Annotated in this window: 54 protein-coding genes, 2 tRNA genes, 3 riboswitches and 1 other annotated feature; of the genes, 35 read left to right on the plus strand and 21 right to left on the minus strand. The window is 37.1% G+C overall.

Features of this window, described 5'->3' with window-relative positions; all coding sequences use genetic code 11:
• Positions 1 to 50: 50 nt before the first annotated feature.
• Together BFJ97_RS16900 and BFJ97_RS16905 are read left to right on the plus strand one after the other, a co-directional pair.
• A tRNA-Asn gene (locus tag BFJ97_RS16900) sits at positions 51 to 127 on the plus strand.
• Between the two features lies 1 nt (position 128).
• Positions 129 to 200 (plus strand) — tRNA-Glu (locus tag BFJ97_RS16905).
• Positions 201 to 336: 136 nt separating this feature from the next.
• On the opposite strand, the gene BFJ97_RS16910 is transcribed toward BFJ97_RS16905, so the two are convergent.
• The 5 genes from BFJ97_RS16910 to BFJ97_RS24825 form a co-directional block, all read right to left on the minus strand.
• Complete coding sequence (locus BFJ97_RS16910; protein ID WP_068985835.1) at positions 337 to 1470, minus strand: GerAB/ArcD/ProY family transporter; 1134 nt, start codon at positions 1468 to 1470, stop codon at positions 337 to 339.
• 21 nt (positions 1471 to 1491) lie between these two features.
• Entirely contained in the window at positions 1492 to 1728 is a 237-nt protein-coding gene (locus BFJ97_RS16915) for a hypothetical protein (RefSeq protein WP_068985836.1), read from the minus strand.
• Positions 1729 to 1812: 84 nt separating this feature from the next.
• The gene (locus tag BFJ97_RS16920) at positions 1813 to 3381 is read right to left on the minus strand and encodes a spore germination protein (protein WP_083227085.1); all 1569 of its coding nucleotides are present in this window, start codon (positions 3379 to 3381) and stop codon (positions 1813 to 1815) included.
• Positions 3382 to 3794: 413 nt separating this feature from the next.
• Positions 3795 to 3908 (minus strand): YjcZ family sporulation protein, encoded by a 114-nt coding sequence (locus BFJ97_RS16925; protein ID WP_068985838.1) that lies wholly within the window; start codon positions 3906 to 3908, stop codon positions 3795 to 3797.
• 209 nt (positions 3909 to 4117) lie between these two features.
• Entirely contained in the window at positions 4118 to 4270 is a 153-nt protein-coding gene (locus BFJ97_RS24825; protein ID WP_175401789.1) for a hypothetical protein, read from the minus strand.
• Positions 4271 to 4492: 222 nt separating this feature from the next.
• Here BFJ97_RS24825 and BFJ97_RS16930 point away from each other — a divergent pair, with 222 nt between their 5' ends.
• Positions 4493 to 5539, plus strand: coding sequence for a nitric oxide synthase oxygenase (locus tag BFJ97_RS16930; protein WP_068985839.1), 1047 nt, complete (start codon positions 4493 to 4495; stop codon positions 5537 to 5539).
• Between the two features lie 31 nt (positions 5540 to 5570).
• Here the strand turns inward: BFJ97_RS16930 and BFJ97_RS16935 are convergent, their stop codons facing one another.
• Positions 5571 to 6779, minus strand: a complete 1209-nt coding sequence (locus BFJ97_RS16935; RefSeq protein ID WP_068985840.1) for a CynX/NimT family MFS transporter — start codon at positions 6777 to 6779, stop codon at positions 5571 to 5573.
• 175 nt (positions 6780 to 6954) lie between these two features.
• Positions 6955 to 7132, plus strand: a riboswitch (Lysine riboswitch).
• A gap of 86 nt (positions 7133 to 7218) precedes the next feature.
• Here BFJ97_RS16935 and BFJ97_RS16940 point away from each other — a divergent pair.
• The 5 genes from BFJ97_RS16940 to BFJ97_RS16960 all read left to right on the plus strand — a co-directional run bounded on the left by BFJ97_RS16940 (position 7219) and on the right by BFJ97_RS16960 (position 12627).
• Complete coding sequence (locus BFJ97_RS16940; RefSeq protein WP_068985841.1) at positions 7219 to 8682, plus strand: amino acid permease; 1464 nt, start codon at positions 7219 to 7221, stop codon at positions 8680 to 8682.
• Between the two features lie 569 nt (positions 8683 to 9251).
• A complete protein-coding gene (locus BFJ97_RS16945) occupies positions 9252 to 9944 on the plus strand; it encodes a response regulator transcription factor (RefSeq protein WP_068985945.1) in 693 nt (230 codons plus the stop codon).
• Between the two features lie 4 nt (positions 9945 to 9948).
• Complete coding sequence (locus BFJ97_RS16950) at positions 9949 to 10884, plus strand: sensor histidine kinase (protein ID WP_068985946.1); 936 nt, start codon at positions 9949 to 9951, stop codon at positions 10882 to 10884.
• Positions 10885 to 11021: 137 nt separating this feature from the next.
• Complete coding sequence (locus BFJ97_RS16955; RefSeq protein WP_068985842.1) at positions 11022 to 11945, plus strand: ABC transporter ATP-binding protein; 924 nt, start codon at positions 11022 to 11024, stop codon at positions 11943 to 11945.
• A complete protein-coding gene (locus BFJ97_RS16960) occupies positions 11938 to 12627 on the plus strand; it encodes an ABC transporter permease (protein ID WP_068985843.1) in 690 nt (229 codons plus the stop codon). Before BFJ97_RS16955 ends, BFJ97_RS16960 begins: the two co-directional genes overlap by 8 nt.
• Positions 12628 to 12686: 59 nt before the next feature.
• On the opposite strand, the gene BFJ97_RS16965 is transcribed toward BFJ97_RS16960, so the two are convergent.
• Positions 12687 to 13952 (minus strand): Nramp family divalent metal transporter, encoded by a 1266-nt coding sequence (locus BFJ97_RS16965; RefSeq protein WP_068985844.1) that lies wholly within the window; start codon positions 13950 to 13952, stop codon positions 12687 to 12689.
• Between the two features lie 486 nt (positions 13953 to 14438).
• Between BFJ97_RS16965 and BFJ97_RS16970 the strand changes: the two genes are divergently transcribed.
• The 8 genes from BFJ97_RS16970 (at position 14439) to BFJ97_RS17005 (ending at position 23111) form a co-directional block, all read left to right on the plus strand.
• Positions 14439 to 15134 (plus strand): response regulator transcription factor, encoded by a 696-nt coding sequence (locus tag BFJ97_RS16970; protein ID WP_068985845.1) that lies wholly within the window; start codon positions 14439 to 14441, stop codon positions 15132 to 15134.
• Positions 15124 to 16419 (plus strand): HAMP domain-containing sensor histidine kinase, encoded by a 1296-nt coding sequence (locus BFJ97_RS16975; RefSeq protein WP_068985846.1) that lies wholly within the window; start codon positions 15124 to 15126, stop codon positions 16417 to 16419. The genes BFJ97_RS16970 and BFJ97_RS16975 overlap by 11 nt, the downstream gene beginning before the upstream one ends.
• Positions 16416 to 17087 carry a PepSY domain-containing protein gene (locus BFJ97_RS16980; protein ID WP_068985847.1) on the plus strand — a complete coding sequence of 224 codons (672 nt, stop codon included), beginning with the start codon at positions 16416 to 16418 and terminating at the stop codon, positions 17085 to 17087. Before BFJ97_RS16975 ends, BFJ97_RS16980 begins: the two co-directional genes overlap by 4 nt.
• Positions 17088 to 17256: 169 nt before the next feature.
• Positions 17257 to 17784, plus strand: a complete 528-nt coding sequence (locus BFJ97_RS16985) for a PepSY domain-containing protein (RefSeq protein ID WP_175401791.1) — start codon at positions 17257 to 17259, stop codon at positions 17782 to 17784.
• 176 nt (positions 17785 to 17960) lie between these two features.
• Positions 17961 to 18114: riboswitch (cyclic di-AMP (ydaO/yuaA leader) on the plus strand.
• A gap of 183 nt (positions 18115 to 18297) precedes the next feature.
• A complete protein-coding gene (locus BFJ97_RS16990; protein ID WP_068985848.1) occupies positions 18298 to 20121 on the plus strand; it encodes an APC family permease in 1824 nt (607 codons plus the stop codon).
• Between the two features lie 174 nt (positions 20122 to 20295).
• A riboswitch (purine riboswitch) is annotated at positions 20296 to 20397 on the plus strand.
• 133 nt (positions 20398 to 20530) lie between these two features.
• On the plus strand, positions 20531 to 21115 hold the full coding sequence (locus BFJ97_RS16995) for a xanthine phosphoribosyltransferase (RefSeq protein ID WP_068985849.1): 585 nt from the start codon (positions 20531 to 20533) through the stop codon (positions 21113 to 21115).
• Positions 21115 to 22413, plus strand: a complete 1299-nt coding sequence (locus BFJ97_RS17000) for a nucleobase:cation symporter-2 family protein (protein WP_068985850.1) — start codon at positions 21115 to 21117, stop codon at positions 22411 to 22413. The genes BFJ97_RS16995 and BFJ97_RS17000 overlap by 1 nt, the downstream gene beginning before the upstream one ends.
• A 176-nt stretch (positions 22414 to 22589) precedes the next feature.
• Positions 22590 to 23111, plus strand: coding sequence for a DUF2179 domain-containing protein (locus BFJ97_RS17005; protein ID WP_068985851.1), 522 nt, complete (start codon positions 22590 to 22592; stop codon positions 23109 to 23111).
• Positions 23112 to 23157: 46 nt separating this feature from the next.
• Here the strand turns inward: BFJ97_RS17005 and BFJ97_RS17010 are convergent, their stop codons facing one another.
• On the minus strand, positions 23158 to 24447 hold the full coding sequence (locus BFJ97_RS17010) for a DUF2252 domain-containing protein (protein WP_068985852.1): 1290 nt from the start codon (positions 24445 to 24447) through the stop codon (positions 23158 to 23160).
• Positions 24448 to 24665: 218 nt separating this feature from the next.
• Here BFJ97_RS17010 and BFJ97_RS17015 point away from each other — a divergent pair, with 218 nt between their 5' ends.
• Complete coding sequence (locus tag BFJ97_RS17015; protein ID WP_068985853.1) at positions 24666 to 25235, plus strand: YitT family protein; 570 nt, start codon at positions 24666 to 24668, stop codon at positions 25233 to 25235.
• 43 nt (positions 25236 to 25278) lie between these two features.
• Here the strand turns inward: BFJ97_RS17015 and BFJ97_RS17020 are convergent, their stop codons facing one another.
• The 3 genes from BFJ97_RS17020 to BFJ97_RS24295 all read right to left on the minus strand — a co-directional run bounded on the left by BFJ97_RS17020 (position 25279) and on the right by BFJ97_RS24295 (position 27664).
• Positions 25279 to 26160, minus strand: coding sequence for a DMT family transporter (locus tag BFJ97_RS17020; RefSeq protein ID WP_068985854.1), 882 nt, complete (start codon positions 26158 to 26160; stop codon positions 25279 to 25281).
• Between the two features lie 103 nt (positions 26161 to 26263).
• On the minus strand, positions 26264 to 27424 hold the full coding sequence (locus tag BFJ97_RS17025) for a PucR family transcriptional regulator (RefSeq protein WP_068985855.1): 1161 nt from the start codon (positions 27422 to 27424) through the stop codon (positions 26264 to 26266).
• A 21-nt stretch (positions 27425 to 27445) separates the two neighbouring features.
• Complete coding sequence (locus tag BFJ97_RS24295) at positions 27446 to 27664, minus strand: hypothetical protein (RefSeq protein WP_139114468.1); 219 nt, start codon at positions 27662 to 27664, stop codon at positions 27446 to 27448.
• Between the two features lie 163 nt (positions 27665 to 27827).
• Here BFJ97_RS24295 and BFJ97_RS17030 point away from each other — a divergent pair, with 163 nt between their 5' ends.
• From BFJ97_RS17030 to BFJ97_RS17040, 3 genes are all read left to right on the plus strand, one after another.
• On the plus strand, positions 27828 to 28727 hold the full coding sequence (locus BFJ97_RS17030) for an EAL domain-containing protein (protein ID WP_068985856.1): 900 nt from the start codon (positions 27828 to 27830) through the stop codon (positions 28725 to 28727).
• A complete protein-coding gene (locus BFJ97_RS17035) occupies positions 28687 to 29643 on the plus strand; it encodes a GGDEF domain-containing protein (RefSeq protein WP_068985857.1) in 957 nt (318 codons plus the stop codon). Before BFJ97_RS17030 ends, BFJ97_RS17035 begins: the two co-directional genes overlap by 41 nt.
• Positions 29644 to 30141: 498 nt before the next feature.
• On the plus strand, positions 30142 to 31470 hold the full coding sequence (locus BFJ97_RS17040) for an L-cystine transporter (RefSeq protein WP_302621809.1): 1329 nt from the start codon (positions 30142 to 30144) through the stop codon (positions 31468 to 31470).
• Positions 31471 to 31806: 336 nt separating this feature from the next.
• Here BFJ97_RS17040 and BFJ97_RS17045 read toward each other — a convergent pair whose 3' ends face one another.
• From BFJ97_RS17045 to BFJ97_RS17055, 3 genes are all read right to left on the minus strand, one after another.
• Positions 31807 to 32121 (minus strand): hypothetical protein, encoded by a 315-nt coding sequence (locus BFJ97_RS17045; protein ID WP_068985859.1) that lies wholly within the window; start codon positions 32119 to 32121, stop codon positions 31807 to 31809.
• A 135-nt stretch (positions 32122 to 32256) separates the two neighbouring features.
• Positions 32257 to 32811 (minus strand): DUF1273 domain-containing protein, encoded by a 555-nt coding sequence (locus BFJ97_RS17050; RefSeq protein WP_068985860.1) that lies wholly within the window; start codon positions 32809 to 32811, stop codon positions 32257 to 32259.
• Positions 32812 to 33012: 201 nt separating this feature from the next.
• Complete coding sequence (locus tag BFJ97_RS17055; RefSeq protein ID WP_068985861.1) at positions 33013 to 34182, minus strand: DUF418 domain-containing protein; 1170 nt, start codon at positions 34180 to 34182, stop codon at positions 33013 to 33015.
• A 103-nt stretch (positions 34183 to 34285) separates the two neighbouring features.
• Between BFJ97_RS17055 and BFJ97_RS17060 the strand changes: the two genes are divergently transcribed.
• Both BFJ97_RS17060 and BFJ97_RS17065 read left to right on the plus strand, forming a co-directional pair.
• Positions 34286 to 34987: a response regulator transcription factor gene (locus BFJ97_RS17060; protein WP_068985862.1), complete on the plus strand. Its 702-nt coding sequence runs from the start codon at positions 34286 to 34288 to the stop codon at positions 34985 to 34987.
• Positions 34984 to 36627, plus strand: coding sequence for a sensor histidine kinase (locus BFJ97_RS17065; RefSeq protein ID WP_068985863.1), 1644 nt, complete (start codon positions 34984 to 34986; stop codon positions 36625 to 36627). The genes BFJ97_RS17060 and BFJ97_RS17065 overlap by 4 nt, the downstream gene beginning before the upstream one ends.
• 104 nt (positions 36628 to 36731) lie before the next feature.
• Here BFJ97_RS17065 and BFJ97_RS17070 read toward each other — a convergent pair whose 3' ends face one another.
• Positions 36732 to 37634 (minus strand): TetR/AcrR family transcriptional regulator, encoded by a 903-nt coding sequence (locus tag BFJ97_RS17070; RefSeq protein WP_068985864.1) that lies wholly within the window; start codon positions 37632 to 37634, stop codon positions 36732 to 36734.
• 156 nt (positions 37635 to 37790) lie between these two features.
• Between BFJ97_RS17070 and BFJ97_RS17075 the strand changes: the two genes are divergently transcribed.
• The 6 genes from BFJ97_RS17075 (at position 37791) to BFJ97_RS17095 (ending at position 42740) form a co-directional block, all read left to right on the plus strand.
• On the plus strand, positions 37791 to 39308 hold the full coding sequence (locus tag BFJ97_RS17075; protein WP_068985865.1) for a DHA2 family efflux MFS transporter permease subunit: 1518 nt from the start codon (positions 37791 to 37793) through the stop codon (positions 39306 to 39308).
• A gap of 692 nt (positions 39309 to 40000) precedes the next feature.
• Positions 40001 to 40429 (plus strand): DUF1641 domain-containing protein, encoded by a 429-nt coding sequence (locus BFJ97_RS17080; protein ID WP_068985866.1) that lies wholly within the window; start codon positions 40001 to 40003, stop codon positions 40427 to 40429.
• A 50-nt stretch (positions 40430 to 40479) separates the two neighbouring features.
• The gene (locus tag BFJ97_RS17085) at positions 40480 to 41664 is read left to right on the plus strand and encodes an NAD(P)/FAD-dependent oxidoreductase (RefSeq protein WP_068985867.1); all 1185 of its coding nucleotides are present in this window, start codon (positions 40480 to 40482) and stop codon (positions 41662 to 41664) included.
• Between the two features lie 360 nt (positions 41665 to 42024).
• Complete coding sequence (locus tag BFJ97_RS24830) at positions 42025 to 42207, plus strand: hypothetical protein (RefSeq protein WP_068985868.1); 183 nt, start codon at positions 42025 to 42027, stop codon at positions 42205 to 42207.
• 44 nt (positions 42208 to 42251) lie between these two features.
• On the plus strand, positions 42252 to 42392 hold the full coding sequence (locus BFJ97_RS24835) for a hypothetical protein (protein WP_175401792.1): 141 nt from the start codon (positions 42252 to 42254) through the stop codon (positions 42390 to 42392).
• 63 nt (positions 42393 to 42455) lie between these two features.
• The gene (locus BFJ97_RS17095; protein WP_068985869.1) at positions 42456 to 42740 is read left to right on the plus strand and encodes a hypothetical protein; all 285 of its coding nucleotides are present in this window, start codon (positions 42456 to 42458) and stop codon (positions 42738 to 42740) included.
• A gap of 105 nt (positions 42741 to 42845) precedes the next feature.
• On the opposite strand, the gene BFJ97_RS17100 is transcribed toward BFJ97_RS17095, so the two are convergent.
• Together BFJ97_RS17100 and BFJ97_RS17105 are read right to left on the minus strand one after the other, a co-directional pair.
• Positions 42846 to 44093, minus strand: a complete 1248-nt coding sequence (locus tag BFJ97_RS17100) for an MFS transporter (protein ID WP_175401793.1) — start codon at positions 44091 to 44093, stop codon at positions 42846 to 42848.
• A gap of 67 nt (positions 44094 to 44160) precedes the next feature.
• Positions 44161 to 44425: a binding site (T-box leader), on the minus strand.
• A 223-nt stretch (positions 44426 to 44648) separates the two neighbouring features.
• Positions 44649 to 45197: a helix-turn-helix domain-containing protein gene (locus tag BFJ97_RS17105; protein WP_068985870.1), complete on the minus strand. Its 549-nt coding sequence runs from the start codon at positions 45195 to 45197 to the stop codon at positions 44649 to 44651.
• Positions 45198 to 45656: 459 nt separating this feature from the next.
• Between BFJ97_RS17105 and BFJ97_RS17110 the strand changes: the two genes are divergently transcribed.
• From BFJ97_RS17110 to BFJ97_RS17120, 3 genes are all read left to right on the plus strand, one after another.
• Positions 45657 to 46658, plus strand: a complete 1002-nt coding sequence (locus BFJ97_RS17110; RefSeq protein ID WP_068985871.1) for a proline racemase family protein — start codon at positions 45657 to 45659, stop codon at positions 46656 to 46658.
• 94 nt (positions 46659 to 46752) lie between these two features.
• Positions 46753 to 47730: an ornithine cyclodeaminase family protein gene (locus tag BFJ97_RS17115; protein ID WP_068985872.1), complete on the plus strand. Its 978-nt coding sequence runs from the start codon at positions 46753 to 46755 to the stop codon at positions 47728 to 47730.
• 454 nt (positions 47731 to 48184) lie between these two features.
• Complete coding sequence (locus BFJ97_RS17120; RefSeq protein ID WP_068985873.1) at positions 48185 to 49399, plus strand: dicarboxylate/amino acid:cation symporter; 1215 nt, start codon at positions 48185 to 48187, stop codon at positions 49397 to 49399.
• Positions 49400 to 49564: 165 nt separating this feature from the next.
• On the opposite strand, the gene BFJ97_RS17125 is transcribed toward BFJ97_RS17120, so the two are convergent.
• Positions 49565 to 50182, minus strand: coding sequence for a hypothetical protein (locus BFJ97_RS17125; protein WP_068985874.1), 618 nt, complete (start codon positions 50180 to 50182; stop codon positions 49565 to 49567).
• A gap of 240 nt (positions 50183 to 50422) precedes the next feature.
• Between BFJ97_RS17125 and BFJ97_RS17130 the strand changes: the two genes are divergently transcribed.
• From BFJ97_RS17130 to BFJ97_RS17140, 3 genes are all read left to right on the plus strand, one after another.
• Entirely contained in the window at positions 50423 to 51391 is a 969-nt protein-coding gene (locus BFJ97_RS17130) for a quinone oxidoreductase family protein (RefSeq protein ID WP_068985875.1), read from the plus strand.
• A 413-nt stretch (positions 51392 to 51804) separates the two neighbouring features.
• Positions 51805 to 53262, plus strand: coding sequence for an MBOAT family O-acyltransferase (locus tag BFJ97_RS17135; protein WP_068985876.1), 1458 nt, complete (start codon positions 51805 to 51807; stop codon positions 53260 to 53262).
• A gap of 18 nt (positions 53263 to 53280) precedes the next feature.
• On the plus strand, positions 53281 to 54324 hold the full coding sequence (locus BFJ97_RS17140) for a hypothetical protein (RefSeq protein ID WP_068985877.1): 1044 nt from the start codon (positions 53281 to 53283) through the stop codon (positions 54322 to 54324).
• A 67-nt stretch (positions 54325 to 54391) separates the two neighbouring features.
• On the opposite strand, the gene BFJ97_RS17145 is transcribed toward BFJ97_RS17140, so the two are convergent.
• The 3 genes from BFJ97_RS17145 to BFJ97_RS17150 all read right to left on the minus strand — a co-directional run bounded on the left by BFJ97_RS17145 (position 54392) and on the right by BFJ97_RS17150 (position 56946).
• Positions 54392 to 55204 carry an EcsC family protein gene (locus BFJ97_RS17145; RefSeq protein WP_068985878.1) on the minus strand — a complete coding sequence of 271 codons (813 nt, stop codon included), beginning with the start codon at positions 55202 to 55204 and terminating at the stop codon, positions 54392 to 54394.
• Positions 55205 to 55282: 78 nt separating this feature from the next.
• Positions 55283 to 55408: a hypothetical protein gene (locus BFJ97_RS25520; protein ID WP_263297513.1), complete on the minus strand. Its 126-nt coding sequence runs from the start codon at positions 55406 to 55408 to the stop codon at positions 55283 to 55285.
• 176 nt (positions 55409 to 55584) lie between these two features.
• A complete protein-coding gene (locus BFJ97_RS17150; RefSeq protein ID WP_068985879.1) occupies positions 55585 to 56946 on the minus strand; it encodes a PLP-dependent aminotransferase family protein in 1362 nt (453 codons plus the stop codon).
• 95 nt (positions 56947 to 57041) lie between these two features.
• Between BFJ97_RS17150 and BFJ97_RS17155 the strand changes: the two genes are divergently transcribed.
• The gene (locus BFJ97_RS17155; RefSeq protein WP_068985880.1) at positions 57042 to 57638 is read left to right on the plus strand and encodes a GNAT family N-acetyltransferase; all 597 of its coding nucleotides are present in this window, start codon (positions 57042 to 57044) and stop codon (positions 57636 to 57638) included.
• The last annotated feature ends 33 nt before the right edge of the window (positions 57639 to 57671 follow it).

Here is a 57671-nt window from a genome sequence, read left to right on the forward strand (position 1 = left end):
CCTGATAAGCGTGAGGTCGATGGTTCGAGTCCATTTAGGCCCACCATTATTCCGAAGTAGCTCAGTTGGTAGTAGCACCTGACTGTTAATCAGGTTGTCGCAGGTTCGAGTCCTGCCTTCGGAGCCACGGCCCCTTGGTCAAGTGGTTAAGACACCGCCCTTTCACGGCGGTAACACGGGTTCGAATCCCGTAGGGGTCATCAAGCATGTTGCACATTTGTGCAACATGCTTTTTTATGATTGCCATAGTTTTTGTATGTAAAAGAAGCTCAACTGGGATTAAAATGCAAAACTGCACACCCCATGTATTAGTTAGATTAATATTGAGTGTACAGTCTAGGTTGTTCCGGCATCTTTATTTTTTGATTTTTCATTTTCAGGGTTCTTAATGTTTCTCAATTTCGCGACAATAAGTAATAACAAAGGAAGAAAAAGGGCAAATATTCCAATATATAAGGGCCAAGTTTCTTGATTATATTTGCTAGAATGCATGTTATTTGGATGTACTATTTGAGAAAGTGCAACTGTAATCATCCCAAGTGGGAGAATTAATCGTCTGTGATCATTAATTTTAAGTATTTCTCCTAACCCCTTTACCGTTGCGTAAAAATACATGAAGGCTCTGACGAATATTGTGACCATCCAAATAAAAGCCATAATAACTTCAATACGTTGCAGGAAATTACCAATCGAAATTCTTTGCGCTAGCGTGTAACTAGGGAAGGTTCTAAGAGATGTATTTGTTACCCCCAATACTAAAATTGATAATGCTATAACAATTGTTAAAATTAATCCTCCTACTAATGTGCCAATATAAAACCCTTTCTTACCAGATGTATAGTTATTGATAGCTGATGGAAAAACCATTAATATAACGACTAATGGAAAAGAAAATAAACCCATAAAGTGTAAAATGCTATATATAAGAGGTTGTGCTGAAACTTCTAAAATTGGTTGTACATTTTTAATCTCTATTTCAGGGGTTATAAATAAAACAAAAATAATAAATATGAACAGAAAAGCAGGGAATAGTATTTCTAATGTACGCGCAAAAACTTCTATTCCTGAATAAGCTGCAAAAAGTATAATAAGGTTAAATAATATTGAAAATACAACGGGTGGCGTCTCTGGCATTACCTCTGTCTGAAGGAAATTTCCGATAAAATATAGTAGCTCGCCAGATGATAACAACGTTAAAATGACAAATCCAATGGTAACAATCTTCCCTAAAAAACTCCCCAATATTTTTTCTGTAATCTCTACAAAGGATAGAGTGGGCATCTTTTTTACTAAAGCCATAAACAGTGTTAGGATAGGTATACTTAATAAGGTACCTATAATGGCTACAATCCAAGCATCTTGTTTTACTTCAGTTGCGATACTTGCAGGAATAATTAAAATACTTGTCCCTACGGTAAAGAGAATTACAATTATTGTGAATTGACGTGAACTTATCAATTGCTTTTCCATAATATTCCTCCTTTCTTAAGATTATTTTTTTAATAACGTTGTTTTTAAAAAATCACTAACTGGATGGAAAATATACATAATTATATCCAGCGGACTAAATTGGATTGCTTTAAAACTTATAGCAATATTTAAGACTACACCAATCGTTAGCAAAAGGGAAAATGTCCAAACAGTTTTAGTATCTCCTTTTTTTAAACTTGGCAACTCAAAAAAAATAATACAAGCTGTAATAATTAATATTACTAATACCATAGCCATATAGATTACTCCTTTAATTGTGCGTTCTACATAGTCTCTAAACCTTGAGTTTTCACATTGACTTTGACAGTAGTTTTTTAATAGTTAATGAGCAGGTCGTTTCTTATTTTGTAATTGCTTATGTCCTCTAACATTATTAGTTTGGCTAATTAATCGCGGGCGAGTTAACAAAGATCGGCGTGGAAAAACGATTAGTGCATCTTTTTGATCCTTTGGAATTATTGGTGCAAAAGGGCTCATATAAGGTACACCAAAGGAACGTAAACTACATAAATGCATAATAAGAAACATCATTCCTATAAACACTCCAAATAACCCGAACATTGCTGCTAATCCCATTAAAGGAAAGCGTAAAATGCGTATGGAATTAGATAATCCATATGCAGGAAAAAGGAAGCTACATATCGCTGTTAATGCTACAATTATAACCATTGATGCTGAAACGATACCTGCTTGTACAGCAGCTTGTCCAATAATCAATGTTCCTACAATCGATATTGCAGGCCCTATCATTCTTGGCATACGAAGCCCTGCCTCCCTAAGTACTTCAAATGCAATCTCCATAATTAGAGCCTCAACAAACGCAGGAAATGGTACACCTTCTCGCTGTGAATAAATATTGATGAGCAAAGATGTGGGTATCATTTCGTGGTGAAAAGTCGTAAGGGAAATATAGAGAGAAGGAGCAACTAAGGCAAGACTAATCCCTAAAAACCTAATGATACGAATAAATGAGCTGATAAATGAATGTTGATAATAATCCTCTGCAGATTGCATGAAGGATGTAAATAATGCAGGTACAATTAAAACAAAGGGAGTACCATCTACTAAAATAGCAATTTTACCTTCTAATAATTCTCCTGCAATAACATCTGGACGTTCCGAATTATAAACAGTAGGAAATAGCGAGAATTTTGGGTCTTGAATTAGCGCTTCAATATAGCCACTTTCTAAAATGCCATCAATATCAATTCGATCCAATCGTTCAAAAACTTCCTGTACAATTTTTCCGTTTGCAATTCCATTTATATACATAACGGCAACATCTGTTTGAGTAACATCACCAATGACCCTAGATTTTATCCAAAGGTTTGGGCTTTTAATTTTACGCCGAATTAAAGCGGTATTAGTTCTCAAAGTCTCTGTAAATGATTCCCGAGGGCCTCTAATGACAGATTCTGTTGAGGGTTCTGTCACTGCTCTATCCTTCGAACTTTTTGTACTCGTAGCAATCCCTTTTGCCAGACCATCTAGTAAAATAACGGTGTCTCCATTTAAAATGGCACTAAACAATGCAGTAAAATCAACAATATCGTTAACATGTCCCACTGTTAAACAGTAATTCTTTAAATGTTGATTTAATTCATTGATTGTTGTTTCGGAAGTCTCCGTTAAATCAGATAAGAGAGGCTCTACGATAAAGTCTGAAATTACGGTTGTATCAGCTAAACCATCAGTGTGAATAATGGCGATTGATTGTTCCTTTAATTTTCCTATTAATGTTTCCCGTATAATAAGGTCACTACTGTTTCCGAAAGCTTCTTTTATAGTAGTAATATTTTTAGATAGTTTTATGTTTAGTAGTCCTTTTTGAATAAAATCATGGGAGATGTTAGTATTCTCGAAATCATTCACCTCAAATCTCCTCCTCATTAAGTTTTGAAACTATTAAGAGGATGTACAAATTTATATTTAATTAAACATAAAATTTTAGTTATTAAGAAAAAATCTTTTATCATATGTAAAGTTAGATTGAGATACTATATTTGGAGAAATGATTAGTAAATTTGAACAAATTATTTCAAATAATAGGGTAGGTTAGATGAAAACTAAAAGACGTAGAGTGGATTTTTAGGCATTTCATCAGGGGTGCTTTTTATTATGCTCGCAAAGTTAGATGGAAGTGTCAAATATACTTTGTGGGTTTGTAGAGGGATGAATACTTTGAAAGAAGAAAAATTAAAGGGGTCACGCGGAGGTTAGTGACCCTTATTAAATATTTGAAGGTGTAAAGGATAAGTTTGTATTATCCTAATCGTTATGAGCATTAGAGGTGTTACCGGGTATTAATAACATTTTGACATGAAACTAGCTCCAACGATAATCAGAAGAATGAATAGAACAACGATTAGAGCAAATGATGAACCAGACCCAGATCCATTACCATAGTCTTGAGACATAATTATTCCCCTCCTCTCTAAAATCTATAATATGAATATTTGTTAACAGGATTCGCGACATTCATCCACTAAAAAAATTTAACTTCTTTCAGCTGAAGTCTTATAGGTGGTGAGATGAATGCGTTTAAGTCACTTTTCAGCGCGTCCAAACATCCGTTAAAAGAAGTTCGGTGGATGTCACAAAATAGGAAAGGAGTGCTTATGGGATGTTAGCCTAAAACCATCGCATCCATGCGATAACGGCTAACTGACCTGCATCGTGTTGTTGCCGCTGCCGCTTCGCTTTCGCGCAGATAAAACCCTTTTGCTGTCGCTACGTTAGCACTACGCTTTCGCACAAAAACATTTGCAGGCCTAAGCACAAAGCCGATTCCGGACGACGCAATTATGTCGGGGCATAATTGATAATGAAAAAAGCTCACTTGCATAAGCTACACTTTTGGTATCTGATGAAATCACATGATGACCGTCTATAAATTTGAACAAAGTATTTCATATATGAAATATGTATGTTTTCCAACAGATATTTTCGTGGTGATTATAGTCCCATTCCTCTAATATGAGGGTAGATGGAGGAATTCGATATGAATTTACATGAGATACAGCAGTTTTTAGAACTTTATCAAGTAGAACAAAATGAGTCTAAAACATGGCTAGAAAATAAATTACAGCATATTAAAACAACAGGAGAATATATACCGACTACGGAGGAATTAACCTTCGGCGCACGAGTGGCATGGCGTAATAGCAATAAGTGTATTGGACGTTTGTTTTGGCAATCACTACATGTTATAGATGCCCGTGATATTTTAAAAGAAGAGGCTGTGTTCACTGCTTTACTTGAGCATATACAATATGCAACAAATGACGGCAAAATTCGTCCAACAATAACCGTTTTTGCACCAGGGCGAGTGCGTATATGGAATCACCAGCTAATCCGTTATGCGGGCTATGAAACGGAATCTGGAATCATTGGTGATCGACATTCCGTTGAGTTTACAAAAATATGCGAATCACTTGGCTGGCAAGGTGAGAAAACAGCATTTGATGTGCTTCCACTTGTTGTGCAGGTGGATGGAAGAGAGCCGCAAATGTTTACAATCCCTGATGAATATGTACTTGAGGTTCCGATTCGTCATCCTGAAGCTCCTCAAGTTGAAAAGCTAGGATTAAAATGGTATGCGGTGCCAATGATTTCGAGCATGCGCTTCCAAATGGCAGGTATCGATTTTCAGGCGGCTCCATTCAATGGATGGTATATGGGCACTGAAATCGGAGCACGTAATTTAGCTGATCATGAGCGTTATAATATGCTGCCCGCTATAGCAGAAATTTTTAACCTCGATACAACAAAGCAGGCTTCTCTATGGCGTGATCGTGCATTAGTTGAGCTCAATATTGCGGTATTACATTCATTTAAAGAAGATGGTGTGAGCATTGTAGATCATCATACCGCAGCTCAGCAATTTAAATTGTTTGAGGAAGCGGAAGCAGCAACAAATCGTGAAGTTACAGGGAATTGGACATGGTTGATTCCACCTCTTTCACCAGCTACAACGCATATTTTCCATAAGCCATATGTCAATGTTTATAATACACCGAACTATTTTTATCAGAAACCAGCTTATTAATCGGAAAAAGGCAGCACATGAGCTGCCTTTTTTAATTTACATATTCATTTTTAGAAGCCCTAAAAGAACATAAGGAAAGTATCAATACTACGACAACAAAGAGCCAGCCTACGATGTTCCAGCCGCCGAATACATCATGCAAGTATCCGAATAGGATTGGACCGATTGCAGCGAATAAATAACCTAAGGATTGTGCAAAGCCTGATAAATCAGCTGCTTCAAAAGCTGAACGGGTACGTAGTGTAAAGAACATCATCGCTAATGCGAATGAAGCACCCCCTGCTAAGCCGAGTAGCACCATCCACAGTACTGCGAAGTCTGTCCATTCCATCACTACCCCAATAAAGCCAACTATGTAAAATGACGTAAACATGAATACAAGGGGGCGTTGAGACGTCATTTTACTAGCAATAATAGGTACAGCTAAAGCCATCGGGACTTGTGAAAATTGCATGATGGAGAACATCCAGCCGGCACGATCTGCGGCTAAGCCTTGCGCTATGTATATTTCAGGAATCCAGGCAGCAGTTGTATAGAATAATAATGACTGTAACCCCATAGCACCTGTTACAGCCCAAGTAACAGGTGATTTCCATAAAGGTGTACGTTCTTTTGTAATCTTCAAAGTAGGCTCAGGCTTATTAAATTTCAACTGTGGAATCCAAATTAAAATGGTTAATCCCACTAGTACAAGCGAGATGGCCAGTGCACCTTGCCAGCCAAATGATGAATTGGCAATAGGATAGCTAATGCCAGCACCAAGCCCAGCTGTCAAATTCATCGACATTGTGAAAAATGCCATAAGTAAACCTATGTGATAGGGAAACTTCAATTTAAGCAATCCTGGAATAAGTACGTTACCGAATGCAATGGCGATACCAATTAGCACAGTACCAAACACGAGTAAAGTAGTTGTGCCAAGGGAGCGTATTATAATTCCTAATGCTAAAAGAATAGTAGATAAAAATAATGTTAATTCTAGCCCTAATTTACGTGCGACATTAGGGGCAAATGGTGATATGATTGCGAATGCTAGCAATGGGATTGTTGTTAGAAAGCCCGCGAGTACATTGGATATGCTGAGATCTTCACGGATAAAGGAAATAATGGGCCCAACAACTGTTAGTGGCATTCGTAATGTCGAGGCAATACAAATTACGCCGATCACTAGTAATAAGGTTGTTCCTCTCCAGCTGATTTTCCTGCTAAGATAAGTAGTCGAATGTTCATCAGTAGTCAAATAAATCCCTCCTGTTAGAACAATTATAATCGAACTACTATGCCATTGTATTAAATTATTTAAAGTGATGGAAAATTCAAAAAAAACGGAACATTAATCGAGTTATTGAAATGTCAAAGGTCGTATGTTAAACTAATACACATCATAAATTTAATAATTATATGCCTCAAGTTTGTATTGAGGTAGAGGTCGCGGTATTTAAGAGTATACTAATGGAAATGACAAGCATTAGAGATGTTAGTGGAAAGGAAATATCGCCGAAGTGTGAGGGGACTTGAAAACCTCATGCTGGGGCTGTCTCCGAAAGGAACAGAACTGTCACGTTTGGAACAACGTGTTGAGCTATCGTTTTTGAAAGAACTGAGGATTAACTTAGCCATCACTACGTTCATGTGATGGCATTTTTTTTGCCTCTTTAAAGAAGGAAGGAAGCTATATCGTGAGTGAAATAAAAGTGAATCAGCTCGGTAATAAAGCGCCGAAGCTGAAAAAAGAATTAAAAAGCCGTCATATTACTATGATTTCATTAGGCGGTACAATCGGTACAGGGTTGTTTTTAGCTAGTGGTGGTGCCATTGCGCAAGCAGGCCCTGGCGGAGCACTGCTCGCCTATGCATTAATTGGTATTATGGTGTACTTTTTAATGACGAGCTTAGGCGAAATGGCGGCTTATATGCCATCATCGGGCTCATTTAGTACGTATGCTACAAAATTTGTAGATCCGGCTTTAGGTTTTGCCCTTGGTTGGAACTACTGGTACAACTGGGCAATCACCATTGCGGCAGAGATTTCTGCTGTATCATTAATTATGAAATATTGGTTCCCGGATAGCTCATCAGCACTTTGGACTGCTTTATTTATCATTATAGTTTTAACGTTCAATTTACTATCGGTAAAAAGCTATGGTGAAAGTGAATATTGGTTTGCAATGATCAAGGTTGTAACTGTAATCATCTTTATTATCGTCAGTTTCTTAATGATTTTTGGTATTTTAGGTGGACAAGCTCCTGTAGGCTTTACGAATTTCTTTATTAGTGATGGACCATTCCACGGTGGTTTCCTTGCTACATTTGGTATTTTCTTAGCTGCGGGATTCTCTTTCCAAGGGACAGAGCTACTAGGAATAACAGCAGGGGAAACGGATGACCCTGGTAAAAATATTCCGAAAGCTGTTAAGTCTGTTTTCTGGCGAATTCTTTTATTCTATATTTTAGCGATTGCTGCAATTGGGATGCTGATTCCATTTACAGATGAACGTTTGTTGTCTGAGGATATCGCTGTATCACCATTTACACTAGTATTTGACCGTTTAGGAATTGCCTTTGCAGCGTCATTGATGAATGCCGTGATTTTAACGGCTATGCTGTCAGCAGGGAATTCAGGGCTCTATGCATCTTCTCGTATGCTGTGGCAATTAGCAGTAGATGGCCATGCACCAAAAATTTTCACTAAACTAAGCCGTCGAGGTATTCCCATTTATGCATTATTGGCGACATTAGCTGTAGGCTCCCTAGCATTTTTAGCTTCATTTTTTGGTGACGGTGTAGTCTATATGTGGCTTCTAAATGCCTCTGGGATGTCTGGCTTCATTGCCTGGCTAGGAATTGCATATAGCCATTATCGTTTCCGTCGAGCGTTCGAGGCACAAGGCTTGGATCCGAAATTGTTGCCATATAAAGCAAAGCTATTCCCATTCGGTCCGCTATTTGCTTTTACAGTTTGTATGATTGTTGTGATCGGTCAAAATTACACTGCCTTTATGGGTGACAAAATTGATTGGTACGGAGTCTTTGTTTCATATATTGGTATTCCACTGTTCTTACTGTTATGGCTTGGCTATAAAATCAAGCATAAAACAAAAATGCTTCCACTAGAGGAATGTGATTTAAAAGTAGAACAATAAAATTAAAACTGCCCTGTGAGTCATAGAAAATGACTTGCAAGGCAGTTTTTTAAGTTAAATAATAAATTTGTAACCCTAGAGTTCAAAATACTGCGAGGGAACGATTAATCTTTAAGCTCCAAGACCTCGTATCCCCATAATTGCAATCATCGATTCGTAGACTACAAGAATAAGCAAAATGATGAGTAATCCTAGTTAATTAAAAATACCTGTTTGTACTGGAGAGAAGAAGAAAGGGGACTTTAGTTTCTCAAATCGTCCTTCACTTTTGGTGCACAACCTTAATATGGTAAACTAATTGAGAAATGACACATCACCAAATTTCAGGTATAACATTTGTTGAAACGTATACCATGCATATAAGTTGATTGGAGTGGAGGCTGGCCGACTCCTTGGGGATTAGCGTCACAGATGAGACCCTGGAGCGAGCCCAGCGAGTGAAGCGGCTCATCGGACGCCCCCAGGAAAGCGCCCAGCTGGAACGGAAATCAACCCCTCTTTGTGGTGATGATCATAGTAATGACCAAGTCATATATAGACTGCTTTATATTAGGAAGAGGTGCATGAAAGTGCAAAACAATATATTACTAGTAGAAGATGACGAAGCCATTCGTGAAATGGTGGAAAACTATTTAACGATGGAGGGATTCCTTGTCACCTCTGCGGTAAATGGTGAGGAAGCATTACAAAATTGTTTAAACAATCCCTTTGATTTAGTGATCTTGGATATTATGATACCGAAACTTAATGGATTAGAAGTTTTAAAGATTATAAGAGAGCAAGCATCACTTCCAATTATCATTATGTCAGCCAAGGATAGTGATGTTGATAAAGCGTTGGGATTAGGATTAGGGGCAGATGATTATATCGCTAAGCCATTCTCTATGCTGGAATTTTCAGCACGTGTCAAAGCCGCAATTCGAAGAGCTACAAAATACTCCAGTCAAGTAGAGGAGAAGAAAGATACAGTAGAGATAGACAACTTATCAATCGACCTTGTTAATTTTTCAGCTGAGAAGAATGGACAACAAGTAAAGCTCACGTCAAAGGAATTTGCCATCTTGAAATTATTCGTGACAAATCGTAATCGCGTTTTTACAAAGCAGCAAATTTATCAACTAATCTGGAATGATGCTTACTATGGAGATGAAAACATTATTAATGTACATATAAGAAGATTACGCGAAAAAATTGAAGACGACCCATCCAACCCTCAATATATTAAAACGCTCTGGGGAATTGGCTATAAATTTGAAGGATAAACAGGTGATTATATTTCTACTATTTATAATTGTATTGCTCCTAGGTATTATAATTTTTCAGGTGAGAGCAAAAAAACAACAAGACGCTACTATTCAATACATGCATCAAAAACTGCAAGCAATCGTTGATGAACAATCGAGCGAGAAGATTTTAGTATCGACAGCTAATCAAGAAATACAGCAACTACTTATTGCGATGAATACCTTGTTGGATCACAATCAAAAAGTACTAGCAACACATCGAAAAATGGAGAGTTCTATGAAAAAGATGTTGGCGAATATTTCGCATGATCTTAAAACACCTTTAACAGTTGTATTAGGTTATACTGAAATGCTGCAGCTTAAGAACTCACTTTGTGAAGAGGAGCGGCAACGATTGCTTACTGGTGTTCATTCGAAAACATTGGAAGTATTAAAAATAATCCATACATTTTTTGACTTGGCAAAATTGGAGGCTGGAGATACAGATTATCCAATGACTAAAATCAATGTCAGTGAAATTTGCCGTAAAAACATTTTATCATTTTACGATATGGTCACCTCTATGGGGCTAGAAATTGATATTGCCATACCAGAGATATCCTTGAATGCACTTGGAAATGAGGAGGCATTAGATAGGGTTCTGAACAATTTACTGTCTAATGCTATTGCCTATGGGGCAGCTGGAAACGTAATCGGACTTTCAGTAAGAAATGATGATACTAACATCTTTATTGATGTATGGGATCGTGGTAAAGGCATTGACGAATATCATATTGATAATGTTTTTGAAAGAATGTATACGCTTGAGGATTCCAGAAATAAATCCTTCCAAGGTAGTGGCCTTGGCTTAACCATTACAAAACGTCTTGTAGAATTAATGGATGGCTCCATACAGCTCTCAAGTATTCCATATGAGAAAACCATTTTTACGGTTTCTTTAAAACGAATAATGTACTGAACAGTCATGCTTGTAGAGCATTTTAATTGCTTTACAAGCTTTTCTTTTGTGCTTAAGAAATTTGTAAGAATCCAGTAATAAATTTGAGAGTTTCGTTTTTTATAATAAGGTTAGCTAAATTTAAGGGAGAGATCTATATGACATATATTGTGAAAACAAATCAGCTTACAAAGGTGTATGAGGGAAAAGAAGTGGTTTCTGCCGTCAATATGCATGTGAAAAAGGGAGAAATTTATGGCTTTTTAGGTCCTAACGGTGCCGGAAAAACCACAGTCATGAAAATGCTGACAAATCTTACGAAGCCAACGGGTGGAGACATTGAAATCTTTGGTGAAAAATTAACTGATCAATCCTATGAAGTGCTGAAAAGGCTAGGTACAATTATTGAATATCCGATTTTCTATGAAAATTTAACAGCAAAGGAAACCTTAGAATTACATTGCGAATATATGGGCTATTATGACAAGAAAGAAATTACTCATGTCCTAGATCTAGTGAAACTGACAAACACAGAGAAGAAACGTGTAAAAGACTTTTCTCTTGGGATGAAACAGCGGTTGGGTATCGCGCGTGCGATTATTACTAAGCCGGAATTACTTATTTTAGATGAGCCGATTAACGGACTAGATCCTGTTGGAATTAAAGAACTTAGAGAGCTTTTCAAGATGCTTTGCAAAGAGTATGGAATTACAATTATTATTTCTAGTCACATTTTGGGTGAAATTGAACAAATAGCTGATACCATTGGCGTTATTAAGAATGGAAGATTAATTACAGAAGTCTCAATGGACGCTGTCAATCATAGTCAGGCAGAGTATATTGAAGTGATTGTTAACGATGGGAAAAAAGCAGCCTTTATTATAGAAAAGGAATTACATATTACTAATTTCAAGCTAATGGATGATAACTCTATTCGAATTTATGAATCAACAGCTTCTCAAAAGGTGCTAACTAAAACATTGATTGAGCATGATATTGAAATTGAGGGCATTAGCAAAAAAACAAGCTCATTAGAGGATTATTTCTTGAAGTTAATCAATGGAGGTGTCGTTAATGCTTAATTTAATGCGTCTGGAAATGAAAAAGTATCATTTAGGTTCCTATGTAAAACGAGCTATATTCGCAAATTTTGTGATATTAGGTGTCATGTTTATGCTTTTATTTATCACTAAAATAGAAGAAGATCCAGGTCTTGAAAATTATCAGATGGCACTAACCTTCATAGATGCAATGGTAAGAGCAGTATTTATCATTTTTGCATCTGTTTTAATCGCTAAACTTATTATTGGAGAATACAAATATAAAACGATCACTTTGGCATTTATGTATCCAATAAATAGAAAAAAATTGATTGCTTCAAAGCTAGCCATTGTTATTCTTTTTACCTTTAGTGCAATTATCTTATCAAATGCTTTAGTAACGACGATTTTTTGTGTTATTACAGAAAGTTTTAGATTAATTCCGGATACATTAACGACTACTTTAATTATGCAGCGTATTCCAGTTGTATTAATGAATGCCGTGGCAGCATCAGGCATGGCATTGATCCCATTGTATTTTGGTATGAGAAAATACTCCATTCCAACAACGATTTTATCATCAATACTCATTGTATCGGTCGTATCCTCGAATACAGGGAACTTTTCATTGAATGATATTATCTTCGTTCCAATAACATTAGCAATAATCGGTATCAGCGTTGCCTATTTAGCGATTCGAAATATTGAAAAGGTAGATATATAAAGGGGCTTTTTAGAAAAAAGTAGATGCCAGGCATTCAAAATGAGTGCCTGGCATTTTTTCTAACCAAATATCGTTTCCCATATTAAATATATATTTAAAGCTACAACAAGTACGACTATACACCAGCCTAAAAATGTTGTAATACGATGGTTGACTAGGCTTCCCATAATGTCCCGTTTACTTGTAAACATAACAAGAGGTATAAGGGCGAATGCAATACCAAAGGATAGAACAACTTGACTTAGAACAAGGGCATAGGTTGCGTTAACTCCAGATGCAATGATAACTAGTGGAGGTAACATTGTAATAGCTCTACGCAAATAAAGCGGTATTTTTCTTTGGATGAAGCCTTGCATCACGACGTCACCTGCTAGTGTACCAACTGAAGAGCTTGCAAGACCTGCGATGAGAAGTCCAAGAGCAAAGGATACTGCTGCCATTGGACCGAGCGCCTCTTTTAAACCGTTATAAGCGACATCTAGATCCTCCACTACTATACCTTGTGTATGGAATACTGCTGCTGCAATAACTAGCATACTCATATTGATGGCACCAGCAATAATCATCGCAATCACAATATCAATAAACTCAAAACGGAAAATACGTCTTTTTTCATTGTCATTACGTCCAACAATACGACTTTGTGTTAATGAAGAATGTAAATAAATAGCATGTGGCATAACCGTTGCTCCTAATATTCCTGTTGCGAGTAACAGGGAATCTACCCCTTCAAATTGCGGCGTGAACATCCCAATTGTTACTTCGCCCCAATTTGGTTGTGCTAAAAACGTTTGGAATGCAAAGGCTAGTACGACAATTAGCACCATGCCAGAAATACCTGCTTCAAATGCTCTAAAGCCTCTGCGTTGTAATTCTAAAATGGCAAATGAACCGACTGCTGTAATAAGTGCTGCAGGTAACATTGGAATATTAAATAACAAGTACAGCCCTAGTGCTGCCCCAATAAATTCTGCAAGATCTGTTGCGATAATCACCAATTCAGCCTGTATCCATAAAAATATAGATGTTCTTTTAGAAAAATGCTCCCGTGCTACCTCGGGCAAATTTTTACCAGTCGCAATACCAAGCTTTGCTGACAAAGATTGAATTAACACCGCCATCAAATTGGAAAAGACAATTACCCAAAGAAGTAAATAACCATATTGTGAACCAGCTGTTATGTTTGTCGCAAAGTTGCCTGGATCAATATAGGCAACTGCTGCGATAAAGGCTGGACCAAGAAACGGTAAAATTCGTCGCCAGCCTGTTATATCTCCGTCTAAAACCGCCTCAGCAGACGGTTTTGTTAGTCGTTTGTAAACCATGTTGTTCCCTCATTTCAAAAAGTATCGTAGAAGAAATAAAGTTTCCTTTAGGAAAATAGTATATTACTATTTTATAACTTGAGCAAAAAAATGTGAAGACTTTTGCCTGTTTTTTGTAACGCAATATTTATTCTGCATTAACTGCGGGTAAAAGTTCGATTGGTTAGGGGCAACAGGATGTTGATCACACAAGCGTTTTCACAGGATGTGAAGGTTTTAGGTTTTAGCTTGTGTTCCTCTATCCAGTAGGGATAAAGAAACCCCCACTGATTACAGTTTCACTTTATGTAGTTAAAGTATGCATGGAACCAAGACTATCAGAAATTTTAAGTTAAGAAATTTTGTTGAGAGTATGCCTGTTGTTCCCTAAATGAGTAGTTTCGTTTTGGAGGTAGAAGCATATGTTTTATTCTCATCATTTTCTAATTAGACTTTCACCCCTTGTATCGTTTACGATGAGAAGAAAATGATGGGGAATGATTCGGCATGACCAAGCGAATTTTAATAATAGAGGATGAAGAGAATATTGCAAGGGTCCTACAGTTAGAGCTTCAATTTGAGGGTTATAAGGCTGACACAGTACATACAGGCACAGATGGTTTGCTTAAATACCGTGAGCAGCAATGGGATTTAATCTTATTGGATGTTATGCTCCCTGAGATGAGCGGGATTGATGTGCTAAAGCGTATTCGTGCAACAGAATCACAGACGCCAGTAATTATGCTGACCGCAAAGAGTGAGGTTGAAGATAAGGTAAAGGGTCTGGATCTTGGAGCGAATGATTATGTAACAAAGCCGTTTGATATTGAAGAATTACTTGCTCGCATTCGAAATGCTTTAAGATTTTCTCAAAGAAGTAACCACCAACAAGTTCAACCGGCATTTGAGCAATTATCCATTAATGAGCAAACACGAGAGGTTGTTTATTATGGGGAAGGGGTTCAATTGACACCTCGTGAATATGGTCTTCTCTTATATTTATTGAAACACCCAAAGCAGGTACTATCGCGTGAGCAAATTTTAGAGGCTGTATGGGGGTATGACTATTATGGGGATACGAACGTTGTGGATGTTTATATTCGTTATGTTCGACAAAAACTTGAAGCTGCTAATGATACACCCATTATCCAAACGGTGCGTGGTGTTGGCTATGTGCTGAAGGAGCACAAACATGAGACTTAAAACAAAAATTCATTTGCTAACGACTTTATTAATGCTTGTTATGTTAGTAGCAACGAATAGTGGAATTTATTTTTTGTATGAAAAGTTTTCTTATAGTACCGAATATAAACAGCTCCAAGCACGAGCAAATGAGCTAAGTTCTACATTGAGTCAGTTAAATGAACAAACTAACTTACAGCAAGTTTTAAGAGCTTATATGCCAACAGATGGAGCAGTGTATATTTATGATGAACAGCACGTAATCATGAAGGTTCAGGCTACACTAGAGATGCCTGATGTCCCATACATTAGCTTCACTATGCCAGCTATTTGGATAGACGGAACAGTTGTGCAAATAAAATTAAAGCAGTCAGTGGAGGAAGTGGCAAGCACATTAGGTTTGCTGAAAGCGATATTGGTGGTTGTTTCAATTGTTGCAACAATTCCTATATTTTTAGCGAGTTTAGCACTTGGTCGCCTTATTCTATTGCCACTTGAACGCTTAAATAAAACGATGTTAAAAAGTACAACTACTGGAAAGTACGAAAAAATTGATATTCCCGACAAAGGCCGGGATGAGTTAACAAATATAAATCGTACTTTTAACATAATGATGGAGAAGCTTGAACAGCATTACCAAAAGCAACAGCAATTTGTGTCAAATGCTTCCCATGAATTAAAAACGCCTATTACTGTGATTGAAAGCTATGCAAAATTACTATTGCGCAGAGGCTTTGACAATAAGGAGGTAGCGCAGGAATCGCTACAAGCCATTGTGAATGAATCATCGCGCATGCATGAAATGGTGTTGCAATTGCTGGAGTTAGCCAAAAACAAGGAGCATCTTGACGTACATTTTGTTCAGTTAGAGCTTGCTCCATTCTTAAATAAGGTGGCCACGCAAATGCAACAGGCTTATCATCGCGGATTCATCGTCGATGCTGAAATGCCAAACTATATTTATAGCGATGAAAAAATGTTGAAACAGTTGCTCTTTATTTTACTTGATAATGCTCGAAAATATAGTGAGAGAGAAGTCCACATACATACTACAGACATTTCTGAGTATGTTCTCATTACTATTCAAGATTTTGGGGTTGGGATTCCAGCTGAGCATATTCCCCATTTATTTGAGCGTTTTTATCGTGTGGCGGAGGACCGCAACCGTAAAACTGGAGGCTCAGGCTTAGGGCTCGCTATTGCCCATGAACTTGCAGGGCAGCTTGGTATTACGATTGATGTTGAAAGTACAATTGGCGAGGGCTCAAGCTTTACCCTACGTGTACCAAAGGGGGAGCAACAATGAAAAAATGGCTATTGATAATTGGTGCCATCATCCTTCTCTGTAGTGGAACGCTATGGTTTGTTCAGTATCGCTTCTTTCATGTTGAGCCTCTTAGTAAAGAACAGGCAATTCATCATATTGAAAAAATCTACAACGGTCATGTAACAAAGGCTAAAAATCAAGGAAATGAGTATGAAATGCTATTTACACGAGATGGTGCAACTTATATGGTGATGCTAGATGCAACTACACAGCAAATTACAAATTTAAAATTGAAGGAAGTGGAAAGTAAATTACCGTTAACAGAAGAGCAAATACGACATATGGTTGAGAAGGATTATGGGGATATTAAGAGTGTCGTGTTAGCAGATAACATTTACACTGTACGTGTTGAAAAAGAGGATCGACAAAGGGATCTCACACTCGATGCCTATACAGGTGATGTCTTGTCTAAAAAAGATGTTGAGCCAGTTGGGAAACCAGAAATTGTCAATGTTATTTCTAAAGAACAGGCAATGAAGATTGCTCTCCAACAACTAAATGGTGAGGTAGATTCCATTGATTATAAGGAAACAGAGGATGGTGGCTATTATTTAGTTGAAATTGAAACTAAGAATGAAGAAGCTGTTTTCCAAATACATGCAATCTCTGGAAAGGTGATGTCCGTCACATGGGATGAAGATCATTAAGTAATTCTAATGAAATTCTAATGTTTCTCTTATTGTTCTATCATCTTCGCTTGATAAGCTAAGAATAGATAAAGTACAACCCCGCTTAACTTTTTGGTTACCTCAGCTGCTTGACTTGAGGGGCGTTCAGCCAGATGTATGCGGGATAAAACAAAGGAGAGATGAACAGATGAAGATGAAAAAAATCATTTTAATCCCAGCGTTAGTCGGTGTACTTGGCGTTGGAGCTGTTATTGGATCAACAACTTTATTAACAGGTAATGCCCAAGAAAAAAAGGTATTATCAATGCAGGAAATTGAGAAAAAAGCACTAAAAGTTGTCAACGGTACCGTAACTGATATTGAGTTTGAGCAGAATCAATACCGCTCAGTTTATGAGATAGAGGTGTACACGGATACTGAAGAGCATGACTTAAAATTTGATGCCTATACAGGTGAGCTATTAAAGCAAAAGAAGGAACGTCGAGATCAAGATGATACGTATGACAAGATGACTGCTTCCACTACAACAACTAAAATCACAAAAGAGCAGGCTATTGAAAAGGCCTTAACAAAGGCAAAGGGTACAGTGACTAAAATTAAACTTGATGATGGGATTTACGAAATCGAAATCAGAAACGGACAGCAAGAATACGAAGTTGATGTTGATTCATCTACAGGTGAAATTATAGGCTTTGAACAAGATATTGAGGACTAATGTGCATAAGCTATCTTAAAAGTGGGACAATACTTTTAAGATAGCTTTTTTAGTTCTGTGAGTAATTACATACTACCTGAGAGAATATCTATGCTTTTCACTTATAATAATAAAAAATTTTCTTCTTTACTTTTTTTTAATACGAGCGTAATATGACATCATTATAAAGGTTTCAAATTTCTAAATCGCTGAAGCAACTGAACGCGGGGGACCCAGTTTTTACGGATTGTTTAACAATAATCCTTGGGGTGAATCTCTTCATTTTTTGAAGGGTAGGGCTACTCAGGCCCGAATCCGACAGCTAACCTCGTAAGCGTTAAGAGCAGAAAAGTTGGAGCTTGGCAGACGAATGAGCGTCTACAAGTCGTATTTAGTGATGACTTGTGGACGTTTTTTTTATCTTCATTCAAAAACGAAAATAAGCCCCAGTGGACTACACAGATACCGATTATGCGAAGGTGTAATCGATTTAGAAATGCGAAACACATCCCATGAAACTAGAAGGTGTTGTATATGAAATCCTCATTAAAACGTTATGTTATCGGCAAACCGTTGAGATCCGATACATTGGGGGAGCAAAAGCTTAATAAAAGAAAGGCACTTGCCATACTGTCGTCAGATGCTTTGTCATCAGTAGCGTATGGACCTGAGCAAATTTTAATTGTGCTCATGACGGTAAGTACTGTTGCCTTTTGGTATTCTCTACCGATTGCTGCTGGGGTAGTTGTGTTACTGGCAGCACTTATTTTTTCGTATCGTCAAGTTATTTTTGCGTATCCACATGGTGGTGGAGCATACGTAGTTTCTCGGGAGAATTTAGGTGTCAATGCCGGTCTCGTCGCGGGTGGTTCATTACTTGTCGATTACATTCTAACCGTTGCGGTAAGTGTATCGGCCGGGACCGATGCGATTACTTCGGCATTTCCAAGTCTGCATCCTTATAACGTGTTTATCGCTGTGTTTTTTGTTATATGTTTAACGCTTTTAAATCTACGTGGTGTTACAGAATCTGCATCCATATTAGCGTATCCAGTATATTTGTTTGTAGCTGTCATGCTGATATTAATTGGAGTGGGGATTTATAATGTAGCAACAGGGCAAGTTCCAGCAGAGTTGAGTCCAAAGGTTGGTACACCCGTTGCAGGAATTAGTCTTTTTATATTATTAAAGGCATTTGCATCAGGAAGCTCAGCTTTGACTGGTGTAGAAGCTATTTCAAATGCTATTCCTAATTTTAAAGATCCAGGACCAAAAAATGCGTCTAAAACGTTACTTGCGATGGGCGGTATTTTAGCGGTACTATTTATCGGTATTGTGAGTCTAGCTTATTTTTATGGAATTGCTCCAAATGCAGAAGAAACAGTTGTTTCGCAAATTGCGGAGGCAAGTGTAGGACGCAATTTCTTTTACTATATAGTGCAGGGTACAACAGCAATGATTTTAGTACTCGCTGCAAATACAGGTTATTCAGCCTTTCCTTTACTAGCAGTCAATTTATCGAAAGACCGTTTTATCCCAAGAATGTTCCAAATCCGTGGGGATCGTCTCGGTTATTCAAATGGAATCTTGATGCTTGGTTTAGCTGCCATTGTCTTAATCATTTTATTTGATGGGGCAACAGAACATTTAATTCCACTTTATGCAGTTGGTGTTTTTATTCCGTTTACGTTAGCGCAGGCCGGAATGATGCGAAAATGGTGGCGTGAAAAGCCAAAAGGTTGGGTTGCAAAATTTGCAATAAATACGATTGGAGCGGTTATTTCCTTTATTGTTGCCATGATGTTTTTTGTGACGAAATTACCTCAAGTATGGCCAGTATTTATCTTTTTACCAATAATTATTTTGACGTTTCATCGAATTAAACACCATTATCAAGCAGTTGGTGAGCAGTTAAGATTAAATAATGAGGAGCTACCTATTATTGAGGGGAATGTTTTCATAGTCCCTGTCGCTGGTATTACGAAAGTAGTTGAAAACACTTTGCATTACGCACATTCATTAAAGGTCGACAAAATTATTGCCTTTTACGTAGCCTTCGATCAAGATGACGCAAAAGCTTTTGAAGAGAAATGGAAAGCTTGGCAGCCAGATGTACGGCTTGTAACATACTATTCACCATATCGAAGTATTACACAGCCGTTGATGAAATTTATTAATAAGGTTGAACATCAATGTGCGAAAACAGGACATCAAGTAACAGTTGTTATCCCACAATTTATACCAAAAAAAGGATGGCATCATATGTTACATAATCAATCAAGTCTATTAATTCGCGCTACGCTGCTATTTAACAAAAATGTCGTCATTATGACAGTGCCTTTCCATTTAATAAAATAATGACTAGCCTGCTGGAAAATTGTCTGATATAATCAGTACGTTGGTTGTAAAACACGAACATTTACAATTGAAATTAATTAAAATTCCAGCAAATTCCGAAAAATCAATCTTTATTTAGTGAGTCATTTAGCACATTGCCGAATGAAGTACTGATTTAAATAATTGCTATGTATTACAGCTTCATACTGTTTCACTCATATAATAGCGAGAATATGGCTCGCAAGTTTCTACCGATTTACCGTAAATAAATCGACTATGGGTAGCAATGCTTTAGAAGATCTCATATAAGATGATGATGTTTTCTATTTGTTTCGACGTTTTTACGCTGAATGCTTTGCTCCACTCGTAGATGAATGGATCAAGGTATTCAGCGTTTTTTATTAAATTAAGAAAGAAGGAAATAAAGGAAATGAAGTTATTACACGATAAAATTATGCAAGAAGGAAAAGTTTTATCTTCATCTGTATTAAAAGTAGATTCATTTTTAAATCATCAAATCGACCCAATGCTTATGAAGGAAATTGGTCATGAGTTTGCCAATCGTTTCTCTGATCAAGTTATTACAAAAATAGTGACGATCGAATCTTCAGGTATCGCACCATCTGTTATGCTAGGGCTTGAAATCGGTGCACCTGTAGTATTTGCACGTAAACGTAAATCTTTAACATTATCAGATAATCTTTTTTCTTCAAAAGTACATTCTTTCACAAAAAATGAAACAAATGATATTTCAGTATCACGAAATTTCTTAAATGAAGATGATAACGTCCTAATTATCGATGATTTCTTAGCTAATGGAGAAGCTGTCAAAGGCTTGCTTGATATTGCAGCACAAGCTGGTGCAAATGTTGTGGGCGTCGGCATTGTTATTGAAAAAGGTTTCCAAGATGGTGGGAAATTATTACGCCAGCAAGGGATTCGCGTGGAATCATTAGCAATTGTAGAATCTCTTGAGGATGGCAAAGTTACATTTGCTGCGGAGGCTAATGCGTAATGAATGCCTTTAAATCGACTGCGCTAGCGATTCAACATTTACTTGCGATGTATGCAGGAGCCATTTTAGTGCCATTGATTATCGGTGGGGCAATCGGCTTTGATTCAACACAAATGACGTATTTAGTGGCGATTGACATTATGATGTGTGGAATCGCAACTCTTTTACAAGTGTATTATGGTAAATTTATCGGTATTGGTTTGCCAGTTGTCCTAGGTTGTACATTTACAGCAGTAAGTCCAATAATTGCAATCGGTACAAATCCAGAGCAAGGTATTACTGATATTTATGGTTCAATTATTGCATCAGGTGTAATCATTATGATTATTGCCGGCTTCTTCGGAAAGCTAGTAAAATTCTTCCCGCCTGTTGTGACAGGTTCGGTAGTGTCGATTATCGGTATCTCTTTATTACCAGTAGCTTTAAACAATATGGCGGGTGGACTAGGTGCAAAAGATTTCGCATCTGGCTCGAATATAGCTTTAGCGTTTATTACACTCGTTATTATTTTAGTAGTTTATCGTTTTTCTACAGGGTTCGTCCGCGCAATCTCCATTTTAATTGGACTAGTTGCTGGGACAATCTTAGGCGCATTCATGGGTAAAGTTGATTTTAGCCCAGTTTCAGATGCAGACGCGTTACACATGGTTCAACCATTCTACTTTGGTATGCCAACATTTGATGCTACCGCGATTATTACAATGACACTCGTAGGAATGGTTTCTTTAGTAGAATCAACAGGAGTCTATTTTGCGCTAAGTGATATTTGCAATAAAAAGCTAGACTCAAAAGATTTAGCTCGTGGGTATCGTTCAGAAGGTCTTGCTTCGGTTATTGGTGGTATTTTCAATGCCTTCCCATACACAACGTTCTCACAAAACGTGGGTCTAACTCGTATGTCTGGCGTAAAAGATCGTAAAGTCATTTACATCACAGGTGGATTACTAGTAGCACTTGGCTTTCTACCAAAAATCGCAGCATTAACAACGATTATTCCAACACCAGTACTTGGTGCGGCAATGCTAGCGATGTTCGGCATGGTCATTACACAAGGTATGGGCATGCTAGTACCTGTAATGAATGAGTCAGCGGAAAATGCGATGATTGCTGCTGTAGCAGTTAGTCTTGGTGTCGGTGTATCGGTTGTACCAGGAATTTTCGATGCACTACCAGAAAGTATATCTCTTCTAACATCTAACGGTATCGTCTGTGGTTCGGTTACAGCGATTATCCTGAATATTTTATTCAACATGATCGGGCCAAAGCATAAGGAAGACCCGATGCATGGGGAAGTTTAAAGGTAATCTACAAAAATGTCATCTACTTCTATAGTAGGTGGCATTTTTTTATGAGACCAGATGTTTAATTCTTTTATTGGTAGGAAATCTATAAAATACATTTCATTAGAATTTAAATCAATATATCGACATACATATATAGTATATAAAACTACTCTCTGAAAGGTCTCTGACAAATGCAAAGTATATTTCTGATATTAATACTTCAATTAGTGTATGTACCTTTTTTAACGTTACGGACAATATTTTTAGTAAAGAATATTACTGTCCTTGCTGCTATATTCGGTATGCTGGAAATGTTAGTGTATGTATTTGGCCTTTCGCTTGTTTTTAACGGGGAACAGAGTATTTTAGCCATGAGTGTTTATGCATTTGGTTTTGGTCTAGGTATTTTCCTAGGTGCCAAAATTGAACGGAAACTGGCGATCGGCTATGTCTATACGACAATCAATACGCAAAATAAAAACGAAGAGCTCGTGAATTTCCTCCGTAATGAAGGCTTTGCAGTGACTATTTATATTGGTGAAGGTCGAGATAGTAACCGTTATAAATACGAAATATTAACTAAGAGAAATCGTGAGATGGAGCTGTTCCAAATTGTAGAGCAATTTGAACCAAATGCGTTTATTATTTCTTACGAGCCTAAATCATTCAAAGGTGGATTTTTACTCAATCGAATGAAGGCAAAGCAAAAATAAAAAGGACTTCCGCTTTATGGCAGAAGTCCTTTGTTCTTTCCACAGGTCAATTAAAACGCTCTTTGACCAACTCTTTAAACAACTCGAAATCCGAATAGACTATTTCTTTGTAGCGCATTGCCTGTAAAATCGTGCTTTCAACAAATACGTTACGCTCCTTACCAATAGCTTTTAATATTTCATCTTCACTATGGTAGGTGAAAACATCGGAGTAGTCGATATCGGCACGTGCATGGTTTTTGGCAGCAATTTGTCCCATCGTCGATGTTGTTGCAAAATAATCCTCTACATCCTTGTAGTTTTTAGGCTTCACCTTTTTCTTATAAGGGGAACGCTCACGGATATAGTATTCTTGCCCCTCCATCGTAACATAAGCTAAATGAGGGTCCTCTAAATGATGCATGGCTTTTTGAGTACCTACTACACGTGCTCCTTGGTGCACATAAGTTTCCCAGAATGTCTCATTGTACGGAAGGAAATATGCAGGGATTGCCGTGCGCACTTCCTTCATTTCAAGAACTAAATCGCATACTCCCTGTGCATTTGTTTCGTCCTCTACTAAAATATAATAGCGTTTTAAGCCGATGGATGCTGTCCCTGAACCGTATTTAATGGCGATATCTTTAATCTTATAGTTGGGTAGCGCAGTAGAGATTGCGGCATATTCTTCTGAAGTGACAGGCTGTACTTCTTCATTCCATAGGAAAACACGCTGTTCTTCATCGTTAATGTACGTGATATCCTGTACAAACTGTGAATGCTGACGTTTCTCTAATTTTTTCAAAACCTTTTTGATTGGTCCCTTTGTATTATCCTTTGTAAATGTTAATGTCAGTGGATCATCTTGTTTACGCTGAAACCGTTTTAGTTGGCTGACATAGCTATGTAGAAAATGATGAATGGCCTTTTCTTGAGCTTCATGATCTAAGCCTTGCTCCTCAAGATATAAAGCGATACTAACACTCATGCGACTAACATCATACAAGTAAGAGCCAACATAGCCTTCATCAAAATCATTAATATCGAACACAATGTCGCCTGTTTCATTTTGAAATGCACCGAAGTTGTCCATATGCATGTCTCCCTGTATCCAAGTAGGCATGACATCAGATGTATGGAAAATGGAAGGGGATTTCGTGACATCAAAATAAAATAAATAGGCACTTCCTCGGAAAAAACGGAAAGGACTATCTAGCATGGTGCGATACTTTTCTATACGTTGCTCCTTAGTTAATCTCATACGTTGACCATCAAATTCCTCGAAAATCGTCTCTAACAGTGTTCTTCTTAAAATTGTTCGTGTGTTCTTCACTTGTTCTAATAAAGTATGCTCCATAGCACATTCTCCTTTGTTCATCTAGTGATTTTACATGAATATACGGAAAATACAGGAATAAAGTTTCACCCGAAAAACCAAATAGAGCTTTAGAGAAATTTATCGAGCGGGCTCGATAAAAAAAGTAGGGTTGACTTTTGACCAAGCCGTATTTGATAACATGTTCGATTCCATATTATCATACTATAAATACATGCTCAGTCTCGGAGGGGGGTTGTATGTATTTTTTTACGAAAGGCTTGATTATTCTTATTGGAAGTACTGCGGTTTCGCTAGGAATTAATCTTTTTTTAACGCCCTATCAAATTTTGGATGGGGGAGTTGTGGGGATAGCGCTTATTTTACACTATTTGTATAAGCTTAAAATAGGTTTAATGATCATCATTATTAGCATTCCAGTTTTTATTATTGCTTGGTATAAATACAGAGCATATTTTTACAATAGCATTCACGGATTAATTGCATCTTCTCTTATTATTGACTTACTAAAGCCTGTTCGGAATCTTGTCCAAATCGATGCTATTTATAGTGCCATATTTGGAGGGATACTGATGGGATTTGGTATTGGCTTGATGCTTAGATTTCAGACAAGCACTGGTGGCACAGATTTGATTGCACAGTTTTTGTGTGAGAAAACAGGGATTAATGTTGGGATACTTATTTTTATGATTGATTCGATCGTCATTGTGGTAGGGAGTCTGTTTTTATCTTCCAGTACATTAATGCTGTCAATTATTACAGTTTTAGTAGTAGGGATTACGACCAGTATTATGACTAGTTATGCATAATAAAAAAATAGCTTCAGCATGACTGAAACTATTTTGAAATTCGTTATCGAGAGCTCTTCATCATTCTTTTTTTAGGATGTGCAGGCTTTACTTCGGCAATTAATATGGCGAGTAAAATCAGTACTGCCCCTACAACCATGCGACTTGTTAATACCTCATGTAAGAAAATTACGGATAGTACCATGCCGAAGAATGATTCTGTCGACAGGATAATAGCTGCCTTTGTAGCAGACGTATATTGATTCGCAACATTTTGAAAAAGATAGGCAAGAGTAGTTGAAAAGATTCCTAAATAAATAATTGAATAGATTGCTTCTTTTTCAAGGTTGGTTGGGATGTCGCCTTGACTGACTACGACTAAGACACCTAAAAATGCTGCTGTGATAAATTGAATAATCGTAAGGGCGATGGCATCTTCCTTTTGTACAAAAAGATTTGTACAAAAAATATCAAATGCAAAGGCGACAGCACAAGCTAAGGAAAGTGCGTCTCCGATATTCATTGTCAGTGATCCTTGTAATGATAAAAAACCGATTCCAATAATAGCTATAATTGAACCGATAATTTCATAGCCATCTATACGGCGCTTGTAAACTGCAAACGCAATTAAGGGAACAATAATGACATTTACAGCGGTTAAAAATGCATTTTTAGATGGTGTTGTATATTGTAATCCCACTGTCTGAAGGGCAAAGGCAACATACAAAATGGTCCCTAACAAAACACCTTTCCAGATCACTGATTTTGAAGCTTTTTTTAATCTGTATCCAAATAAGACTATCAGTATAATCGAAGCTAATAAAAATCTACCTGCCATTACTTGATAAGCTGTTAAATATTCCAATGCAATCGCCGTTATTACAAATCCGCTACCCCAAACGATTGCAGTAACTAATAGCATGCCATCAGCTATGTATTGTTTCATCATTCTTCCTCCTAACTACAATAGAATAGCATGAAATGGAAGAAAAAAATTTGATGTTAATTCTAAATATTCGGGCGTTTTTTTGTACTTATTCCAATGCTGATCATTCAACATCTATTTTGCTATGTAATAAGTACAATTTAACGGCTGCAGCTATACGTTCGTAAAAAACATAATCATTTTCTAAAGGAGCTACTAGTTGACGTATTTTTGACAAACGATAACGGATTGTGTTTGGATGACAAAAATGAGCAACGGCTACTTCCTTTATATTTCCTTGTTTTACAACGTAGGTGATGGCTGTGTTCATTAAATCTGGATCAACCTTTTCCTCAAGTAGGGGACCGAGATAGCTATTTACATAGTTCATAGTAAATTGAGGGTCCTTGCGATGTAATTCAATTAACAAACAATCGGAAGCGAGATTTTCATAATGACAGATAGGAGACGATTCAATTTCAGCCATGATGCGTGCATAGAAGGCTTCCCGAACAGCAAGAGGGAGTTCAACTTGTGTTACATGACAACGACTATAGCCAAAGGTCAATGAATCAGTTGAGATTGCATACATGGTTAACCATTCATTGAGAAGTTTTTCAAATTGAAATTCTTGCGATGGATGGGTCATTAAAATAAAGAGGCTCTTTTTATAGGTACAAATCATACCCGATTTTAAAAGAGGCTCTAAATGAAAAAGAGACTGCATCCACTGACTATTTTTAAGCTCTTGCGTTTGAATATTAGCAACAAATACATATTTTTCAAAGGGCTTATTTACTTGTTGTAAAATGGACTTTATTTGTTCAGCTGTAACATCTTCTTCCATTAAACGTCGCATAATCGTTTCTAAAAAGAATGAATAATCCTGTGTTTTTGCATAGGCCATCGTTTCTAAAATAATTTTTTCAAAGAATTCATCTCCACCAAATCGTAAGATCGGGAAATTGTGCTCATCTGCATACACTAGAACTTCCTCTGGTAAGTCCTCATAGATGACAGGTTTATAGGCTAAAGCACTGGCCCCTAGCTTAATAAGATTTTTCACGGCATTCCATAAATATTCTGGCTTGTGCTTTGCAAATAATAAACTGCTCAGAACCACACTGTTCGGTGTGAAAATCGTTTCTCTCACAGTTTGAATATCGGGCGAAAATTCAAAGTCTAGAATTTCGACATTGTGGACGGGTTTATATAAACCATTGCGACCAGCAACAACTGTAAAATCCTTTGTTATGGGCAGTTGTAAAAAGTTCTCTACGTTCATTAGGATATCAAGCAACCTTTCTTATGATTGTGCTTCTATTCTTATTATAAAAGTACTTGTCAGTAAAATACCATTAGTATTGCTGAAAGAAGGGGCGTGAATCGCTGATAAACCAGCCAAGATCGCTGATAAAGGACAACGAATCGCTGATAAATCAGTCAAGATCGCTGATAAACCACAACGAATCGCTGATAAAACAACCAACCTCCAGTAACCTTTGCTCGAACTGCCTTCTCCCATCCTGAATTTATACCCACTCTACCAAGTGATCAAAAATGATTACTTTTATACACTATTGAAAAGGGAATCTAGTGCTAGAGCCATCTATTTTACATACTATTAACAATGAATTTACAATAAAAGGGTACAATGGATTGTAATGACCAAATTAAGAGGTGCTAGTATGGAGTCTGTTGTGAGACAAAGCATAAAAACAAATAATTTATTTTCCTATTTCAAGCATTTATATGGGCAGCATCAAAACAATACTTTATATATAAAACGTTTAAAAGCGTTGAAGCAAATTATTCAGGACAAGAATTTGGATACATATTTTCAGCCTATCGTCGATTTACAGACGAGGCAAACGGTGGGTTTTGAGGCGTTGAATCGTCCGTGGCTTTCAGAATTATTTAATAGTGTCGATCAGTTTTATGAATTTGTTGGACAAACGGACTGCGTATTTTTATTTGAGTGCTTTTGTCGTAATCTTTCATTGCAGCGCTTCCAAGAACGACTGCACGAAGATTGGATAAACAGAGGCTTTTTAGTATTTGTTAATATACATCCGAATGTCTTACTTGATAAGAACTACCATAGTGGTGAAACCTTACAATTATTAAAAGAGCTGGGTATTAAACCACAACAGGTAGTATTTGAGCTAACTGAACGCAGTGCCGTAGTAGATTTTGTGGAGTTTGAACGTGTGTTATCACATTATCGATCACAGGGTTATCGAATCGCAGTGGATGATGTGGGTTCAGGATACAATAGCTTAAAAACACTTGTTTATTTAAAGCCAGAATTTATTAAACTAGACCGTTCTTTAATACAATTTATTGATAAAAACAGCGAGCAACAGCAGCTGGTCACATTGCTCATGAGATACGCCGAGCAGGCTGAGACAAAAATTATTGCAGAGGGTATTGAACGTCAGGAAGAATTAAACTATTTACATAATATTGGTATTCACTACGCGCAAGGTTATGCGATAGGGAAACCCGCAAAGGAAATACATTTGGGGAAAATAAGGATGGATGACCATGAAAATAGGGGAAGTCATAGAAAGTGTTCCTTGTATTGATGAATTTGTGAAAAATAAAGAAGTGGATTTGCTTTTTACAAACGATCCGTCATTACGTAGTGTCGTTGTTGTTCGAGATGACAAACCAATTGGGCATATTACACGCACACATTTTTATCAAAAAATTGGTACACGTTATGGCTATAATTTATTTATGGGACGGCAAAATCAACTTATTATGAAAGAGAATCCTTTAATTATAGATCGTCATACACCTATAACAGAAGTCAGCACGGAAGCGATGCAAAGACGACCAGAGGACTTATATGATGATGTGATTGTAACAAAAAATGGCTTATATTATGGTGTCGTAAGTATTCGAGAATTACTGTTAAAGCTTGTAGAAACACAAGTAGCTATTGCAAGCTTTTTGAATCCGTTAAGCAGTCTTCCAGGCAATAAATTAATTGATGAAAAGCTCGAAGAAGCATTACAGCTACCGCGATATAGTTTAATATATTTTGATTTAGATCATTTTAAATCCTATAATGACACGTATGGTTTTAATAAAGGGGATAAAATTTTACTGTATTTAACAGACATCTTAAAAAGAAATATAGTTGGTACAGAGGAATTTTTAGGGCATATTGGTGGAGATGATTTCGTTGCTATTCTTCCTCATTATGAGGCTAACTCAATTTGTCAAAGAATTATTGATGAGTTTGATGCATTCATTTTGAGCTTTTATGAACTAGAAGATTTAGGGCAATTACAGATTCATAATAGGGCTGGTACACTTGAGCCGTTCACATGCACTTCACTATCCATCGCAGTTATAACAAATCAATATCAGCAATTTGAATCTGTTGATCAATTGTCAGATGCGGTGACGCGTGTGAAAAAACAATGTAAAACAATTTCAGGAAGCTCTTATCTAGTTAATGATCATGAAAAAGAAACCTATCTCGTTCACTAAACGAAGTAGGTTTTTTATCTTTTAGTAAGTACTCCACAAAAACATCTTCGTATTTACTGCTGCTTGCAGATCGTCACCAATTCTAGCGTTGTCGACTAAAATATAAATAAGACCTAAATGAGTAATGGTTTTAATCATCATTTCTTGAATCTCTTCTTCTGCAGCAACATCTACTTCACATCGAATGCATTAGCGGTGTCCTTGTTTAATGCATCCTCATTAAAGTCGGCAATTACCACTCTTGCTCCTTCCTTAACGAAAAAAGTCTACTGTTAAATTTAAATTATTATATTTCGTTTTTAGGGAATAATCATAAGAAATAACAGCTTTCGTTATAAGAAAATATTAATCTAAACAAAACATACTTGAATTATAGGGATTATAGGTATATAATTCGATTTACATTAAACAAACTGGTTAGGGGGCTTTCCATTGTCTACATTACAAATCGTTCTTAACGTAGCCGTTTTACTTGTGTTCGTTGGGATTTTATATCTTATGAATAAAAAACACGTTAAGTTTTCAAATCGTGTTTTTACAGCTTTAGGTTTAGGTATTGCACTTGGTCTTGGACTGCATTTAATTTATGGTATTGATTCTGAAGTTTTAGCTAAAACAACAAGTTGGTACAATATTATTGGTACTGGTTATGTTAAATTGCTACAAATGGTTGCAATGCCATTAATTTTCATTTCAATCTTAATAGCCTTTACGAAAATGAAAGTTGGCAAAAACTTTGGGAAAATGGCAGCACTTATTTTGGCGATTTTAATCGGTACAACTGCTGTTTCAGCTGCGGTTGGTATTTTTTCAGCAACAGTTTTCGATTTAGATGCTTCCCACATTATACAAGGGTCAGCAGAAACTGAGCGTGGAGCATATTTAGAGGAAAAAACTTCTGGATTAACTGCGCCGGATTTACCAACGCAAATTATTGAGTTATTCCCAGCAAATCCATTTTTAGATTTAACAGGTGCTCGTTCGACTTCAACGATCGCTGTTGTTATTTTTTCAGCGTTCTTAGGTTTTGCATACTTACGTATAGCACGTAAAGATGAAGCTACTGCGGCCACTATTAAAAAGGGCTTGGATGCAATCTATGCATTAGTAATGGGCGTTGTAACAATTGTCTTACGTTTAACACCATATGGTATTTTAGCCATTATGGCTCGTACAGTGGCAACATCTGATTTCGGGGCAATTTATAATTTAGGTAAGTTTGTTATTGCGTCTTATGTAGCGTTATTCATTGTGTTTATAGTACACTTATTAATCCTTACATTAAGTGGTTTAAATCCATTTACGTATTTAAAAAAATCTGCAGAAACATTATTGTTTGCTTTCACTTCACGTTCAAGTGCAGGTACTTTACCGATGAATATTAAAACGCAAACAGGTCGTCTCGGTGTACCTGAGGGGATCGCGAACTTCTCAGGCTCATTCGGATTATCTATTGGTCAAAATGGCTGTGCCGGTGTTTATCCTGCGATGCTAGCGATTATGATTGCACCTACAGTAGGCATTAATCCGCTTGATCCAGTATTCATCATTACTGTGATCGCAGTCGTAGCAATCAGTTCATTTGGTGTAGCTGGTGTTGGTGGAGGTGCAACATTCGCGGCAATTCTTGTATTATCAGCACTCGATTTACCGATTGCACTTGCTGGTGTATTAATCTCTGTTGAGCCATTAATCGACATGGGGCGTACTGCTCTTAATGTAAGTGGTTCAATGATGGCAGGTGTGACAACAGCACGTGTCACAAAAGAGTTGGATACGGAAATGTACAATAATAAAGAATTAGGAGCTCAAGTAGCGGACCTATAAACAAAAAAGAGTTACTCTCGTTTGAGAGTAGCTCTTTTTGTATCAGATCAGGTGTGTTGGCTTTTATCCATCTTAAAGGCTCTGAGCGACGAGCCGCTTCCTTCGCTCCGCTTCGTGCAGGGTCTCGTCTGTCTCGCTTTCCCGCGGGAGTCGAGTAGCCCTACGCTACAATTAGTCAAAATGGGAATATATAGACGAAACAGTAACGAAAAAATCCTTTTTTTTCGCTCAATAATAAACCTATTTTTTCCTAATCAAACGCCTGGTATCAGATATAAAAAGCGGGTTGTGATGTAAGTAATAGCCACTTTAATGATCAAGAATCAATTCATCCCTCTAAATTAATTTTACATAAAAGTCTTTGCCATTCATGAGTTCGTTAATCTCGATGTCGTAAATGTTTTTATAGTAATCATAAATATTACGTGCTAACCCTGAGTGTCCATTTAAATATGTTCCCTTTTTAATCTCTTTACGTGGATTATGGAAATCAAAATATAAGCGTGAATCGTGGCACATTGAATCTAAAATAGCTTTAAACTCTTGTTCTTCAATATGAATCCCGCGTGTATATTTGCATTCTCTGCGGTATGTATCGTGAGAAACATTCACCGGCGCAGACTCAAGAATCATTTCGATTTTTTTACTCAAATGTTAACAGCTCCTTATAGGATAGTAGCAACAAAGGATCGTAAAGCAACAAGCAAAGAACTTAGATAAACTCTTCCAACTACAAGTGTCTATTTATTCTAGTATATAATTATCAGAAAATTATAGCAATATTTCTCACCAATCTTGTTGTTGCATTTCTTCTGCTATTATTTGTAAATCGTAGGCTGTGATCATTAAAAGTGTATAGTCGTGTGTTTCCATATATTTTTCTGCTAGACGCTTTATATATTTAGGGGAGCCTTCATTTTCTTCGTCATAAACTAGCAGTAAACCATCTGTATTTTGAATAATGAACTTGTCTTTTTCGATAAATTGCCACGGAGCCTCATATGGCTTTTTCGTAACGCTCGTTACAAAGTCTGCTTGAGCTACTAATGATTGATACTTTTCTTTTTTTGGCTCTTGCCAGTTTTTCTCCTGCTCTAAAAAAGGAGTAATAACAGCATATTTTACATGCGGAAATTCTTTTTTTAACATAAGAACAACATCAGCACCCCATGATTCTACCCCTTGCTGACCACTAATAATCACCCATTCTAACCCTTCATCAATCAGAATCCGTAGACGGTCTTCGAGTGTTTTTTTTATGATGGCAATGCCAGGATGCTTGTCGTTGAAAATTCCTAGTTCGTGTGGTTTATAGCCAGTGATCATAATTCGCTGTAACAATAAAACGCCCCCTAAGCTGTATATTATGTAGTACTAGTATACAGTAGGGGGCAGGTAAAACGAATTTCAATATGTTGTATAGTTGTTCCCAAGATGAGTGAATGATTAGCTTATTAAAACGCAAATAGTGTTAAGACTGCAGCTACAGCAGCACATATGCCTAAAAACCACCATGTGTCTGTAAAGTCCTCTTTGGAGTCACTATTCATGTGAAGTACTTCCTTTCTGTTTGATTTTAACCTGTCCGTTCCAGGACCAATTCGTCCAAACGCGCAGTACAGTTTCGAAAGGTCCGCGTTTAAATTTCTTTAAATAGGCAAGGCTGAAAACACATTGTAAGCTATACAAAACGATTCCAAATAAAATACCGCCGAACACGCCTAGCTTGCCGAATAAGCCTAGACCATATCCGTAAAATACTGTTGTACAAATAATCGTTTGCATTAGATAATTGGTTAATGATAGTTTACCAACACTCTCAAAGGCAGGAGCTAACAGTTGTACTGGGCGAGTGTTATATAATAAAGCTGCAAGGCAGACATAGCCAACTGACAGTAACTGTGAACCACCCATCATCAACATGTCAGAAAAATTACTTTCTATAAAACTTAAACTTTTACATGCTAGCCCTATTGGAACGAGCAATGCACCTAGCTTATACCATTTCTTTTCGTCCTCCATATTTACAAAAGCTTGCTTTTTAGCGAGCCCCATGCCGAAGAGGAATAATGACGCATAAAATACTGGTCCAATAATAAGAAGAATGAATATGAGAGCAGGATCATCCATTCCAGGAGGGGTAACATTTGAGCGGAAATCCTGTATTTCGGAATAGCTGCCATTAGCATATACATCGTCGGCCTTTTGAATATAAGTTTGCATTTCTTTTTGTTCTTTTTCGGATTCTGTCATAGAACCGAATGAAAAGGCTATTGTAAGTAATAATAAGATACCAGACCAAATAAATAACGTTTTTGGTTTGCGATTAATAAATGGAATTAAAAATAAAGTCATGCAGCCATAGGAAAATAAAATATCACCTTCCCATAAAAACGTTGAATGTAGTAAACCTAAGCCTATTAACCCGGTAGCACGACGTAAAATAGACCATCGACTCTTATCCTTTTTTTTACGAATAGACTCAATCAATTTAATAAGAGAGAAGCCGAATAAAATGGTGAAAATCGGCATAAAAGAGCCTTCTATAAAGACTTTTACAAAATACAAAGCCCCGTTATCAAGGGCGGATAGATCTTTTAGTTCATCTTTGCCATACATGCCAAACTGGAAAATCAGCAAATTCGCCATTAAGATGCCAAATAAACTAAAACCACGCATTGTATCTATGAAGGTAACACGTTTTGTTGTCATTGCGTTTTATCTCCTTAATTGGTTATCTTATACATAGTGTAGTTTACAAAACTTATGGTGAAATAATGACAACCTTAAAGTAATCTTAAAAGTAGGTGATAGAATGCGAGATGCATCGATTTTAGTGTTAGAGGACGAACTTGCAATTGCGGAAATGATTGAAATTATATTAAGAAAAGAAGGATTATTAAACATTACACTCTGCGGCACTGTTCAAGAAGCAAAAAAGAAAATTGAAACGAAGGTTTTTGATTTTTACCTATTAGATATTATGCTTCCAGACGGTAGCGGGCTTGAAATGGCGAATATGATTCGTGAGCAAAGTGATGCACCTATATTCTTTTTAACGGCTAAAGGTAGTGATGCAGATAAGCTTCGTGGTTTTATGAACGGTGCAGACGATTATATTACGAAACCATTTAATCCACTTGAGCTTGTTGCGCGGGTGAAAGTACAGCTTGCGAGATATATAAAGAAAAAGGGTGTGCCAGAAAGTAATTTATTTACTTGTAGTCGATTTACATTTGATATCGATGCAGCGGAGATAACTGTAAATGATACAAAGGAAATTATTAGTGGGCGATTATTTCATTTATTGAAATATTTATGTGAGAATGTAGGGCAAGTATTATCAAAGGAACAGATTTATGAGCGAGTCTGGGGCGATTGTTTGTTTGATGATAATACAGTGATGGTTCATATTCGAAAACTACGAGAAAAAATTGAAAAGAATCCAGGTAAACCAACGTGCATTATAACTGTGAGGGGGATTGGTTATAAACTAGTTGGAGATGTTCAATCATGAAGCCAGCTGGAAAATTATCACTTCGTTTTGTATCTTATTTCACTATATTTTACTTACTAATTATCTCTGGCTTTATTATTAGTTTGGTGTTTTTTGCGATCTTTATCAACGGTCATGTCGGTGACAATATTCATATAATGACTTCTTCTGAAATAAAAGATGATGCTGTCGTAGAAAAAGGAGAATCCATTAAGATTGCTGATTATTTAGTGAAGCGAGCTAAGGAGAACGCAGGGCAACTATATTTGTTCGATCAATCGATGGACATTGTTGATTACACGGGAGAGAGTTGCGAACTCTGTGAAATGACAGATAACGAAATCATCGCTCTTAAACGTCCAGGAATGCACACGTGGGAGATTCCTAACTACTATTTGCTATTCCTCCCGACATCACCTGTCCAACCACTTTTTGAGGAAGTATATCAGAGTTGGAAGGATAAAGGGGAGATCTCTTCAGAACTGCTTCAACGTTTACAAGATAAGAAGGCTTCTGTTGAAATCTATAACGAGCAGTGGGACCGTGTAGGAGTCATTGGTGAGGGCTATGAAAAGCTACATAAGCCCCAGTTACTAGAAGAACAATATGATATTTTCGAGCATGAAGAGCTTACACAAAGTGCTGCTTTAGAGGATGGCTCGACATTAGTTGTACGCATGCCCAATCCATCCTATAAGCCATTTGAAGAACCTTTTTATAAAGCGATGGTTTTATTTGCTTCCATCTTCTTTGGTGGACATTTTATATTGTTAATAGGGGTTATCTTTTTATCGATTAGCATTTCACGTCAATTTGTTCGTCCGCTTGTTTATGTGATATCCCGTATAGAGCGACTGACACAGTTTGATTACAGTGAAGTGAGAGATAAAAATATCCATCATCGGAAGACGGGTAAGTTGAAAAGGAAATTTAAATTATTTCAGCCAGTGGATGAATCCCTCAATAATTTATCGATACGCCTTTCCTCTAATGAAAGGCAAATTAAGCACGCGGAGCAATTACGTGAGGAGTGGATTACGGGCTTATCACATGATTTAAAGACACCGTTAAGCTCTATTTTTGGTTACTCAACAATGCTTGCTTCAGAGGATTATGAGTGGACAAAGGAAGAAATGCGTATCTTTGCGAATACGATGCAGGAGAAGGCGACGTATATGGATGCCCTTATACAAGACTTAACATATACGTACCAATTAAAAAATAAAGCGATCCAGCTTGAAAAAGTGTTGTTACCACTTAACGTATGGTTACCTCAATTTGCAGACGAGCAGGTGTCTGTGAAGGTTTATGGGAATGTCATGCTCGAAGCGGACGATCTTCTATTAAAGCGCATTTTAGATAATTTAATAACTAATGCTAAGAAATATACTCCTGTTGGTACAAAGGTAAGTGTAGAAGCGCAAAATATAGGCAAGGGAGTTATGCTAACTATTGCTGATCAAGGTCCGGGTATTCCACAAGAAGAGTTAGATAATCTCTTTGAACGTTATTATCGAGGTACTAATACGACAGATGATACAACGGGTACAGGCCTAGGATTGGCGATTACTAAGCAGTTAATTGATTTACACAATGGTACCATTAGTGTCCGATCGGGAGCAGAAGGTACAGTTTTTGACTTGAAATTTAATTGTAAATAGCAGGTCCTTAGTTAAAGAGTAAGTTAATTTTGGCAGTACAAGTGATGAATCTTTCACTTTGTACTGCCTTTTTTATGCATTGATGAGTTTGCGCGGCTATTTTTCTATATACATCTCTCTGATGGTCGCTCAATTTTTACATAGCGCCATAAATTATTGGCGATGTCACGTGCTTCAGCAGCGTGTTCCGTCCCAACAAATGCTTTTCGGAAAGGAGTAAGTAGTGATTCTATGATGAAAAGCTTTGGTTTCTCACATTGTAATTCTTCCATCAAAAATTCAGTGTATTCCAAGCCTTCAAGGGTTTCATCCTTAGACAATCCTTTCATAAATCCTTGCAATTGTTCAACAATCATTTCCTTGTTAATGGATTGATAGTTCGCCACATTTTGAATAGCGTTAATCATTTCAACATTTATAATGACTTCTTTGGATTCTAACATGACAGGAATGATTGCTTTAATATTACGCAATGCTACACGGACAATTGTTTCACGACTTATAAATTGGAAATCCGAAATTAAAACTGCGCGTAATGAGAGGTTAATCATTCCGAGAGCTTGTATAGCGCATTCATAGCTCAGTGTACTAATTTCTTCACCGAAAACTTGTACAAAACGATTCGCAAGCCATTCTAGCTCCTGTAAGTAATAGTTCAAAATAATCTTTTTAAGTTCTTTGTCACGAGAATGGGTGACCGATTCAAAAATTTGAATTAGATTGTGCTCGCGATTGACATACATGAGTACGGCAACTTGCTGTGTTAATACTTCCAAATCAGTAGGGTCTTTACCGTATAGTAATTCGTGACGGCGATTGCTCGCTTCCTCACGTCCCTCATCTAGTATGGCGATTAAGCATTCATTTTTAGAAGAAAAATGATTATAAAACGTGCCCTTCGAAATTTTAGCTGCACTAATAATATCGTTAATGGATGTGTCCACTAATCCTTTTTCGATAAAAAGCTCACGAGCGGCTGTAATGATTTGTCTTTTTCTTTTATTCATAACCTCACCTTTTTTAAGATATTATACTACCATTCTACATCGAAAATGCTTATATATCAATGTTTATGAATTTTTTAATCTTAATTCTTGAAAAAAATAGACTGCGAGTATAAAATAAGTTTTATTGAAAAAACAAGAAGGAATTGAGGGATATAAATGAATAGTGAGCAAACAATGAAAAAGCCCCCCTATGGCATGATTGCTATTTTATTTGTGGGTGCTTTTGTTGCCTTTCTAAATAACACATTGTTAAACGTTGCGTTACCAACAATCATGAAAGATTTTGGGATCACAACGTATTCTAAGGTACAATGGCTTGCGACAGGATATATGCTTGTAAGTGGTATTTTGGTACCAGCTTCGGCATTCTTTGTAACACGCTTCAAAAATAGACATTTATTTATTGCAGCGATGTCAGTCTTTACGATCGGTACAATTATGGCAGGTTTTGCACCTAACTTCGGTATGCTATTAGCAGGACGTATGGTGCAAGCTGCAGGTGCATCGACAATGTCACCACTTTTAATGAATGTTATGTTAACTAGCTTCCCAAGAGAAAAACGTGGGGCAGCGATGGGGATATTTGGTTTAGTCATGATTATGGCACCAGCAATAGGTCCAACATTATCAGGATATATTGTTGAGCACCATGATTGGCGTATGCTATTCCAAATGATTATTCCGTTTGCTGTAATTAGTTTATTGTTTGCTGTTTGGAAATTAGATAACGTGATGGAGACACGTGAAGTTCATTTAGATTTCCCATCCGTATTATTATCAACAATAGCATTCGGTGGTATACTGTATGGATTTAGTGCAGCGGGGGATAAGGGTTGGTCAAGTCCTTGGGTATATGGCACGATTTCAGTTGGCTTTATCGCATTAATAATCTTCGTGTTAAAACAATTACGTATGGATCAGCCTTTGCTAGAATTACGTATTTACAAATATCCAATGTTTGCATTGGGATCGGCTATTTCTGTTATCGTATCAATGGCTATGTTCTCAGGGATGATTTTAACACCTGCATATGTGCAATCAATTCGTGGCATTGAACCTTTTGAAGCGGGCTTAATGATGCTTCCTGGGGCGCTGATTATGGGGCTTATGTCGCCGATTACAGGGAAGCTTTTTGATAAATTCGGACCACGAGTGTTAGCGATGATCGGTTTAACCATTACAACACTAGCAACATTCGGCTTAACGAAGTTAGAAATAGATTCAAGCTATACATTTATCGTGTCAATGTACACAATTCGTATGTTCGGTTTGTCTATGGTTATGATGCCAATTATGACAAACGGTTTAAACCAAATACCACAAATGATGAATCCACATGGTACAGCCATTAACAATACTGTACAGCAAGTGGCAGGGGCAATAGGTAGTGCTTTGATGGTATCGTTTATGAATACCCGTACAAAAGCAACAGCACAGGATTTAATTGCAGAAGCGAAGGTAAATGCGGCACAATCGGGTTCTGCACCAACGCCTGAGCAAATGCAACAAATGCAAGAACAAATTATGCAAAATGCTTTATTGGATGGTATTACTCACTCATTCCTAATTGCTGCAGGTCTTACAGTGGTGGCACTTGTGCTAGCACTTTTCCTAAAACGTGTGAAAGTTGAAAGTGCTGCGGCTTCCATGGATTTGAAAAAACCAACAAAATAATTTGTGATATGGACCTGTTAGTAGAATATTTCTTCTAACAGGTTTTTTGATGACGCAATAATTGTTATCGATAAATGAGGAGATTTGGGTAATAAATCATAATTAGTTTTCGATATACTCGAATAATTGGTCGATAAATCCTTTTATATCAGAAGCAATAAGGTAAAAGAGATTGTTGATTTTTTTATATGAAAATGAATTCCTACATTATATATATAAAATAGGAAGTATTACACGAACGATGGTGGGGAAGATTAAAAACAAAACGAAGCAAGAACAATTAGTATTAAAAATCAAATATTTTGCAGAGATAGTTACGTTTGATAATATTGTATTTTTTAACAATGTGGATGAAAAGCAAACTTAAATACAATATATAGTTGACAAAATCAATGAATATTGAAAAGATTGTCGAAATTGTGATTTAGCTCATTGAAATAATATGCAAACAGTCTTATAATGGAGTTTGTAATGTCACCAAGACAAGATAAGGATGGAATTATGATGCACTTTTTGCAAAGTAAAGTTAACATTGTAATAACAAATCATATGAATTGCTGTCCAGCTCTTAGACTGGTGATTTGTAAGACATACGCGCTGTAACGACTGTTAAGAAGTGCCTTAATGGTCTTTTTTACATGGAAGCAATATAAAATTAAAATAGTAATAGTGATGGCAAAGGAGAGTTCAAAATGTCAGAAACGAATAACCAAACACAGTCTGAACAATTAACTGTAAGTCAAGAACAACTGGATGTGCTAGATCAATTATTAAAGCCTGAGGTTCAGGAATCACTTACAACTTTAGTTGAGCAATTACCAAAGTTAACTGAAATGATGACGTTATTAACAAAATCGTATGAGTTCGCTCAAGCTGTTGCAACTGACGAAGTGCTGAAAAATGATACTGTTGGTGCTGTAACAGAAATGGCAGGCCCAGTAGTAGGCTCAGCAAAAAATCTTGCAGCTACTGCAATTGAAGCGAAAGATCGTGCTTCTGAAAGCCAAGAAGTAATTGGTTTATTCGGTCTTATGAAAATGTTAAAAGACCCACAAGTTCAAGGTGTTTTCCGTTTTGTTAATGCTTTCTTACAAGTAAGCGCTGAACGTAAATCTAAATAAGACTCGACTCGAGATATATTCAATTCGTAAGGACGGAGGATTAATTAATCATGTCAAAAGAAATCGTCATCTTAGGTGCTGGTTACGCTGGCGTTTTAACTGCATTAACTGCACGTAAGTATTTATCAGCTGATGAAGCTAAAATTACTGTAGTAAACCAATTCCCAACACACCAAATTATCACCGAGCTTCACCGTTTAGCTGGTGGTACTATTGCTGAAGGTGCTGTTGCTTTACCACTTAAAAAAATCTTTAAAGGTTTAGATATCGATTTACAAATTGCTAAAGTAACGAAATTCAATGTAGACACTAAAAAAGTTGACCTAGATACTGGTTATACTTTAGATTACGATACATTAGTAGTATCTTTAGGTAGCCAAACTGGATTCTTCGGTATCCCTGGATTAGAAGAAAACTCTATGGTACTTAAATCAGTGAACGATGCAAACAAAATTAACAGACACATCGAAGACCGTATTAAAGCATATGCACAAACGAAAGACGAAGCAGATGCGACAATCGTTATCGGTGGTGGCGGTTTAACAGGTGTCGAGCTTGTTGGTGAAATCGTGGACAACTTCCCGAAAATTGCAGCAAAACACGGTGTTAACTTTGCTGATCTTAAAATCAAACTTGTGGAAGCTGGTCCGAAAATCTTACCAGTACTTCCAGATACATTGATCCAACGTGCTACGGAAAGCTTAGCAAAACGTGGTGTTGAATTTATTACAGGTACTCCTGTTACAGGCGTTGAGGGTAATGTCATCGCTCTTAAAGATCGTGAACCAATCGTTGCCAATACACTTGTTTGGACAGGTGGGGTAGCTCCACTTCCACTAGTAGGAGAATCTGGCCTTGCTGCTGACCGCGGTAAAGCAACGATTAACGAGTTCTTACAATCTACATCTCACGATGATGTATTCGTAATTGGTGACGCATCTGTTGCATTACCAGCTGATGGCGGACGTCCACTATACGCACCAACTGCTCAAGTTGCATGGCAAATGGGTGAGTGCGCTGGCTACAACCTATTCGCACAATACAAAAACCAAGAGATGAAGTCTTTCTCTGCAGTTAACTCTGGTACACTTGCAAGCTTAGGTCGTAAAGACGCTGTTGCGACAATTGGTGCTAGCAACACAGAACTGAAAGGTCTTCCTGCAACACTTATGAAAGAAGCGTCTAACATTCGCTATCTTACACATATCAAAGCGCTATTCGGCTTAGCGTACTAATATTTTTAGGGCATGATTCAATTATTATATTGAATTCATGCCCTTTTTTAGTTTTATTAGGGTATACATACAATTTAGGGTGAAGTGAGTGCTCGGCATTTCAGCTGGATGGGAGAGTCAGAGTGGCGGATAGAAATCGGGACGATGGAAGGAAGAGTCGGATCGACGGGTAGAAATGCCGAAGCGACGGGAAGAAGTCGGGGCGACGGATAGAAAGGCCGAAGCGACGGAAAGAAGTCGGGGCGACGGATAGGAAGGCCAAAGCGACGTATAGGAAGGTCAAAGCGACGGAAGGAAGAGTCGGAGTGACGGATAGGAAGGCCAAAGCGATGGAAGGAAGAGTCGGAGCGACGGAAAGAAATGCCGAAGCGACGGAAAGAAGTCGGGGCGACGGATAGAAAGGCCAAAGCGACGGAGGGAAGAGTCGGGGCGACGGAAAGAAATGCCAGAGCGACGGATAGGAAGGCCAAAGCGACGGAAGGAAGAGTCGGATCGACGGATAGAAAGGCCGAAGCGACGGAAAGAAGTCGGAGCGACGGATAGGAAGGCCAAAGCGACGGAAGGAAGAGTCGGAGCGACGGAAAGAAATGCCAGAGCGACGGAAAGAAGTCGGATCGACGGATAGGAAGGCCGAAGCGACGGAAGGAAGAGTCGGATCGACGGATAGAAATGCCAGAGCGACGGAAAGAAGTCGGAGCGACGAAAAGAAGAGCCCGATCGACGGATAGAAATGGGGGCGACGGATAGGAAGGCCCAAGCGACGGAAGGAAGAGTTGGAGTGACGGAAAGAAATGCCGAAGCGACGGATAGGAAGGTCAAAGCGACGGAAAGAAGTCGGGGCGACGGATAGGAAGGGCAAAGCGACGGAAGGAAGAGTCAAAGTGACGGATAGATTCGTCAAAGTCGTGGATAGAGCGGCCGAATTCGTGGATAGAACCATCAAAGTCGTGGATAGAACAGCCAAAATCGTGGATAGCCCCGACCAAGCGATGGAAAGAAGAGCCAGAGTGATAGATAGAGAAGCCGAAACTATGAATAGAGCTATCGATACAACGGTAGAAACTATTATGTCTTAACCCACACATTTTACGTAGCGCCCCTTCTAATAGGAGGCGCTACGATTTTTATATCGCTATTGCTTCCGTTTGCATAGCAAAGCGGCGACAGTATTAAAATTCCCTCTACTCATTGAGTTTAGAAATATTTCTATAGAATCTAGCCTTCGAGGGTTGAATATTCAAAATTAGCAATGTAGATGCTACTAAAAACATGATGATGGATGCGGATATAACAACATTTCGAATAGATATAATTTCAGCTGCAACTCCAAAGATGGCAGTTATGATGATTACGAACAAAGCTTCCACAAAACCGTAGATACTTCCTATTCTCCCCATACTGTCGACAGGAATATTGTTTTGATAAAAGGTATAGAAACCTGTATTGGCAAAGGCTGTCGCAAAGGACAAAAGAAAGCATCCAAAAGAAGCGATAAGAAATGTGTAAGAGGATGTGAAAGTTAAATAGCCTAATGCTGTTATTACCGAACCCATTCCTATTAGCCAAGCAGTCGACACTTTTTCTACGATTGCCGTATTCGTTAAAGAACCAACTAATACTCCAGCACCTGCTATGCTTACTAAAATACCATATTCACCTTCGGATAATGAAAGTACTTGAGTAGCAAAGGCAGCCTCTAAAGAATCCGTCGCTGTCATCATGACAATCATCGCACTAAATAAAAAATAGATTATCATAATATAGGAATTTTTAAGGCTAAATCTTATAACAAGTTTCCAATCATCTACTAATAACTTGAAGGAAAATGTATGATTGGTTTTACTAGTAAGTTCTTCATTGGCTTCAACATTAGGCATACCTAATGTGATACAGGCTGATAAAAATAAAGCAATGGCATTCAAATATATGGCCGTATTAGGCGTTCCAATCGTAAATAGCATTCCTGCAATGGCTGGACCAGTTATGAATGCGCCTGAATCGAGTAAGCTACGAAGTGAGTTAAAACGTTTCCTTTGTTCTATGGGTATCAATTTCGTAATGTAAGTCATGGAAGTTGGGTGATACATAGAACTCGCTATGGTGATTACGAAGACTAAGACGTAAATCCAAGCTAAAGTAGAAAAGAAAGGAAGTATGATAATTAGTAAAGATTGAAAATTGTTAAGAACAAACATTAGATATTTTTTATTTAAACGATCTATCAAACTACCTGACCAAAAACTGGAAAATAGTGTGGATGACGCTCTAACGATATACAAACCGGACACAGCTATAGCTGACCCTGTGAGGTTTAAGACAATAAGATTTAAAGCGATAAAATAGATCCAACTTCCAACACTGGAAACACCAATACTAAACAATAATATAGCCGGATAACGCCACGCTTCTAATAATTTATTCATGCTCATATAAATTCCTCCTAGTGTTTGTTTACAAGTAACTAAACAAAAAAATCCCACCTCCAAGACGTTTTGTCTTAGGGACGAGATTGTGGAATTTATATTCACGTGGTGCCACCCTAGTTCACTATTATGTCACCATAATAGTCTTTTCAGTACGGCATACATACTTATGCTTATACTGTTACTCTGTAACGGGAGTTCCCGTCGCACCATCATTCAAGTAGAAATCCAATGCGCTACTCCGAGGCTTGTTTCAATAATTCGTTCCTACTCGTTTTCAGCAACTCGAGCTCTCTGGGAAGAACAGCCTTATTTACTTTTCTCTTCAATGTATTTTCGCTAGTGTAGCATAAATTTGTATTTTTAGTAAAGTGTTACTTTTGGAATATTCCGATAAACCGAAAAGTATTTTTAAAAATATAAGCCAGTAGCCTTTCATTTCAATATAAAGGGCTGCTGGCTTGTTTAATTAAAATAGGTGAATAATTGACTCTTGCCATCTATTAAGTTTTATCAAAATAAACGAAGCAATGCGTCAGTTAGTGGATTTATGGTATTAATTTAAACTTTGATGGTAGTTGAAGTAATAAATATAAAATTTGTAGGTTTATCTGTTTTATTAAACCAGTTGTGGGGGATGGTCGAATTCATATGAATACTATCCCCAGGATATAGATCATATTCTGTATTATCAAGAATGATTGTCAAGATTCCATCGGTGACATATATAAACTCCTGTCCTGCATGTGAAAAAGGGGTCTCTCGTTGGTCTCCCGGTAATAAGGTTACTAAAATCGGCACAAATATAGGATTTGATACATTTCCAGAAAGGTCCGAATAAATAAACGATGACTTATGTTCGGATTGTTTATAAGTTCCTCGCCTAATCATATCTTTGTCCATTTGTATTGTATCCGGAAAGAAATAACTAGGACTAACACCAAGAGCTTCAGATATTTTGCGCAAGGAATGTAATGTGATAGAACAAAGAGATCGTTCTACTTGAGATAAAAAGCTTATCGATAAATCTGTTTTTTCAGAGACTTCCTTTAATGTCATTTTTTTTGACTTACGAAGTCTTTTTATTAAAATCCCTATATCTTGATCCATTTTATCAACCTCAAATATAGTCTTATTGTAATAAAGTATATATAATACTTAAATTCTTGTAAAGTTATGGTAGCCTTTGGGTTTGAGTTGTTTTTAACTGCGAGACCTGTTGACGTTTAACTTTTTTAGTAGAAGTCTTTTGGAAAAAATATTGAATCTTCAGAAATTGAATGTATAATAATTGTAAACGCTTTACATTTCTAATTTTATCTTTTGATAAAATTTAAGTGGTATTTAAATTTTACTTACATAAACTTTATGAAGTTGAATTTTTTATGTAATAATCAAGTTCAAATCTAGGTGAATCATGAAATAGCATTTAATAAATGCAATTTTTTTAGGTGAAAATTTAAGTCACATTTAAATTTAGAGGGATATTTGCAGATAATTAAAGCTATGATTAAATAACGTGTTTATTAACAAATGTATTAAATATCAAACAAATTGGAGGGAAGAATGATGGAATTCAAAAAAATGTTTACTACGATTGATCTCCATGTATCTGGAGAACCGTTGCGTATTATTACTGGAGGTTTACCAGAAATTAAAGGAGGCACGCAGCTAGAAAGACGTGCCTATTGTATGGAACATTTAGATCATATTCGAGAAGTTTTAATGTATGAGCCTAGAGGTCATGATGGCATGTATGGTTGCATTATTACTCCACCAGCAAGCGAAGGCGCAGATCTAGGTGTGTTGTTTATGCACAATGAGGGTTGGAGTACAATGTGTGGCCATGGCGTTATTGCGGTAGTGACCATGGCTATTGAAACAGGCATGATTGAGGTGAAAGATGAAAATGATAAACTGATCATTGATTGTCCGTGTGGGCCTGTAACAGCGTATGCAAAGTGTAGAGGAACTAAAGTAGAATCTGTCTCCTTTGAAAATGTACCTTCTTTCGTCTATAGAAAAGATTTTCCGATTAAAATTGATGGTTACGAATTTGATGTGGATATTTCATACGGTGGTGCTTTTTATGCCGTGGTTGATAGTGAAAAAGTTGGCTTGAAAGTGAACAACAAAGATTTATGGGATTTACAAGTATCGGGTGACAAAATTAAACATTACATTGAAAGTCAAATTGAAGTAAAACATCCATTTGAAGATATAACGGGGATCTATGGTGTAATTTTCTCTGATAATCCAAAAGACAGCCATGCGGATTTACGAAATGTCACAATCTTTGCTGACAAACAGGTAGATCGATCTCCATGTGGTTCTGGTACTGCTGCAAGAGTAGCTACTTTATACGAACGTGGCGTACTGAAGGAAAGTGGAAGTTTTATTCATGAAAGTATAACAGATGGACAATTTGTTGGTGAAATACTTTCTTTAACGAAAGTGGATGACTATAAAGCTGTTATTCCAAAAGTTACTGGGAACGCCTTTATTACAGGTTTCCATCAATTCGTGATTAGTCCAGAGGATCCCCTTAATAGAGGGTTTTTATTGAAGTAAATTTGCTGCTGATTTTGCACCTAATGTAGTAGCCAAAAATTTAATTTTTGTACCAAATGCGATGGATATAAAGTTAGAAAAAGGGTGGGGAATTATGTTAGTTATAAGTACGGATGAACAAAAAAGTTTAGTAGATATGAATGAAGTTATTGAATGTGTGGCTGTTGCCTTGAGGGAATTTTCAGCAAATAGAACTATTACACCTATCCGCGCTGCTCTGCCTTTCGATAACGGCCAAAATACAGCATTGATTATGCCATCGGTAGCAGAAGAACTTAGTAGTGTCGGATTAAAGATAGTAACAGTAGCACCTAATAATAAAGAATTAGGTAAGAAAACGATAACGGGCGTAGTAATGCTATCAGATTTTAAAACTGGCGAACCAATTGCTCTACTAGAAGGTTCTTATTTAACAATGATTAGAACGGGTGCGTTATCAGGTGTTGCAACGAAGTATTTATCTCGTGAAGATTCAAAAAAGTTATGCATCATCGGCACGGGGGAACAAGCAAAAGGTCTAGTTGAAGCAATAGTAGCTGTACGAAATATTGAAGAAATTCTTCTTTATAATAGAACGGAGCAAAAAGCACATGAATTCGCGAAGTATATTAGAAATAAATTCGATAAGCATGTACAAGTTTATTCAGATCCGAATGAAGCGGTACTTAAAGCTGATATTATTGTGACCACAACCAATTCTTCAACACCAGTTTTTTCTGAACCGTTAAAGCCAGGTGTTCATGTAAATGCGGTTGGTTCATTCAGACCTACGATGCAGGAATTGCCGTCTCATGCTCTTTCTTCAGCTCACAAAGTAGTAGTTGAATCTAAAGAAGCAGCCATAGAAGAGACTGGTGACATAATAATTCCAATAAATGAAGGAGTCTTTGATTCGGGTGATATCTTTGGAGAGCTCGGACAAATTATTGACGGGCAACTAAAAGGAAGAGAAAGTGCAGAAGAAATTACGCTATTTAAATCGGTAGGATTAGCGGTTGTAGACATTGTAGTTGCAAAGTATTTTTATGACAAGGCTATTAAACATAAAATGGGGACTTACATTAACCTTTAAAATTATAGTTAAGTGTCATTTAAATAACTAAGTTGGTGCGGAACTATCAAGATGTTGAAATATTTTAATTGAGTCCATTTTTTGGCTCATCATTATAACGTGGGGTTGATTTCTATTCCGACTGGGCGCTTTGCTGCTGACGCTTCGCTTTCGCGCAGATAAACCATTTGCCGCTGACGCTTCGCTTTCGCGCAGATAAACCATTTGCCGCTGACGCTTCGCTTTCGCGCAGAGCAAAGCTTCCTAGGGGTGTTCAGTCTTCACTCCAATTCAACCGCATACGTTTTAACAAAAATACTGCCCTATATTTTGGTAACAGAGCGTTTTTTACACAAAAATTTAAGTCCCACTTAAAAATAATGAAGATTAATACAGATAATAGTTAGTTAAATATTGCGGATTTAGTTAACTGAATATTTTGTCTTTTGTGCTTAGAGAATAAGGAGGTGTTTGCATGAAGTGGTGGAGGAATCAAAAGCTATATGTAAAGATTTTCATCGGGGTATTAGTAGGGATTGTGTTAGGTTTTGTCTTTGGACCCAAAGTTGCCATTATAAAACCTATCGGGGACATTTTTATTCGCTTGTTACAAATGCTCATCGTTCCATTGGCCTTTTTCAGTATTGTATCGGGTATTACTAAGCTTGAAGATATTAAAATGTTAAAGTCTATCGGTGGTAAAATAATGATTATTTATGTTCTTACCACTTTATTAGCGACGATTATTGGTGTCGTTACGGCCCTTTTAATCAGCCCAGGTAAAGGAGAGGTAGGGCTTCTCGGTAAAACAGAAGCTATAGATCAAGAGGAATTTAGTTTTCTTGATAATATTGTTCAATGGTTTCCGTCAAACGTTGTGCAATCAATGGCAGAGACCAATATGCTTCAAATTATTATCTTTGCTGTTTTTGTCGGAGTTGCCATAGTACTTCTTGGAGACAAAGTGAATAGAATTAAGGAATTAGCTCATGAAGGCGCGGATTTGATGATTAAGATTGCTGAAATTGTTATTAATTTTGCTCCATTTGGAATTATGGCATTAATCGCAAACGTTGTCGGAACGCTTGGGTTTGGGGTAGTGATCGAAGTTGGTCGATATGTATTATCAGCATTTATCGGGTTTTTAATTATTCTCTTAGTGGTCTATCCGATTATGTTAAAAGTATTAGGAAAAACCAGTCCAGTTTTCTTTTACAAACAAATAAGTCCAGCTATGCTTGTAGCTTGTAGTACAACATCAAGTAGTGCAACACTTCCTGCGTCGATGGAGGTTTCAAAAAGGGGACTTAAAATACCAGAACATATATATGGTTTCACGCTTCCACTTGGCGCTACACTTAATATGAATGGATTAGCATCGACATTAGGTGTTCTAGCAGTATTTGCGGCAAATCTATATGGGCTCCCTATTACGTTCAGTATGATTTTACAAACTGCTTTTTTAGGTGTTGTTCTTGCAATGGGCTGCGCAGGAGTGAAAGGGGCGGATGTTGTGACTGCATCACTATTGCTTTCTACAATGGGTCTTCCTCTTACAATAATCCCAATCATTGCGGCTGTTTCTCCAATTGTAGATATGGGGAATACCGTGGTCAATATTACTGGTGATATAGCAGGAACACAGATTGTTCATCAAAGAAACCCCGAATACTCAAATGAAGGAGTTTAAAAAAGTCTAAAAGTGGCTTGAGCCTTATTTTAATGGGCCCAAGCCATATTTTTTTGCGTATGAAAAAGTGTTCCGATAAATGTGAGAAACATTCCGATAAACTATGAAATTGTTCCGATAAATCTTGAAAACATACCGATATTTCACGAAAAGGTTCTGATAATCTTATTGAAGATAGGCTTTAAGTGCTGTTAATAGTGATTGGCAAATGATGATTGATTCTACTGTATTAATAGCTATTTCAAGAGAATGGTCAGCATTTTTTACAATAGCAAGCTCATGTGAAGAAAGTTGTTCTAAACGTTCTTTAGAATAATGAGGATCAGCTGTACCGATTGCTAAAAACGTCTGCTTTTCTAGTAAGTTTTGCATGATATGTTCAAGAGACAATAAGGGAGTAAAAAGTACATAACGAGAAGGAACAAGTGAAGACTGTTGCATATAAAAATCTATGATAGCCAATGTTCCAAGTGATTTTCCTATATATACAGCTTCCGTATAAGATTTGGTGCTTAAAATATAGTCTACAATAGGATTTGCTGCATTATAAACCATTTCTGAAATAGCTTCTGGCTCCTGTTCGAATTGCTGCGGATCAAATGTATAGCATACCTGTACAACATCATAGCCAAGCTCTAGCATCAGTACCGTGGAATAATAAAGAAGTGGTTTTTCATAAGTATAGCCTGTGCCAGAGAACATAAAGCAAACTTTATCACTAGTGCTGTCAAAGTAATTGTATGCAATGCCATTATGTTGTTCTTTTTTAAGTTTCATTTTCATGGAAATACCTCCATTTTTCTTCCTTTTATTAGGTTCATCACCAAAAGTTGTGGATGACATTTATTAAAACGTATGCCATGTATATAGGTTGAGTGGAGGTTGGACGCCCCCAGGAAGCTCTGCTCTGCGCGAAAGCGAAGCGTAAGCGGCAAAGCGCTCAGTCGGAACGGAAATCAACCACACGTTTTAGTGGTGATCCTTTTATTGTATAATTTTACTATAACAAGGAGGGGGAATTTTATGAAGGCGGTTATCATCAATGAGTTTGGCACTTCTGATGTTTTAAAGTATGTGGAATGTCCAAAGCCTACTATTTCGGAAGGGGAAGTATTAATACGCACGTCATATACGAGTGTGAATTTTGCTGATATTAAAAACCGAACAGGGAATAAGGCAAAAGCGAATTTTCCGATGATACTTGGTTTAGATGTAGCGGGTGTAGTGGAAGAAGTTTTTGATGAAAGCAGTGTTTTTATTAAGGGGGACCAAGTAATTGCATTCCCGAAAAATGGAGCCTATGCAGAATATGTGGTGGCAAAAGAGCAGCTCGTTTTTAAAATTCCAAATGATGTCCCTTTGGAAAAGATAGCTGCTGTGCCAACAGTTTCATTTCTATCTTATCTTTTGACACATCAAATCGCTCCAATTAGTAAGGACGATCGTGTATTAATTCATGCTGCATCCGGTGGGGTAGGGACAATGCTTATTCAAATGGTGAAAAAGCTAGGTGCTAAGAAAATTATTGGCACGGTTAGTGATATGAAGAAAGCGCCAATTGCCTTTGAACTAGGTGCACATCATGTGCTGACATATGAAAATTTTGGTGAACAAGTTAATGAATATACGGATGGTCAAGGTGTTAACATTATTTTTGACTCAATTGCAGGTAATATTACGGAAGAGAGTTTTAACTGCTTAGCTCCTTATGGTACGCTAGTGCAATTTGGAAATAGTGGTGGTAAGGCAGGAAATATAAAAACATCTGATTTACATAGTAGCTGCCGCAATGTGAAAGGCTTTAGCTTAGGAACGACTCGAGCCTTCAAACCTGAAATGCTACAACAAGTTGCGCAGGAGATGTTTACTTTATTGAAAGATGAAAGTTTCCAAGTACCAATTGCCAATGTTTTTGCATTAGAGGACATGCAGAAAGCCCATAAATTAATGGAAAGTCGTCAGCATCAAGGGAAAATTTTAATTAAAATATAAAACATTAAAACCCTGTATAGATACACACTATACAGGGTTTTATAGTGTAAAAAACAAAATGGTCAAGAAGGTTTTGGCGAATGTTGTGGCTCTTTAAATGAGGGTGATTTCCGATTCAGGCTACTCGCTTTCCTGTGGGCGAGCGTCGAGCCGCCCCCACCTTAAGTTGTTGCTGACGCTTCGCTAACACTCTGCTTCGCACAGATTTGCCGAAGGGCCATACTTTCTACATAGTACAGAAACCTCTTCAAATATTTGTTAAAATACGATATTATTATATGGATTTTTGTATTTCTTTACCTTATTTTGATATTGTTATTTGTTTTAGGTCAATTTTAAAATATAATGTTATGTTTGGCCTCTTGTATAATTAAGCGCGAATATAAAGGAATGGCTAATAGGAGAGTGATGGAGTGCTTTTTAATTCCTTTGAATTTATTTTTCTATTTTTACCAATTACATTTGTAGTCTATTTTTTCTTAAATCGCTTCAGTAACCAACAATATGCGATTTATTGGTTGGTACTGAGCTCTTTGTTTTTTTATGGTTATTTTAAGTTAACTTATTTAGCAATCATCACGGTCTCAATCATTGTGAACTTTGCTTTAAGTCGGATCATTAATAATAGCAATAATCGTCTGAGAAAGACTTATATGATTATCGGAGTAGTCTTTAATGTTTTAATACTTTGTTACTATAAATATACAGATTTCTTTATTACAAATATTAATAGTTTATTCGATACAGATTTTGCAATGTTGCATTTATTGCTACCATTAGGGCTTAGTTTTATTACATTTCAACAAATTGCTTTTATTGTTGATAGTTATCGAGATGGAACTGCTCATTATAAATTTAGCAATTATGCGCTGTTCATTTTGTTTTTCCCACAATTAGTAGCGGGGCCAATTGTTCAGCATGATGAAATGCTTCCACAGTATGATATTAAAGAAAATCGAAAAATTATTCATGACAATGTTGCACGTGGCTTATTTATCTTTGTCATCGGTTTAGTCAAAAAGATTGTTATTGCGGATACGGTGGGCATATGGGCTAATGCAGGTTTTGAAAATTATAGTAACTTAAGTTTTGTGGAAGCGTGGATTACTTCCTTATCATATACTGTACAACTTTATTACGATTTTAGTGGATATTCTGATATGGCGATTGGTTTAGCCTTATTATTTAATATTAAATTGCCAGTAAATTTCTTCTCTCCCTACAAAGCACGTAATATTCAGGAGTTTTGGAAAAAGTGGCATATGACCTTGAATCGGTTTTTAACTACATATGTATATTTTCCGTTAGGTGGTAGCCGAAAAGGGGCTTTTAGGACTTATATAAATATTTTAATTATTTTCTTCATCAGTGGATTTTGGCACGGCGCTGGATGGAATTTTATTTTATGGGGACTTATGCATGGTTTTGCGTCTGTTGTGGTAAGACTTTTTAGTAAAACTGGTGTTAAACTTCCTTATTTACTTTCGTGGTTTATAACCTTCCAATTTGTTAACATTGCTTGGGTATACTTCCGTGCAACAAGCCTCGAGCAAGCAAATACTATTATATCTAAAATGTTTACGCCAAATATGGAATCTATAACGAGTTTCTTTACGGAGCCGCTTACTAATTTTGCTCAAGCTGAAGCATTTAGTGTTATGGGATTAACATTAAGTGATCCGATCGTGATTGTTGTAGGACTTTTAATCACACTTGTACTTGCATTTACTGCCTTAAATTCTATTCAGTTAATGGATAAGATGACATTTAATTGGGGAGCAATCATTTATATGCAATGTATGATTGCGCTAGTTCTTATATCGATCTATTATATGCAAAAAAATAGTATATTCTTATATTTTAATTTCTAAATAAAGGTGTGAATTAACTTGGATCCGAAAAAATGGTTAGTAAAATTGTTTGCCACATCCTTCATCGTAATAGGATTACCTGTTTTCGGAATTATGGGTTTCAATTATTATATTGATCCTCTATGGAATTACACACATGCCAATGACTTTAACGACTATCAGCTTGGCTTTGATGAAAGACAATTAAAAACAAATTATATTAATAACCATGATTTCAATTATGATAGTTTGCTAATTGGAACGAGCAGGATTACGTATCTTGATGAAAGGGCCTTTACAACAGAAAGTGTCTATAATTATTCATTAAGTGGGCTGCAGATAGAAGAATACTTGCCTTATATGAAATATGCTGAAAAGAAAAATGGTAAGCCGTTTAAGAAGATTTTTATTGAGTTATATTTTGATTCAGCTAATACTAGCAAACCTAATACATTGAATCCGCCGCAAACTTATATTGAGACGTCTGAGGCACCGTTTTATGCAATAAAATCTTTATTTTCAGAAAGCACTATGCATTATGCTCGTTTTAATTATGATATCTCTAAGGCAAATCATTATGATGGTGCTCGTAGTTACATGCGTAATAATATTGCACAAACTACATATCCGAATGATGATATGGAGCAGTCGTGGCAAGAATTTAAGAAAAATTTTAAAGCAGAGTCAGCCAAGCCTTTTATGTATGATCATGACTATCGGAAAAAGCTTCAAGCTATAAAAGAGGCATTTCCAAATACAGAATTAGTTGTCTTTACGGAGTTAATGCCTGCCAAACGACTTCAAACAATTTTGCATAATGATAATCGTTACGAGGCATATAGCAGATGGATGAACGAAATGGTGGATGTGTTTGGTACCGTCTATAGCTTCCATACTGTGAATGAAGTAACAACAAATGTGGATAACTTTTTTGATTGGCTTCATTACTATCCAAATGTGGGATATTTAATAATAAAATCTTTAGAGAACAGGGAAGATCAATCAACTATTATGCAAGCTGTAAATAAAGGGAATCTTGATGAGTACCTTGAAAATGTAGTGGTAGATATAGATATTGAATAAGAGATGAAAAGATGACTCCGACCTGTACGGTCAGAGCCATCTTTTTTCAATGTTGATATTGTTAGTGTTACTGCTTGTTTAGTTCATTTATTTTTTCATAAATACGTCGCTTACGATAGAGCATAATACCTGCTTCGGCAACATCTTGCATCATGCCTTTATTGGCAAAGGCACCGAAAATCATCCCGGCAATCGGAATCATTTGGAACAGCTTTTTCCAACCAAACTGATCGCGATACGTAAAGAATACTTCCTTCCAACCTTGAAGCTGTGAAATCATATTTTCTGCTGCGTTATTATGAGTATCATACATGGACGAAAGTTCCTTCAATATCGCTTCTTTGCCGACAATATCGGCGGAGCTGAATTGGAGACATTTTACGATGAAAATACGCTCCATTTTATCGTTCGGATCATAGCCATGAATGATCGCAATCTCTTGCAATGTTTTTAAAGCCATCCCTAAAATAAGAGGAATATCAATAGCCAATGTGAAAATACCACCAAAGCCAGTAGAAGCACCTTGCACTGTTGCGAATTTCACACGCTCATTTTGTAATTTGTCACTTAGCGCAATCATATCCTCTAGCGGCATTTGACTAATATCGGATATAGCAAAAATATTTTGAAACGAAGATTGGTTACGGATTTTCTGCATCATTGCTTGTTCATTAATTAAATATTTGCCACCTGTTTGAATATAGCTTCCTAATTCATCAACTAGTAATGCTATTTTATTTTGAAGGAAGGTAGGTGTCATCTTATCTAAGATTTTAAATGGGATGCGACCTAATTTATCAAAAAACCACAAATCCTTTTGATCTTTTTCCCATGCTTGAATTTCCTGTAAATGCTTTTCTAATTGCTCGACATTCTCCATTTTGTCTATTCCCCTTATTTTTTGCATTTAATTAACTTCTTTCAGCGGGTGTTCAAACACCCACTGAAATAGAGGAACTCAGTCTAAGAACGCCATGTCCTGTGGCAATGACTGAGTGACCACATCATGCTGTGTTGCTGCCGCTACGCTTTCGCACAGACAAAAACACGTTGCTGACGCTGCGTTAGCACTGCGCTTTCGCACAAAAAACATCTGTTGCTGACGCTACGTTAGCACTACGCTTTCGCGCAAAAAACATCTGCAGGCCTAGGCACAAAGCAGATTTCGGACGCAATTATGCCGAGGCATAATTGATATACGAAAGGAATTTAAAAAAGGTTTCGTTAGTTTTTGAAAAATTGCGACATTAATACGGGGGATTATTGCCAAACTGTTGCAAGTAACGCGATACCTTCTTTGATTTGCTCAAAGGTCAGCCCGCCATAGCCTATAATAATCATGGCGTGTTTCGAGACTTGCTGATAGGAGGTTGAACATGGATAGACTTTGATTCCTGCCTCCCGTGCAAGACTAATCGCAGTCTGTTCAGCAAGCCTTTTTGGTAGCTTCATAACAATGTGTAGCCCAGATTTTTCCCCAATTACTTCGAAATCCTCGGGAAAATTTGCGTTAATAGCTGCTAGTAATGTCTGTTGCTTTTTGCGATAAATAGTGCGCATTTTAGCTAAATGCTTATCGAAAAAACCTTGAGCAATAAAATCGGCTATCACAAGCTGGTCTATTTTTGAGACAACAGACTTTTGCTCCTGATTAAAAAGAACAAAATCTTCAACTAACGATTTAGGCAAAATCATGTAACTTATGCGTAGCGATGGGATAAGTGTTTTGGAAAGTGTTCCGGAATAAATAACACGCTGAAGCTGATCCATTTTTGCTAATGAGGGGATAGGGAGCCCCTTATAGCGAAATTCTGAATCATAATCATCTTCAAAAATATATGCTTTCTCAGAAATGGCCCATTGCAGAAGTGCTGCACGCCGTTCAACAGGCATGACCATGCCAAGCGGAAACTGATGTGCGGGTGTTGTGTATAACATGTGGATAGTTTTTTTCGGAATTGTAACCCCTGAGTGATCAACAGGAATAGCGTGAGTTGTTAATCCACATTGTTGCAATATTGCACGTACTCTTTTAAAGCCAGGCTCCTCTAAGCCAACATGTGTTTTGGGGCCAAAAAAGTGACATAGAGCTTGAAGCTGACTTTGTGTACCACTATAAACAAACACCTGTGATGCTTCACAAGCAACGCCTCTTGAACGTTCAACGTAGCGAGCGATTTCCGTCCGTAATAGAGCCTCTCCTTGCCAAGGGCTTGTCGTTAAGTTATTCACATTGAAGTGCTTTTTCAACAGCTTATGCCAGATGGAAATTGGAAAAGCCTCTTTATCCACATGTCCGTTGTTAAAATCAAATTTAATATCATATGTAATTGGTGTTATAGCAGTGGATGTATGCGGCTTCAGCTGCTGTCCCCATTCGAATTCAAAGGGCGCTATGAAATAACCTGAGCGTTCCTTGCTATAGATATAGCCTTCCGCTAGCAATTGCTCATATGCTTCCTTAATCGTATGAACACTAACATCGAGCGTTTTAGCAAGTGTTCGTTTGGAAGGTAATTGCTCATGGGCCGGTAGTTTATTGTTGATAACTGCTTGTTTTATTTCTTCGTAAATTTGCACGTATTTCGATGCCTCTCCAGTAAATGAAATTGATAACTCCAAAATATTGCACCTCCTGGTATGGTAAATTATTTGAAAATTGGTTATATCCATCATATCAAAATTACCGTTAAATAATGGAAAAGGAGTGAATAATAATGAATTTTATAGCACTAGAAAATGAAGTAGTATTACTTAAACCATTAGGTCAAGAGGACGCCCAAGGGATCCTAGAGGCTGGTAGTTATCCAGAGATTTGGCCTTATTTGTCCACAACGATAGAGAAGATGGATGATGTGCATAACTTTGTGGACAAGGCACTGTCTGCAAAAAACGCGAAAATAGAGTTTCCATTTGTTATTGTGGATAAAAATTCTGGGCAAATCATTGGTTCGACTAGGTTTATGGATATTGATGAGAATCATAAACGGCTTGAAATAGGTACGTCATGGATTACACCGGCTTTTTGGCGTACCACTATAAATACGAATTGTAAATATTTATTATTACAATACTGTTTTGAAGTGTTAAATCTACAACGTGTACAAATTAAAACAGACCATGAAAACGTGCGTGCTCAAAAAGCAATTGAACGTATAGGAGGAAAAAAGGAGGGTGTTTTACGTAATCATATGGTGCGCAAGGATGGCACAACTCGCCATACTGTGATGTATAGTATTACTTTACAAGAATGGCCTGAAGTGAAAAAACATTTACAGCAGTTGCTAGTTGATTCTACTAAAGAATTAGGATGAAAATGGTATTTATTTAATTTCTTTCAGCAAATG

Source organism: Lysinibacillus xylanilyticus, from assembly GCF_001708185.1.
In the GTDB taxonomy this organism is placed as follows: Bacteria; Bacillota; Bacilli; order Bacillales_A; family Planococcaceae; genus Lysinibacillus; species Lysinibacillus xylanilyticus_A.

Coding starts and splice junctions, on each gene's coding strand:
- BFJ97_RS16910 (WP_068985835.1), bottom strand. CDS start 1,470: ATGGAAAAGCAATTGATAAGTTCACGTCAATTCACAATAATTGTAATT.
- BFJ97_RS16915 (WP_068985836.1), bottom strand. CDS start 1,728: ATGGCTATGGTATTAGTAATATTAATTATTACAGCTTGTATTATTTTT.
- BFJ97_RS16920 (WP_083227085.1), bottom strand. CDS start 3,381: ATGAGGAGGAGATTTGAGGTGAATGATTTCGAGAATACTAACATCTCC.
- BFJ97_RS16925 (WP_068985838.1), bottom strand. CDS start 3,908: ATGTCTCAAGACTATGGTAATGGATCTGGGTCTGGTTCATCATTTGCT.
- BFJ97_RS16930 (WP_068985839.1), top strand. CDS start 4,493: ATGAATTTACATGAGATACAGCAGTTTTTAGAACTTTATCAAGTAGAA.
- BFJ97_RS16955 (WP_068985842.1), top strand. CDS start 11,022: ATGACATATATTGTGAAAACAAATCAGCTTACAAAGGTGTATGAGGGA.
- BFJ97_RS16960 (WP_068985843.1), top strand. CDS start 11,938: ATGCTTAATTTAATGCGTCTGGAAATGAAAAAGTATCATTTAGGTTCC.
- BFJ97_RS16965 (WP_068985844.1), bottom strand. CDS start 13,952: ATGGTTTACAAACGACTAACAAAACCGTCTGCTGAGGCGGTTTTAGAC.
- BFJ97_RS16970 (WP_068985845.1), top strand. CDS start 14,439: ATGACCAAGCGAATTTTAATAATAGAGGATGAAGAGAATATTGCAAGG.
- BFJ97_RS16975 (WP_068985846.1), top strand. CDS start 15,124: ATGAGACTTAAAACAAAAATTCATTTGCTAACGACTTTATTAATGCTT.
- BFJ97_RS16980 (WP_068985847.1), top strand. CDS start 16,416: ATGAAAAAATGGCTATTGATAATTGGTGCCATCATCCTTCTCTGTAGT.
- BFJ97_RS16985 (WP_175401791.1), top strand. CDS start 17,257: ATGAAGATGAAAAAAATCATTTTAATCCCAGCGTTAGTCGGTGTACTT.
- BFJ97_RS16990 (WP_068985848.1), top strand. CDS start 18,298: ATGAAATCCTCATTAAAACGTTATGTTATCGGCAAACCGTTGAGATCC.
- BFJ97_RS16995 (WP_068985849.1), top strand. CDS start 20,531: ATGAAGTTATTACACGATAAAATTATGCAAGAAGGAAAAGTTTTATCT.
- BFJ97_RS17000 (WP_068985850.1), top strand. CDS start 21,115: ATGAATGCCTTTAAATCGACTGCGCTAGCGATTCAACATTTACTTGCG.
- BFJ97_RS17005 (WP_068985851.1), top strand. CDS start 22,590: ATGCAAAGTATATTTCTGATATTAATACTTCAATTAGTGTATGTACCT.
- BFJ97_RS17010 (WP_068985852.1), bottom strand. CDS start 24,447: ATGGAGCATACTTTATTAGAACAAGTGAAGAACACACGAACAATTTTA.
- BFJ97_RS17015 (WP_068985853.1), top strand. CDS start 24,666: ATGTATTTTTTTACGAAAGGCTTGATTATTCTTATTGGAAGTACTGCG.
- BFJ97_RS17020 (WP_068985854.1), bottom strand. CDS start 26,160: ATGAAACAATACATAGCTGATGGCATGCTATTAGTTACTGCAATCGTT.
- BFJ97_RS17025 (WP_068985855.1), bottom strand. CDS start 27,424: ATGAACGTAGAGAACTTTTTACAACTGCCCATAACAAAGGATTTTACA.
- BFJ97_RS24295 (WP_139114468.1), bottom strand. CDS start 27,664: ATGGGAGAAGGCAGTTCGAGCAAAGGTTACTGGAGGTTGGTTGTTTTA.
- BFJ97_RS17030 (WP_068985856.1), top strand. CDS start 27,828: ATGGAGTCTGTTGTGAGACAAAGCATAAAAACAAATAATTTATTTTCC.
- BFJ97_RS17035 (WP_068985857.1), top strand. CDS start 28,687: ATGAAAATAGGGGAAGTCATAGAAAGTGTTCCTTGTATTGATGAATTT.
- BFJ97_RS17040 (WP_302621809.1), top strand. CDS start 30,142: ATGAATAAAAAACACGTTAAGTTTTCAAATCGTGTTTTTACAGCTTTA.
- BFJ97_RS17055 (WP_068985861.1), bottom strand. CDS start 34,182: ATGACAACAAAACGTGTTACCTTCATAGATACAATGCGTGGTTTTAGT.
- BFJ97_RS17060 (WP_068985862.1), top strand. CDS start 34,286: ATGCGAGATGCATCGATTTTAGTGTTAGAGGACGAACTTGCAATTGCG.
- BFJ97_RS17065 (WP_068985863.1), top strand. CDS start 34,984: ATGAAGCCAGCTGGAAAATTATCACTTCGTTTTGTATCTTATTTCACT.
- BFJ97_RS17070 (WP_068985864.1), bottom strand. CDS start 37,634: ATGAATAAAAGAAAAAGACAAATCATTACAGCCGCTCGTGAGCTTTTT.
- BFJ97_RS17075 (WP_068985865.1), top strand. CDS start 37,791: ATGAATAGTGAGCAAACAATGAAAAAGCCCCCCTATGGCATGATTGCT.
- BFJ97_RS17080 (WP_068985866.1), top strand. CDS start 40,001: ATGTCAGAAACGAATAACCAAACACAGTCTGAACAATTAACTGTAAGT.
- BFJ97_RS17085 (WP_068985867.1), top strand. CDS start 40,480: ATGTCAAAAGAAATCGTCATCTTAGGTGCTGGTTACGCTGGCGTTTTA.
- BFJ97_RS24830 (WP_068985868.1), top strand. CDS start 42,025: ATGCCGAAGCGACGGAAAGAAGTCGGGGCGACGGATAGAAAGGCCAAA.
- BFJ97_RS24835 (WP_175401792.1), top strand. CDS start 42,252: ATGCCAGAGCGACGGAAAGAAGTCGGATCGACGGATAGGAAGGCCGAA.
- BFJ97_RS17095 (WP_068985869.1), top strand. CDS start 42,456: ATGCCGAAGCGACGGATAGGAAGGTCAAAGCGACGGAAAGAAGTCGGG.
- BFJ97_RS17100 (WP_175401793.1), bottom strand. CDS start 44,093: ATGAGCATGAATAAATTATTAGAAGCGTGGCGTTATCCGGCTATATTA.
- BFJ97_RS17105 (WP_068985870.1), bottom strand. CDS start 45,197: ATGGATCAAGATATAGGGATTTTAATAAAAAGACTTCGTAAGTCAAAA.
- BFJ97_RS17110 (WP_068985871.1), top strand. CDS start 45,657: ATGGAATTCAAAAAAATGTTTACTACGATTGATCTCCATGTATCTGGA.
- BFJ97_RS17115 (WP_068985872.1), top strand. CDS start 46,753: ATGTTAGTTATAAGTACGGATGAACAAAAAAGTTTAGTAGATATGAAT.
- BFJ97_RS17120 (WP_068985873.1), top strand. CDS start 48,185: ATGAAGTGGTGGAGGAATCAAAAGCTATATGTAAAGATTTTCATCGGG.
- BFJ97_RS17125 (WP_068985874.1), bottom strand. CDS start 50,182: ATGAAAATGAAACTTAAAAAAGAACAACATAATGGCATTGCATACAAT.
- BFJ97_RS17130 (WP_068985875.1), top strand. CDS start 50,423: ATGAAGGCGGTTATCATCAATGAGTTTGGCACTTCTGATGTTTTAAAG.
- BFJ97_RS17145 (WP_068985878.1), bottom strand. CDS start 55,204: ATGGAGAATGTCGAGCAATTAGAAAAGCATTTACAGGAAATTCAAGCA.
- BFJ97_RS17155 (WP_068985880.1), top strand. CDS start 57,042: ATGAATTTTATAGCACTAGAAAATGAAGTAGTATTACTTAAACCATTA.